This window comes from Mesorhizobium sp. NBSH29 (assembly GCF_015500055.1).
Lineage (GTDB): Bacteria > Pseudomonadota > Alphaproteobacteria > Rhizobiales > Rhizobiaceae > Neomesorhizobium.
This window is the reverse complement of sequence record NZ_CP045494.1, coordinates 57672-115342: the sequence shown is the minus strand read 5'-3', so window position 1 is coordinate 115342 and position 57671 is coordinate 57672. Positions and strand designations below refer to the sequence as shown.

Below are 57671 nucleotides of genomic sequence, written 5' to 3'. Positions count from 1 at the left end.
ATGACGGCGCATAGAGAAGGTTCCAGCGGCGGGTTCGAGCCGGTCGCGGGCCTGCTCGAAGCGGGGTGATTGCTGCAAGCACACGTGCCAGATGGTCCGCGTCGATTGGGATTACGAGGCCGGGACAGGACAGGCAGCCGCCGAAAACCGCGGGCAAAGGCGGGTGTTGCCGTCGCCGCCCGACACGATCGGGGCAAGGCAGTCATGGCCGAACGGAGCGGTTCCGTTCACCGTCGCGGACGGCCGGCACGGGTCGCTTCTGTCGGAGCCGCGAACCCATGCGATCATCATCTCTTGCAGGCGGGCGATCGTCTGGCGCTGGAAGCGGGTCGTCTCCTCGCTCCTGAGATAGGTCTCGGTCGTCGCGACACTGGCGTGGTTCAGAAGCGATTGGGCGACGAGAACGTCTCCACCAGAGGCACGATAGTGCTCCGTGGCGACAGTTCCCCGGAACAGTGCCGGCGCGAAGTTGGCGATCGCCTCGCGGCGGCTTGTCGGGATGGAGTGCGATTCCACGCCTCGATCCGGCGGTTTGCGCGCTCGATGAATCTGAGGATTGCCCGTCTCAGGAGAGAATGTTCGATAACTCCTGTGCGGCTTCCAAGTATACGGGCGAGCGTGCTCCTTGTGGACGCTGCGCGTCAGGAAAAAGCCGATCCTGTTCACCCGGCGGTGCCGTGGCGACGATCGGCGCCGTCAGGGGCCAGCATCTTGTCGAATCAGGTTCGGCGCGGCATAACGCCGGCGCCGGTCGAAGGAACGGCGCTGCGCCTTCTGGAGACGGCCTCCGGTGCGGGCTTTGGTCCAGTCGACGATGACGCGATATTCGGTCGAGCGGATGCGGGACGAGGCAGTCTCGGTGGATATGGCGCAGCGCGTCGGGATTGGCGGCTGTCTGGATGGCGATCGCCAGGAAGAACGGCACCAGCGTGTCGGTGGTGATGTGGAAATACTGGGTCACGGTACGCGTTCCGCCCCAGAACTTGACCAGCGTGCTGGGCTTGATGCCGTGCTCATCGAGTGTGGCATTGTCCGGCATCAGGCCGCCTTCGATCTTCGCAATGCGCCATATCCATCGGTCGAGGCCCTGACCGCGCAGCGTCTTCGGCGGCAGTTCGGGCGCGGCCAATGACCTCCTGACCGTGCTGGAAGCGTGCCCATGCCTCATCGATCTGCTCGTAGCAGGCGCGAAGGATCGCCTTGATCTGATCGGCGGGAGCCTGCGTCGTGGTTGCTGGCTGGTGCGGCGGCTCGGAAATGCGTTCCAGGGAATATCGAGATCGGCGCGAGTGCGTGCGGCCGATTGCGCTGACACCACATCAGCAAGGGCCGCAGAACATCGAAAGCGACGGCATGTGCACCTCGTGGTGCACGTGATTGCGCCTTCCTTCTTGAGCCAGAGCACATACCGGCCGATCGCCGCGGTATCGATGTCGCCGGCTTCGCTGATCATGCCGTCGTAGGCGACGAAGCGGGCGAAACGGGCGGACGGCTACCCAGGTCGTGCGGCGCGTTGCCGGCGTCTGAGCGGCACAATGCTCGCGGAAAGGCATCGGCCAGAAACGCGCGCAGATCGAGAGGCACACCGAGGAGTTGATCAAAGTCGAAGCGTTGTATGGGGTTGCCCCACGCGTCCACAAACATGATCGTGTTCGCCGGCAACCGGGAAATGGCGGTCTCCGACTGCGCGCCGGAAACCGCGAACCGGCGATCTATCGGGCTTCTCTTACGGATGGCCATGGGGCACCAGCTCGCCGTAGAGATAGGAGAGACTCTCGGCCAGCGTATCGGCGTGGAGTTCAACGCAGCGCAGTAGACGGCTGTCGTCTGGATCGACGCATGGCCGAGCAGGACCTGCACGATCTTCAGCGGATTGAGGTCGGGCGTTGTCGCCGCCTGCTTTTGCAGGCGCACCAACATCGACATCGCGAATGTGTGCCTCAACCAATGGCCGGATCCTGTTCAGCCTGCCGCTTGAAAGGCCGTGCCGGAAAAGCGGCTGAAAACCTCGCTCTCGAAACGGGATCGCCGTTGCTGTTGAGGAAAAGCGTCGATGGCGCCCGGTAGCCGGGGTGGGTTCTGCGCCGGCGCTTTACCAGCGCCGCGCGCTGCTCTCCCCCACATTACCAGTGAGTGCGGTCAATCAGCCGCAGCGGCGGATAGACGGTGCGCGGGCCGGTCGCCCTTTGTGACGCTCAGCGGCACCCCGACGAGTGGGTTGCTGGTCGATATCCAGTGTGAGCGACGTCCGGCACCTGATGAAGCTGCAAGCCGCATAGTTCCTTGCGGCGCATGCCGGTGGCCAAGGCCCACTCGGCGATCAGGTCATAGGGCGACGCAAGATGCCGGAACAGGGATTGAAGTTGATCGACACGGAGCGGTCGCGGCAGCCGTTCAGCTTCCGCAACGGTCAGGATGTTGGCCATCACGCCGCAGGACGCTGATCCAGATGCGCCAGCATGCCCTGCTGGCGTGTCGACCGGAGCGACACCTCGATGTAGTCGAATGGCAGGTCTTCGATCAGGACCGCGCCGGTGCGCCCATGAGTAAAAGCGGCAAATCGTCCGGACACGATCGTTCACGGTGGAGCGGGCATAGGGCCGTCCTGTATGAGGGCTCGGCGTTGCCAGCATCCGGTTGCGGTAGGCGGCGATCGTTCCCTCATCTGCGAAGCGCCAGTCATGCAGGTGCTCGCTGTACGTCCTCAGCGTCTCCATCGCATGAGAGCGGCCGGGAATGGTGGCGAGTTCAAGCAGATAGCTGAGGTCGGCTCGGACAATCGACATCTGCGCGTCGAGCAGGATGGGAAATCCAGCAGGAATCCCGTGAACCCCGGGCACTGCCCGTATAATCGACACCATCGCGCTCTCCGGGAGCAAGGCACCCGGAGGCGCAAAAAAGAATAACGAAACTGATCAAGTGCTTACACTGTCGACGAAACCGACCAAATGGACAGCTCTCGAACAAATAATAAGCGGAGCGCCTCCGGCGCACTCTTCTCATTAAATGCGAGGGGTTCCCCTCGCGCTCTCCCGTTCGCCACGTGGCAGGGGTGCAGGACTTGTCCTACACCCCATGGAAAAGCATACCGTGTCGCCGCCGCCTCAAGCGTTGTCCTCGCTACGCTGCGGGAACGCTTGACCCGGACGTCTATGTGCCCAACCCTCAAGCCATAGCGCTAAAGGACAACTTCTCAGCACATTGACCTAAGCCGTTGCCAGTCGAGGTAAAGGTGCCGATGGTAGCCATTGTTCGTCTCCGTGAGTTTCTCGGCCGCGACCATCGCGACTCGATGGCGATAGGCAGACTGGAGGCGATCGGCCCGCACCCTCCCGGGGTCCCCGTTGCGCTTGCGCAATGGGTGGGCTCGTAGGGGCCGGAACGACAGTGGAGGGCAGCCAGGGCGAGACTTTCTTGTTCCGCGCGGAATGATGGCGAAGCCAGCAGGGGAAGAAAGTCACAACCGGCTGTTGCGGGTTTGAGAACGAGGCGCAAGCGCAGCGAAGACGGCCTTCGGTCAGACCAGCCACATCGAGGACGCAGTTACTGGGTCTCGATCCGGCGGTGGCCGAAGGCGTGCATCCGGAGCGGTTTGCGTCAGCTCGCGCGCGAGGGCGCCAGGCTGACCGCGCAGCATCTTGCCGCGCTCATCGGTTTCGCGCCGCCGCGCCGTCCTGGTGGCGGACCGTACTCGATACTGCGGTCCGCCTAACCGACGACGCGGTTGGGCTGTTCGATCGGCTGATGGGGCGTGTGTTCCTCCGCGCCGAACGGCGCGAAGAGGCGGCGCTCATCCGCGACCGCCGCGCGATCAACGACAAGATACGCCTGCTGGCGCGGGCTCGGCGGACGCTCTCATTGCGGCAAAGGATAGCGGCTCCGATCGATCGCCGCCGTCGGCCGCGTCATCGCGTGGGAGGACCTGGCAGCCTCGATCGCCGAAGCGAAGCGGCTCGTCCGGACCGATTGGCCCAGACCGCGCCGCGATTGTCGCGCGCGGACACGCCGTTTGTCCGCGGCGGTCGGTCCACGCCTTTTCGATAGCCTGACATTCCGGTCCTTGCCGGCGTCGGCGAGGGTGCTCGCCGGAATCGAGACGTTGCGCCGCTACTATGCGAGCGGGAGGACGGTCCTGGCCAAAGGATGCGGCGCTGGGGTTCGTGCCGAGAACCTGGCGCGCCACCGTTATGTCGAAAGACGGCATTGATTCGACGGGCGTACGAGGTTTGCCTGTTTGACGAGTTTGCGTAGTCGCCTTCGCGCCGGCGACGTCTGGGTCGAGGGCTCGCGCCAATACCGCGCGATCGAAGATCAGCTTTTTGCCAAAAGCCCTGTTCGCGGCCCATGCGGGAAGCGGGACCTCTCCCGGTCGCGGTATCGGGCACGGCGCGTGGACTATCTCGAAAAGCGCAGCGCCCTTCTCGCGCGGCGCATGGACGAGGTCGCGAACAAGGCCACTCGGAGGCAAGCTCGAGGAGGTGCTGTATCGAACGCTTCCGGCGGTGCGCATCACGGACCTGATGGCCGACGTCGATCGCTGGACGGGTTCTCGGAAGCCTTCACCCATCTCCACACCGGTTTGCCTGCCGACGAGCGACGGATCGTCATGACAGCGGTTGCTCGCCGATGCCACCAACCTGGGGCTGACACGCATGGCCGATGCCTGTTCGGTCGCGTCCTACCGCCAACTCGGCCTGGACGACAGGATGGCACCTTCGCGAAGAGACCTACCGGCGTGCGCTCGCGCGTATCGTGGATGGGCAGCAGGCGCAGCCCCTGGCGAGGCTGTTCGGCGCGGGTTTTTCGTCGAGCTCGGACGGACAGCATTTCCATGTCGGCGGTCCCGGTGAAGCGGTCGGCGCGGTCAACCGCCACCACGGCCGCGAACCGACGGTCGGCTTCTACACCCACATTACCGACCGATATGCGCCCTTCCACACCGCCGTTCTCCACCGGGAGCGCCGGCGAGGCCGGCGCACGTCATTGGACGGTTTGCTCTATCACGAAGCGATCTCGACCTGGCTGTTCATCATACCGATGGTGGCGGCGTTTCCGATCATGTGTTCGGCCTCGCGCACATATTGGGCTTCCGGTTCGCGCCGCGTATTCCCAACATCGGCGACCGGAAACTGCACGTGATGGACAAACCCGAACGTTGGTCGGCGCTAGCAGCCTGATTGGCGGCCGCATCGACGAAGAGCTGATCGAAGCGCACTGGGATGACGTGCTGCGGCTTGCCGCCTCGGTCCGGACCGGAACGGTGTCAGCATCGCTCATGCTCAAGCGGCTCGGTGCTTACCCGCGTCAGAACGGTCTGGCGCTCGCGCTACGGGAAATCGGGCGGATCGAGCGCACGCTCTTCACGCTCGACTGGCTCGAAGACCCGCAGTTGCGGCGGGAATCGACCGTCGAACTCAACAAGGGAGAGAGCCGAAACGCGCTCGCACGCGCGGTCTGCTTCCACCGCCTTGGACGTATTCGAGACCGGAGCAGAGAGGGGCAGCAGCACCGGGCATCTGGCCTTGCCCTCCTCACCGCAGCAATCGTGCTGTGGAACACCGTCTATCTCGATCGCGCGCTCACCGCGATGACCAAGGCTGGCAGAAAGATCGACGAAGCATTGCTACCGCACATCGCTCCGCTCGGCTGGCAACACATCAATCTCACCGGCGACTATCTCTGGTCCGAGACCCCGCCTCTCGACGATGACGGATACCGACAGCTCCGGCGCTTCAACGTGCTCGAATCCATGGCCGCGTGATCGCCCACCCCGCTTTACCGTGCTATCCTGCCCGTTCTATGTCGCGGCCCCTGATCGGCCCGATGCCGGGTATCTGGCGCAGGAGTTGGTAATCCTGGCTGTGCCGCAGCAGTTCGTCGGCCTGGGCTTCGATCTCGTTACGTTGTCGGATCAGGCTGCGGGCCTCCGCGACAACCATCCGGAACATACGAATGGCAGGGGCATCAAGCGGCAACGGCAGTCCGATTGATGTGCGTGCCGTCTCATAAATATCCATTAGAATCTGTGTCTTGCTGACCTTACGGCCGACGATACCCCAGGCTGCTTTTACGAACTCGTCCTTCGTCAGCGCCGTGATGCTCGCCGGTGTCGGGAAGGCATCGAGGAAGGCGAAGAACCAGTCGCTGCGGACTGTTGCCCCGAAACCGATCAATCTCGGGAAAGTACAGCGGCAGGTAATGCGTCAGGATGCGGTGCTGGATCTCGGTCTTGGCTTTTGCGATCGCCTCATGCGTCTTCGACAGTTCCTGTACGTCGTTGATGCCGGCGCGCAGCGGATCATGATAGCGCTGGGTCGCCTGGATCTTCAGCATTGTGCAGCATCACCTGCGCATCTTGGGATCGTTCTTGTCCCAACTGTTGTGCAAGGCCTCGCGGGTTCGGGCAAGCGCCAGCGACGAAATCAACCGTACTTCGAAGCCCGCTTCAGCCAGGCGCCACGCGATAGGTCTGTGATAATTACCCGTTGCTTCGAAGCCGCAGACCCACAGGTCGGCCGTACGCCAGCAGCACCTCGATCAGCCGATCATGCTCGGCACGATTGTTTAAGAACCTGCAACCGGCGGCGTTTATGGCCCGGGTCTTCGATCAGAACTTCATTGCGAACCTTGGCGATGTCGATGGCTACCAACACCGCATCGGCGAGTATAATATTTGCGCTGGTCATGGTCGGTCTCTCCGAATGGGTTGTGAACACTCACATTCTAGAGAAACTCTGACTGGCCATGGCCGCCTCGAACGGTGCGCGCCTGCAGCGAAAAGCTGCGCGCACCGCTATCGTGGCTGCCTCAGTTCGCTCCCTCCGTAGGTGCTACGGCCCCGAGTTCATCGCAAAGGCGTTGCGCGAATGGATCACCACCGTCGGCGCCAGGACCGCCTACATCATGCCCGGGAGCCCCTGGGAGAACGGCTATTGCGAGAGCTTCAACTCGAAGCTTCGCGACGAGCTGCTCGACGGCGAGATCTTCTACTCGCTTCAGAGGCCCAGATCGTCATCGAAGGATGGCGCCAGCACTACAACACGGCGCGACCGCATTCATCTCTGGGCTACAAACCCCCAGCACCAGAAGCGGTCCCTGTGGCCGGCTGCGCAACCCGGACCAACTTCGCCGGCCACGCCCGCCGTAGCGCCAAGACCCGTCATGCACTAACATTCAAACCGGACCACCCGATGGGGGCCGGCCAAGGCGAGCGACGGATAAAGCGGACGACCAATCGATCCAATTTACCGCCACAGAAAGTGCGCGTATGTTGCTTTAGGTGCGGTGGCAACCAACTGTTGACCAATTGCGCTGGGGAGTAATCATGACGGAGCGTTCAGCTGTTATCCAGACACAAAGCGGCAGCGCCGACGTCGGTTGGTCAACGCTTGACGGAGTTGTGGTCAATATTACCCAGACAGGTCCCCCGCCTCTTATTTCCGCGCAGATGCATTTTTCTGTGGATCAAGCGTGCCAGCTAACTTCAGTGCTACTGGCAGCGTGCCGAACCGCTGGATCGGAATTGAAAAAGCTTGAACCCGATTCCTCGGATGAACTTCTGGCCTTGGCAGAACGGCTCCGTTCCGATCAGAAAAATTTGACCCCTACTGACCTGCGCGTAGCCGCCGGCTATCTCGAACTGTTCCTTAAATTTGGCGCGGGCAATGCACTTGGGGCTCGCGAGGGATAAGTCCACTTCTTTATGATGTCTGGGATCGCGGAGGCAGGCTGAGGCCTGCCAAACAGATATCCTTGGCCGTGGTCGCATCCGAGGGCCGCGACAATACCCTCGATTTCCCTATCTTCGATTCCTTCGGCAACCACGCTCAGCCCAAGTTCGTGAGCGAGATGGGTAATCGAGCGCACCACACTGCGAGCACGACGGCTGGTATTCAGTTGTTTGACAAACGACATATCAATCTTGATCTCGTCCAGCGGAAATTGAGAAAGGTGCGACAATGACGCATAACCGGTACCAAAATCATCCAGTGATATTTTGAACCCGGCATCTCGCAAGCGAGTTAGAATGGTTTCAAACTCATTGTTGCTGTCCCCGAGAACAACGTCTTCTGTTATTTCGAGTTTCAGTTGTTCAGCGTTGACCGAGTTCGCCAAAATTTCACGGCACAGAAAATCCACAAAATTGGGATTTCGAAGTTGGCCTGTGGTCAGGTTGACGCTTATACGGATTTCCGGCCAGTCCGAAAGATGCTGGATGACTTGAAGAAGCACAACCTGTGAGAGCGCCTCCCCCATGCCCCAGTCTTTCAGGAGCGGAAGGAAGTGCGCCGGGGTGATCAGACCGAGGTCCGGGTGCTGCCATCGGATCAGGGCTTCGAGCCCCAACAAGGACTTGTCTTTCAGGCTCACGATTGGCTGAAAGTAGGTCTCGAACTCGTTGCGAACGATGCCCGAGCGACCTTGGTTGAACAACTTCTTGCGCTGCTGCGCTGCGTCACGCAGATTGTCCGTGTAGAATACGTATCGGTTTCGGCCGCCATTTTTTGCCCGGTATAGAGCCAGGTCAGCGGCCTTGAGCAGTGATGCGGGCGCAACTGCGTCGGTGGGATAGAAGGCGATTCCAACCGACGCGGCGGAATGCACCTGTTCGCCGTCAATCGGGTAAGGCTGGTCAAGAAGGCCAAGAAGTTCCTCCGCAAGCGGAACGACGCTCCAAGGCTGTTCGACCGCAAGGAGCAAGGCGAATTCGTCGCCTCCCATTCGAGCAGCGATGGTCGAGGGATTCCGCGAGGTCAAACTCGATAAGCGTTCCGCCACCTGCTTGATCACGAGATCGCCAATATCGTGACCAGAGGTGTCGTTGATTTCCTTGAAGTTGTCCAAGTCCAGTAGCAACAGCGCTACCGTGCATCCCGTCTTGTGTTCCGCGAATGCCTTGCTGATATGATCAATCATGGATCGGCGGTTTCTCAGGCCGGTAAGCTCGTCAGTCTCGGCGAACCCCTTCAGCTGCATTTCGAGCAGCTTTTTTTCTGTTATTTCCTGATGTGAGACGACGGCTCCCAGAGATTGTTTGCCCTGACTATTATCGGAGCCGAATCGAAGCGGCGTTGCCCGGGTCAAGAACCAGCGTTGTTCGGTATGCGAATGACAAGGATACTCGGCCTCGAACCGGTGACGCTTTCCATCCAGCACCTGCCGAATTGCTGTTGCAATTCGATGAGCCGCTTCAGAATCGTCGCCACCCGCCTTCCTGCAAATCTCCAGGTAGTTTACGCCGATGTACGAACCGATGCCGCCGTTGCGGGACGAGAATTGTTTCCAAGCGGCGTTTTCGGCACGAACGATTCCGTCATGATCGATGACACAAATGCTCGCCGTCAGCGCGTCAACTACGGACAGCGCCACTTGGTCCTCGGATAGCCAGTTCATCCTTTTGCCACCTCCCCATATGGGTTGAGCGGCATCGAAGCGCACTGAAGCTTAAGATAGCTTGAAGATCGACTTCTTCTCGCCAGTTCGGCCGTTGCTTTGGCACCAGCAAACGCACATGCCGCTCACGTTTGAAGAAAATCATAAAACCACCGGAACCATTCCTCCGCGACAACGCTCTAGTAATATCTGAATTTATACGCTTCCGATCCAGCATAATTGTGACCAGAATTCAAACGACTCACAAATAATTGAGTAAATTGAATAACTTACGAAACTTTGCGCGGAGGCTTTCGTTGCTACTCCCATGCGGAAATGATTTCGCATCAAATCCCAAAATGGAGAGTTCTATGCAACACAATCAGACAGAGTCTCGTGCTGGACCTTTGTCCGCACAGAAATCCAGGAGGACCGTCCTCCAATGGACCGGCGGAGTCGTCGCCACGCTTGCCATATTCGGCGGCAGCCTTCCGAACTTCGGCATCACGCCGGCGTTGGCGGCTGATCTAGGCGAAGGCGATATCGGCATATTGAACTATGCCTACGCCTTGGAGCAGCTTGAAGCAGCTTTCTACACCAAGGTGATCGAAAGCCCCTACGGGGAGATGAGCGGTGACGAGAAGGCAATCCTCACTGACATCCGCGATCATGAAGTCGCGCATCGTGATTTCCTGAAAGGCGCGCTCGCCGACAAGGCAATCCCTGATCTCGAAGTGGACTTTTCCAAGGTCGATTTTGCCAGCCGTGAAAGCGTCCTGACTACAGCCAAGACGTTCGAAGACCTCGGCGTTGCCGCCTATAATGGCGCGGGGAAATTGCTCGAGAAGGGCGACTACCTTGTCGCCGCAGGTCGTATAGTATCGGTCGAAGCGCGACATGCGGCTACGATCCGCGATCTGCTACAACCTGGCAGCGTTGCATTCGCGGGCCCTGACGTGGTCGACAAGAACGGCCTCGACGGAGCGTTGGAGCCTGCGAAGGTTCTCGCCGCCGCTGATCCGTTCATCAAAACCGAAGTCACGGCAAAGAGCCTCTAGGAGGAATGATCATGAACACCAACACCAACACGATCCTTGGCGCGCTCGACCCCGATTTGGCGAGCCGTCTGGTTACAAGCCGTCGCGGCCTCTTCTCCCATGCGGCGTTGTCGCTTGGCGCACTTGCCTCGGCTCCGCTGGTCCTTGCCGCAGCATCGAAGCAGGCTTTTGCGGCAGGGTTGCCGCAACAGATCGTCGATACGTTGAACTTCGCACTGACGCTCGAACATATCGAGGATGCATTCTACCGTTCCGCTCTGGAGAAGGATTTCATCCCCGCCGAACACAAGGCAGTGTTCCAGCAGATCGGCCTGCATGAAGCGGCACACGTGGCCTTCCTGTCCGGCGCTCTCGGAGCGGCGGCTGTCAAGCGTCCAGAAGCCGACTTCACGGCGGGCGGAAAGTATGCCGATGTGTTCTCGAATTTCGAAACTTTCTTGACCCTATCGCAGACCTTCGAAGACCTCGGTGTGGCCGCCTACAAGGGTCAGGCCGGAAATCTGATGGAGAATGACGACATCCTTACGGCCGCGCTCCAGATCCATTCGGTCGAAGCACGTCATGCCGCTCAGGTCCGCCGGATAGGGGGCAAGAAGGCTTGGGATGGTGCATTCGATGAGCCGATGACCAAGGAAGCTGTGCTTGCTGCGGCAATGCCGTTTTTGAAGGCTTAACAAGCGCGCCTACGCCTACATGCCTCGCCGCCAACTGCGGCGGGGCATTCATGTTCTCACGTCTTCCAGCCTCATGACGTTTTGCCAATGTCGTCTCTTCGGCGGAAATCACACTTATGGCGAACCACAGTTACGCTGTGAACGAATGTTCGCTATCGGGAGCTAACACTGCTACGTTGGATTAGAGCCATTGCATCCACATTGATGCTTTGGACAACGGCTTCTGCCGAGTGAAGGCTTGCACCGCAAGTTTTCGGCCCCAGAGGCCCCTTCATGTCCCCTGTGTATCGGTTGCCCATAACGCCGCCCCTCGCCGTCTCGGGGTGGGCGACCTAATCCGCAGGAACTGTGTCCTTGTGATTCGTGCCACCACTAGTTGAGGAAGTCCGTTGCGCGCGCAGACGAAGCCTGAATCGTCGCCGTTATGGATGTAGAAGTGCCCGACGAGGCGGCCGGCGGTACCGATGGTGGCCCATCCGCGACCGCAGGCGGGGTCATTGTTGTCTTGTCCTTCCCAGGAAAACTCCGTGCAGGCCGATCGTATACCTCCGGCGAGGGCCGCGGGCTGACGGCGTTGGACGACCACGGCCGTCTGATCAGGCGGCTGCGCGGTTCTGGGCCGTGCCGACACGCCAGTGCCAGGGCAGTAGCTCGGACAATCGACTCTCGGCGTCCCCGCGATGTGGGCGAGCGCGTCGGCGAGCCAGGCCTGTGGATCGACGTCGTTCAGTTTCGCGGTGGCGATGAGCGTCGCGATGGCGGCTGCACGATCGGCGCTGCGGTCGGAGCCGGCGAAGAGCCAGGCTTTCCTGCCGAGGGCAAAGCCACGCAGGCTGCGCTCTGCGGCATTGTTTGTCAGGCAGATGTGACCGTCGTCGAGGAAGCCGGCGAAGCGGCTCCAGCGCTTAAGCATGTAGTCGATCGGCTTGGCGACCGACGACGAACGCGACAGCGTGGTGCGCTTCTCCTGCAGCCACGCGTGCAGGTCATCGGTGAGTGGCCTGGACTGTTCCTGTCGGACGCACCGACGGTCCTCGGCGCTCAAGCCGTTTATCGCGCGCTCGATGGCGAACAGCGCGTCGATACGCGTCACCGCTTCCAGCGCAATCGGCGAGACGGGCGCGGCGGATGGCCCGCGCCGTGCCAAGGCGGAGATGTCAGCGAGTTCGAAGAAGCCGCGGCGGGCATGCGCCCAACAGAGCGCCGAGGTGACCGCTCCCGCCTTGCGCGCCGGCTCGTAGAGGCCGTTGTAGCCGCCATAGGCGTCGGCCTGCAGGATGCCCCGCCAGCCCTTGAGGTGATCCTCGGGATGTTCGTGCCTGCGATCACGCGAGGCGTAGTAGAGCGCCGCCGGCGGATCGGCGCCGCGGATCGAGCGTATCGCTGCATGAGCTCACTCTCGCAAATCTCATGCTCTCGATCACGGGCGCGGTTGCGAATTCGAATGGCCAGAAGGTCTTCAAGACCTTGAAGAACGAGGAACTCCATTGTTCCGAAGCCGAGATGAAGGCTCATCTTGCCAACCTCTACGAGCAGCAGAAGGGGAAATGCGCTATCACTGGCATTGCGATGCATCTGCATGGCCAGGACGATTGCGATAGCGATATGCTCGTTTCTCCGGATCGGATTGACAGCTATGGCCACTATTCGATCGGCAATGTTCAGTTCGTCTGCCGTTTCGTGAATTTCTGGAAGATGGCTCAGGATAATAACCGCTTTGCCGAACTTCTGGATCGCGTGGTGGCCAACCGGGTCGCAGATACGGTGTAGCCAGATCTTGCATTTTCGTCGCTCCGTCATGCCGGCGGCATCAATCTGGTGATATTTCCAACTAATCTTGTCGCGATAGCATCGCGGTTCATGACCCCGATCATCGGCTGCCACACGACAAGTCGTCCTGATCGTGAATTGCCGCCCGTCGCTAAGGGCTCAACGCGGCAGCGACCCGCTCAAGACACTCGGTCCTCAACAACGTCGGCCAGTGGTTCTTCCCCTCCGCCGTAGCCCTCCCCGCTCACCGATCCGACCGGAATATCCCCATCTCTTGAGCGCTCCGTCCGCGTCCACCACCGTCGTAGAGGGACGAATAACTCAACAGCAGCATGATGGATGGGGGCGCTGGAGGAGAGGTCTGTTTGGTATAGAGAGTGGCCGTCCGATTATGTTCGCCTTGGACCGACTTTGAAACAAAACTCCCTCTCAAATGCGTGACACCCAAAACCCCGCGCGGCCGATTCCGCGCTAGACCTGCTCACTCTCGCCGAACAATCGGCGGAATTTTAGGCCCTTGTCAGGCTAAGCACGTGGGCTAGCCGCCGCGCTTTCACGGGGCCATAGACGCAGATTTTGGGACATGGTCGCCCGAATTGTACCTCCGATCTGGATTCGCGAAGGCGCTCTCTTCTTTCGAACGATCGATAGCGCCGAGGAAGGCTAGGCCTATCTTCGATGCCTTCCTCACAGACCGGTTGTGTTGCAAACGTTGCGGTAATTCGGGTCTGGTATGACGAGGTCTCGCCTTGAGGAGACCGTTTGATGTTTAAAGGCCGCCATTTCGACCGATCAATGATCCTGCTGTGCGTTCGCTGGTATCTGGCTTACGGCTTGAGCTTGCGGGATTTGAAGGAGATGATGGCTGAGCGCGGCATCAGTATTGATCACTCGACGATCCATCGCTGGGTGGTCCACTTTTCGCCCGTTCTGCTCAAGCGGTTCAATCGCCGAAAGCGATCCGTCGGCAGCAAATGGCATATGGACGAAACGTACATCAAGGTTCGCGGCCAGTGGATGTATTTCTATCGCGCCATCGACAGCGTTGGCGACACCGTCGAATTCTGGTTCAGCGAACATCGTGATCTGCCGGCGGCGAAACGCTTTCTGCGCAACGCTTTGCATCGTCACGGCCGACCGGACCGCATTGTCATCGACGGCAGTCAGACCAACCGGGAGGCGATCATCTCCTGCGATGCCGAAAGCCGTTTGCTGGATCGGTCGCAACGAGCATTGAAAGCGATCCGCATTCGCAAAAGCCAATACCTCAACAATCGGATCGAGCAGGATCATCGACGTATCAAGCGGCGGGTGCGGCCGATGCTGGGCTTCAAGTCCTTCGCGACGGCAGCCGTCACGCTGGCCGGCATCGAGATGGTTCATATGATGCGCAAGCGGCAGGGCCGCTTCGCCTTCAACCCAGCGCCTGCCCTCAATGAACAATTCGAGGCAATCGCCACCTGAAATCCGTCCAGCGGAAAGCTGCCTCTTGCCTTCCAAAAAATTTGCAACACAACCGCCTAATAGCCTACCCATCGCCATTGATCAATTCGCCGTGACGCTCCTTCGGACTACGGAACCTTCGCGGCGGCGGCGACTTGCGAATAATGCTGCCGATTGCGGCCTGGAGGAGTTCACCATGGCTTTAGATAACCGCGTTCATACGGCGGCGACGCCACGGGACATGAAGTGAGGCCTTCGCCAAGGAGCGCTCTGGGGCATAGTCGCCGGCATCCTAACTGCGGCATTCGAAATGATGGCGAGCGCTTTCCTCATGGGGATTGGCGCATTCTTCATGCCCTTGCGGATGATCGGCGCCATCGTAATCGGCCCGGCTGCCCTCGATCCCGGCTATTCGCTCCTGACAGCCGGGTCGGTAGGCGTGATTGTCCACATGGTGCTTTCCATCGTGTATGGAATGATCTTCGGAGCGATCGCCGCCAGCACGCTACGGGGCCAGATGGCCCATGTAGGACTGGGCAGCCTGTTCGGGCTCGTTTTATGGCTCGTCAATTTCTACGTCATCGCTCCGATGGCATTTCCCTGGTTTCTTGAGGCAAACCCGATCGCGCAGTTCATTGCGCATACGTTCTTCTTCGGAACGGTTCTCGGCTACTCGTTGTGGAAGGCGCGCGAGAACACGGCCGCCGAAGGCGCGCGAGGATAGCCGGATAGCCGGATCGGCGGGCTATGTAAGCCCTGATCTTGCTCGCGCCCTGTTGCCCGTGTCGAAAACGAAACGGTGACGGGTTGAGCCGGTCCGATGGCGTCGGCGGGGCTCGCAGCTTCTGACTGGATCATAAGGGAAGTCCCGGCTCTGTCCCCGAAACGGCCGACAGCCGCGGTCGAGGAGGCTGGTGCCCGGGTGTTTGCCAAGGTGGACCACGCAGCCGGCGCAACTTAGCTCATGTGGCGATGAATCTCGCTGCGCATGCGTTGCTGAGGTCATCCGTAACGGCGACAAAGGCAGCCGGACGCTGTCCTCTCGAACTTTTCTGGGTCGAATGCGTTGATCTGTGATTCCGATCCGGCCAGCCCCGAAGGCTCTCATGGCATCTTCCTCAATCATCGTCATCGGCGCATCCGCAGGCGGAGTAGGTGCGTTGCGCTTTCTCGCCGCTGCGCTGCCGAATACGTTTCCCGCCCCTGTTTTGGTGGTGCTGCATATCGGCGCCCATCGAAGCGAATTGCCGGAACTTTTGAATTCCGCCGGCCCGCTTCCCGCAAAACATGCCGAAGATGGCGAAACGATCCATCCTGGCCGCATCTATGTGGCTCCGCCGGATCGCCATATGATCGTCGCCGACGGGCGGCTGCGCCTGTTGCGTGGTCCCAAGGAAAACTGCGCGCGGCCGGCCATCGACCCGCTGTTCCGCAGCGCGGCGGAGCACTATGGCACCGACGCGCTGGGCGTGATCCTGACTGGCAATCTGAACGACGGCACGCTCGGCCTGCTTGAAATCAAGCGGCGCGGCGGCATCGCGATTGCCCAGGCTCCCGACGACGCCGCTTATCCGGACATGCCGAGAAGCGCGGCCGCGCACGTCGCGCTCGATTACTGCCCGCCGCTCGCGGAAATGCCCAAATTGCTGATAGAACTGGTCAACGGAAAGGACGGAAAGGATCCAGCCATGCCGATATCCTCTTCTCAACCGGATTCCGGGCAAAGTCCCGAGTTGACCGACGCCAGAACATTCGAGCGGCCTTTGACGGTCACCTGCCCCGAATGTGGCGGCGCGCTGAAAAAATTCGAGGTCGGTTCAATCATCAAATTCGGCTGTCACATCGGGCATAGTTATACCGCCGAGATCATGGCGGGGGCGCAGTTCGAGGAAATGGAAAAAGTCATGCGCGCCGCGGTGCGGTTCCTCAACGAGCGGGCCGAATTCTGCCTTCAGATGGCCGATCACACCCGGTCCGCGGAACACGCCCTCTCCGCCGACTGGCACGCGGCGAGCAGGCAGGCGCTGGATCGTGCCTACAAGCTCCGAGACCTCGTAGAGCAGAACTGGCTGACGCCGGAGAGCGTAAGACGCGTCGCGTCGGCATCCAATGGTTCGGCCCCACTCGCGGAATAGGCCGCCGACCGCTTCCCCTTTCGAAATTCAGCCAGATACAGCATTATACCGGCGGGCGATCCGCGAAAACCCGCGCGATGGTTCGTTGCAGATCTTCTTGTGCGTATGGTTTGCGCAATGCCGGTTCGTCGCGATATCCGTCGGGAAAACCCTCGGCCCCGTATCCGCTTGCAAACGCAAACGGAATGCTGCGCTGCCGCAGTATGTCGGCTACTGGAAAGGACTTCGTGCCGGCGACATTGATATCCAGAATCGCAAAGTCGATGTCGCTTTCGCGAGCAAGCGTCATGGCTTCGTCGATACGCGTGGCTTGACCGACCACTTCATGCCCGAGGTCGGTCAGCAAATCCTCCAGATACATCGCGAGCAGGACTTCATCCTCGACGATCAGCACCCGCTTCGGTGTCTGGTCGGTCAACCTGTTTCGTCCTTTCCCCCTCTGGCATCGGCGCATCGATGGTGCAAACGACACCGGACGTCTCGTAGGCAACGCTCACCTTGCCGCCCAGTTCCGTAGCCAGCACCCGCTGGACCAGGCGGGTGCCGAAACCCTTGCGCGTCGGCGCGGTGACAGGCGGCCCGCCTCGCTCGGTCCAGCGCAAGTATAGCCGCCGATCCTCGTCCTGACCGTCGAGGCGCCAGGCGATATCGACTTGGCCTTCCCCGGTCGAGAGCGCGCCGTATTTCGCGGCGTTCGTGGCTAATTCATGGATGGCCATGGCAATGGAGAGCGCCGGGCCTGGCGCGAGCCGCAGGCTGGGACCGTCGATCCGGAAGCGGTTCGATCCCCCGGCAAGCGGCTCCAATGTGTCCGAGACGACATCGACCAGATCCGCGCCTGCCCAGTTTTCGCGGGTCAGCAGGTCGTGCGCCTTGCCCAGCGCGACAAGCCGCGACCCGAAGGCGGCGCGGGCTTCGTCTATCGAAGCAGCGCTGCCCAGCGTCTGCGATGCGATCGCCTGCACCGTCGCCATGACATTCTTGATGCGATGATTGAGTTCGCCAACCAGGATTTCGCGATGCTCCTCGAAACGCTTGCGCTCGGTGATGTCCTCGATGGCAAGCAGGATCAGGGCGTCACGGCCTCCTTCTTGTGGCAACTTGCTCGCAGTGAGCAGCATCGATCGTAGTCCGGTCAGATGGAAATCCTGCTCGATTTCGAAGTTGTGGATATCCTCGTCCGCCGAAATAACTCTATCCAGAAGGGGCCGCAGAGGCGGGTTATTCCACTCGCCGGTTCCAAGTTCAAAGATAATATGCCCTTTGGGTTCTTCGTCAAAAACAGCGAATAGTTCGCGGAAAGCCTTGTTGGCGGTTTGGACACGCAAATTCTTGTCCAGAACGATCAGGGGATGCTGAACCGTCCGCACTATGGTTTCGGAATAGACGCGAGCATCGTTGATCGCATCGGCGGCGCGTTTTCGGTCAGTGATGTCGTTGAACGTAACGACGACGCCTGCGATGCGGTTGTCCTGCGTGCGATAGGGAAGCACGCGGCGAACATACCAGCGGCCCGCATCGGTGGGCACTTCGGCCTCGATGGCAGTAAGCTTTTTTAGCACCGTCTCGGCATCCCGCAACAGATTCTCGTCGGCGAATTTGCGGGCGAAATGAGCGATCGGCCGACCGATGTCGGACGGGACGAAATCGAACAAATCCTTCATCGCCGGGGCGAACCATGTGATGCGGAACCCGGTATCCAGGAAAAGGGTCGCCGTCTCCGATCCGGCCAGCAGATTGTCGAGGTGGTTGGTGGTGCTTTCAAGCTCTCCGATCTTGTGCTGAAGCTGACTGTTGACGGTGTTCAGTTCCTCGTTGAACGATTGCAGTTCCTCCTTCGAGGTCTCCAGTTCCTCATTGGTGGATTGAAGCTCCTCGTTCATGGAGGTGGCTTCCTCGTTCGAAGCCTTCAACTCCTCGTTGGTGGTTTCCTGATACTCGATGGTGTTCTGCAGTTCGGCGCGGGTCGCCTTCAATTCGTCGACAAGGGCGCGTTCGGAGGACGACCCCTCTCCAGCGTCGTCGCGAACAGCGGCCGGGAGGGCGGGATTGGACTGCGCCAAGGCCGGCGCGAAGCTGACGAGTATAAAGCCGCCCCCCTGAGACGAGGCGGGCAACGGCGCAACAGTCATGTCGACGGATCGGCCCGTCTCCCTGATCCGGGCGTTGACGGTTACGCTTCGGTTTTCTTTCGACGCTTCGCGGATCGCGGCGCGCAGCCTGGCGGCCATTCCGTCGCGCGCCATGGTCAGCAGATCCCTGGTCGGCTCACCCGCCGGGTGTTCCAGATAGTCCCTGGTAGTGCCGTGGAAATAGAGAACGCGGCCCTTCTGGTCGATCAGCACCGAGGCCGGAGCGTAGCGCTCCAGGAGCGCGCGCCGCGCCAGTTCGGCGGCCGGTGCGCTCGCCTCGGGAGACAGCGACGGTTTCTCCCTCGTTCGGGGTTCAGCGGGGCCGCGCGGCGGCGGATAGTCGACGAGGTCGTGCCGGGTCGGCCCGAGCCTTCGGTATATCCGCCATTTCTTCGACACCGTCTCGAACAGGTCTTCGTGCCGTCCGATCGTCTCGGCATTGCCGAGAAGGAGATGCCCGCCAGGGAGCAGCGCGAAATGACAGAGCGCGATGATCCGTTGCTGCGCGTCAGCTTCGAGATAGATGAGGACATTACGGCACGAAACCAGGTCGAGTCTTGAAAACGGCGGATCGCGCAGCAGGTTCTGCGGCGCGAACACAACCATTTCGCGAAGCTCCTTGCTGACTTGGAAGGACCCGTCGAGCTTTTCGAAAAAGCGCTTCAGACGGGTCGATGGAAAGCCCGCCACGGCGGCGGCTGGATAAATGCCATCGCGCGCCTTGCGCAGATTACCTTCCTGGGCGTCGGTCGCGAATACCTTTAGTTCGAACCGCTTTTCGGCCGCCTCGGCAAGTTCGTTGACCAGCATAGCGACGGAATAGGCTTCCTCGCCCGTGGAGCAGGCCGGCACCCAGACGCGGATCGAGGCGCCTGTCTCGCGCTCGGCCACCATCGGCGCAATCACCAGTTCGGCAAGCGTCTTCCATGCGTCGGTGTCGCGCAAAAATCCCGAGACGCTTATCATGAGGTCCCTGACCAGCGTGGCGGCTTCATCCGGACTGGCGCGCAATTCGTCGATATATTCGTCTAGCGTTTCGATGTTTCTCAGGCCAAGACGCCGGTGAACGCGCCGCAAAAGCGTCGCGTGCTTGTAACCGCGAAAATCGTGTCCGCCGCGCGCGCGCAACAGATCCAGAACATGATCGAGCGTCGCCTGGCCACCCGGCGAGGCGATCTCGGCATCGACGGGCGCCGAAATGTAATCGTGGCGGATGTAGGCCAGCAGGATCTCCGGCATCTTTTCCGGCGCGAGGATGTGATCGGCCATGCCCGCCGAAATCGCGCTCCTCGGCATGCCGTCGAATTTGGCGGTCTCGGGCGCCTGCACGAGGCTCATGCCACCCTCCGCCCGGATCTCCTTCAGCCCCTCGGTGCCGTTGCTTCCCGTGCCGGACAGCACGATGGCGATCGCCCGTTCACGCTGGTCCTTAGCAAGCGAGGAGAACAGAACATCGACGGGATGACCGTGGCCGCGCGGCGCGACCGGCTTGGCCATGTGCAGCGCGCCTTCACGAACCGTCAGGTCGGAATCGGGCGCGATCACATAAACGTGGTCGGGCGCAAGCCGCATGCCGTCCTTGACCTGAACGACCGGCATGGCCGTGCGGGCGCCCAGGACGCGCGCCAACGCGCTTTCGCGCTTGGGATCGAGATGCAACACCACTACGAAGGCGCAGCCGCAGTCTGTCGGCATCGCGTCGAAGAAAAGGCCCAGCGCCTCGATGCCGCCGGCCGACGCGCCGATGCCGATAACCGGAACTGCCGCGGTTTCGGCCACGCGGCCCGCTGCCTCTCGCGCGTCATCCGTTCTCGCCTTGGGCTTGCGCCCCGGGCGATCGCCTTCGCTGTGCGATTCTCCGGTCATGGACGCATCACCCGCACAATCTACTGGACCTCATCGAGAGTTCTCCAATGCAACGTAGCCACGAGACAATGCCCAGCGGCCTGCCGTGTGACTGTTACACGCACGCGCGTGTAACGCAACGGACGAGCCGGCGTTCGGCCTTCGGTCGTTCCGTTGCGTCGCGGGCAACTTTCGCGGCTGGTTCGGCGCGATGGAAAGTCACAAACCATTCGAGCCGGCGCTCAGAGCGCTTCTTGGGTAAGGCCGGAGGCAATGCTCAACGGGTTCTTGACGCGATGGCTCATCTCGCACGGCCCTCCGCCTGCTTGCGACCGGTTACATCGATGAAGATACCGACCATAATCCACCGGACCATGCCGCGTCATCACCCAGTGCAGTCTGAGAATCCATTTCAGTTCGTCCCCGATCATTATGCGGAAGTCGATTTCGTAAGGTCTGACAATGGCACCCGTAGCGTTGCTCGCGCGGCGCGGTTCGCCGCTCAGCCCTGTCCAAGGTTCTGCGGGGTCATTCGACGACAAAATGTGCGGGAGACGAACAAAAACTGATGTCGCCTTGAGAGTTCTCTGCGGTGCCGGTGCAACGGATTCGTTGCGGAATGCGTTGCGCCACAAGTCCAGGTGTTGCGAGTGCCGCCTTTGCTATGGCGGGTCAAATCTATCTTCATTATCTCACGATGCGGAGTTTCCCGATGTCGCTGACTGCATTCGCGCTCAATTGTTCGCTCAAGCCGTCTCATGCCAATGAGAAATCATCGACTGACAAAATCCTGAGCGATCTGATTGCGGCGCTGAAGCCGTATGACGTTATTTTCGGGGGTCCGGTTCGCGTTGCCGACCATAACGTAAAACCGGGCGTATTGTCAGATGAAGGCAACGGCGATTGGCCAAAGTTGCGCGCGCAAATCCTGGCAGCAGATATCCTGCTTCTGGGCCTGCCGATCTGGATGGACAGCCATCGAGCGTCGCCAAGCGTGTGCTCGAGCGAATGGATGCGTTTCTGTCCGAAACAGATGACCTCGGTCGCATGCCTGCTGCTGGCAAGGTGGCAATTGTCGCCATCGTCGGCAACGAAGATGGCGCGCACGCCTGCCACGCTGCGTGCTTCCAATCGCTGAACGATGTTGGCTATACGATCCCCGCCAACTGTGGCGTCTACTGGGTTGGCGAGGCGATGGGAAATATCAATTACGTCGACTTGCCGTCCGCGCCGAAGAAGGTGGCTGGCATGATAGAAATGGCCGTCTCGAATGCCGTTCATCTGGCCAAACTCTTGAAGGGCGAGAATTATGTCGGCGTTCCTCAATAGGATGACGGTCCTATCGCCCGGAATCCTTGACTGGGAAACAAGCGGAAACGCATGGAAGCGTCGAAGGAAGCCCGCCTTCGCTCGATCTACGGGAAGGACATTTTCGGCCAGGGTTTCCGAGAAAATCGTGCGCTCGGCCGCCCAGGTGGCGATGCGGGTGTGATGTCCAGCACACTACTAGCATAGGACAACGCATGATGACCGGCACGGTCTTCGATCAGTCGGGCGCAACAGCCGTTGCATGGCGTCGAGGAAATGGCGATCTCGGCTTCGAATTGTAGCAGATCGAATACTACCAATTAGGCCCGAGAACCGCTGCGGCGGGCCGGTTTTTTGACCAGGTAAGCGGCCTGGTCTGATGGGGCTTGCTGATTTATCCGGAATCCGGGCAAGCTTCGCGCAAGGTCGGGCGTCCAACTTGCGCAATCTGGCACTCCCGCAGGCTCTCACACAAAGGAGCGAAGGTGAACCGACAGGCAAAGATTGTTCTCGCGGCAAGCGTTCTGATCATTTCAGCTCTCCCTGCCCGTGCAGAATGCAACATCTCAGACGCGAAACTGGAGGAGGCGATTCTACAGAAGCCTGAGCTTCGGGATGGCGCCAACCGCCAGATGGTTCGCGACCTTCGAGCCCTCCGCGACTCCGCTTTCATCCTTTGGTCCTACGCCCGCCATGATGATTGCGAGCGAGTTCTGGCCAGTATTCGCGACCTCATTGCGTCGCCGTCAATGGGAAACTTGGGAGACAACGACGAAGACGAAGCAGATCAGCAGTTTGCAGCGCGAGAGCCAATGCTTGAGCGAGGCGGAGCAGTGATCGGCCGGCGCGAGGATGCAGACGCAAAACCTCTCATCGACATTGACGAGCTCGGCCCAGGATTACGGGCCGACGAGATACTGGGGGCCGAGGTCCGAAGTTCCGATGACAAGATCATTGGGGAGGTCCGCAATGTCGTTATAGGCACCAAGGATCGCGAGGATTATGTCGTTGTCGCTTCGGGTGGGTTTTTCACAGTGGGTAAGGACAGCATTGTCGTCCCACTGCGATCGCTGCAGATCTCACAAGGGCGCGAGAGCTTTTATCTTCGTATCCCGGAGAGAGAGATGAGGGATGTGCCTCTCATGCCCGACCAGGACTATTCCTGGCTCTCGGACGACGCGTGGCGCAAGCAGAACGATGCCCTGTTCCAGGGGCCTCCGCGGAACTAGTGGATCTTGCGCAGGAAGAGTTCCGGGTTAGATTCCCGTCGGATTGATGGTGTGCGAGTCTGGCGATGCAGCGGCGTCTGCTCCGGGGGACGTGAGCCGGAAGGCCCCTCGTCACGCAAATTCTTGGGCGAAAGCCGCCGCTCCTCGCGCAGCGACACGTCCCCTGCTGGCCCTTCGTTGCGGAGGAGGATGGCTCCATGGCCGTCAGCCACGACGACAAGCGCGTGATGGGGAACGGATTTCGGCATACCGTCGTCTCCTATTTTTGTGGTCATGGATGCCGGATTCACCAGCAGGGTAGAACTCATTGGCCTGTGGACTCACCTCAGTCCTGCCGGTCACCGATCACCTTGACGTCTCACCTTGGCATTAGACTCCGAACCGTTCCGCTCAAGGGTAACATGGCCGATCCGCGATCTCAGGTTTGGCGCACGGGAGGCGATTCTTAGTTCCTGTCGCCAAGATCCTGAATGAGCGCCTTCATTTCATCGATTTCCCGGCGCTGTGCGCCGACGATCTCATCCGCGAGCTTCCTGACGCGCGGGTCGGACATATTGGCTCGCTCGCTGGTGAGAATGGCAATCGAATGATGCGGAATCATAGCTCTCATGTACGAAACATCGGAAACGGTCTCTTGGCTCCGGACGAGCCACAGCGAAACAGCAAAAGCGGCAGCGGCTCCGACGAAGATGGCAAAGTTGGCGCCTTTGTTTGAATACATTTTCAGCATGAATGCCAGCATGATTGCCGACATGGTCGCGCCCATGAGCAAAGCCATCCATGCACGAGTTTGACTAAAGAACACGTGGTCGAGCGCATAAGTATTAATATACATAAGCACGAACATCACAATGGTCGATGTGAAAATCATCGCTCCAAAGCGCGCATAGCTCATTCTGATCTCCCTTCTTTCTGCGGCGGCGACTGCCCGGGCGGGTCCTCCACACTGATGTTTCCTGATACTCCGCGCCGTCATGTCGGGTGAGACTCGCAGCAGTGCGCTATCTCGGCAGCCGTTGCCCTTTACCATCCTCCTTTGCGTCAGTTCACAACCCCAAGCCTCGACCCGCATGAGTCTTTCCCGTTGACCCTCCCAGATCAAAGCCAGGTCGGTCTACCTGCTGCGAAGGGTCGGTCGAGTCTGATTCATCAGCTTCAGTCGCCGGCATACCGTTCTCCTCTGTCGCATCTGTTTCGTCGTTTCCCAAAGATTCTTCGCTCTTTGGGCGCCTATTTGTCGGAATATCTTTATATTCATCGATCTGAAGGCCGGTACCATCCATGCTTTGCCCAGGTTGACGTTGAGCCTTGTCCCGGTTGCTGAGGATGTCGTTCTTTCTGACTTTATCGTCGTCGAGTTCATCCATTGCGCCAGTTCCGCTCTTTTGTCCTGCCGACATTGACTTCCTCCAATTCAATCGTGGGACTTGGTGACCACTCAACCCCTGAAATCGCGAAACGTTGCCATAGCTATGGGTATCATTTGGGATCAGGCTTCGACGCTTGCATACGGCAGGCCGTGCGTGAGGCCGGAACCATTCTCATCACGGGCGGTTAGCGTTAGACCTCCCGTCCGCTGGCGTAAAAATCATCTGTAGCAGTACGCCGAAACGAAACAGGTGATCCATGAGACCTCGAATTCTCACCCTCGCTTCTGCTGCCTCTTTGTGCGTCATTTGCGGCGCGTCAGTTGCACAGACAACAAAGCCAGAAACAAACCCTTGCGCCGCAAATCCGGCGGCGTCTCCCGACGACAAATCGCTTAGCGAACAGCTGAACGACTGCAACGGGGTCTTGGCTCCGCCGAAAGTTGGTGATGGGGAGATCGTCGAACCGGCTCCCCCAGGCGGCACGATCATCGTCATACCTCCCTCAGACGTTCCGCAACAGCAAAGCGGACGCGGCCGTTCGGACGCGCCTGCGTCGTCCCAGATAGAGAATTCTGCCTACGATATTGCCGACCTTGTCGAAGCAATCTCGCGTTCCGCGCAGACGGCCAAGGACCTTGAGACTGTCGAACCCAAACACGTCGACGTTCGCGACATTTCCATCTTGCTTGGCGGCTCAAATTCGGCGGTACTCAACACGTCAATGGCCGAAAACGCAGCAGCCATTGATAAGCTTCGGAAATCGATAACCGGCAATGATGCGCTTGCCTCTGCCGTGCTCAGCAATGGCCTGACGATCGTTGGCATCGTCGCCGCCATGATCGACGACCAAAAGAAGGTGACGCTCTTCGGACGCTGAAAGTGCTTGCCATGAACCTTGATCTTGAGGGCTTTCGGCCATTGTCGAGGCACACCGTTTCGTTGTTTCAAGACGAGCCCCGAGGATCATCCGCCTGGTCGTGATGCTGTATATCCATTTTCACTTTCGCTTCGGAACGGGGAGGACCTGCTGCACGAGCGGGGCATCGACATCTGCCACAAGACGGTTTGGTTCTGGTGGCACCGGTTCGGGCCAATGTTTGTCGCGGAGATCCGAAAGCGGCGGGAGGGGGATGCGATCAAGCACGTGGCGGTGGCAGTTGGACGAGGTTTTCGTGAAGATCAACGGCCAGCGGCACTACCTCTGGCGGGCTGTCGATCACGGAGGCGAAGTTCTCGAGAGCTTCGTGACGAAGCCGCGGGACAGAAACCTGCATTGAAACTCCTGAAGAAAACCAAGAAGCGGCATGGCCCCGCTGATGAGATCGTGACGGATCGTCTGCGATCGTATGGGGCGGCGCTGCGTGAACTCCGCATCGGAGAGCGGAGAATTCGCACCAACCATTCCGAATACGGGAGCGGGGGATGCGAACGTTACAAATGTTCGCATCCGTTCATCCCTCGGTCTTCTTGCTGATTCCGAGGGATGTCGCCCCCTGGTTCCGAGATGATGCCGCCCCCTATTTCGGGGCGGTGGGCAGGGTCTGTTGATGCGTTCAGGTTCGCTTCTTTGGCTTGTCCGGAGGAGGAACCAGATGCCGGCGGAGAGAGTGACCATGCGGCGTGTCGGCGAGATTTTGCGACACCGATTTGAAGACAACAAAGCCATGTTCGTCACGCAGCACCTCGAATATCCCCTTCATGGTGTGGCGCTGCTTCCTCGGCTGTTCGCCGTCTTCCTTCATGATCTGATCGATGACGGCGATGAACGGATCGAGCTTTGGACGCACCCTCCGTCTTGCTGCACCGATATAGCCGCCGCCTGGTTTGTCGCATGCTGCGGGGTCCGGCTGCCGCCGCGGGCGACGGCGGTTTTGCCCTGCTCTGCTAGGCCTCGTCACCGTCCAGCCTATAGTGCAAGGAATAGGAATTGTCGGCGCAATCTATTCTTCCAGTGTCGTTTCCACTGCACTCGTCTCGACAAGCGTACGGTGCACCGGACATTTGTCGGCAATACGCAACAAGGCGGCCTTCTGGTCATCGGAAAGGTCGCCTTGCAGCCGGACGGTCCGTCTGAACCTATCGATCTTGCGCGTGCTCTTGTCGCAGTCCTCGCAATCTTTCCGGTGGTCTCGGTCGTGCCTAACGTCGATCGCCACATGGGTCAGCTGGATGGCTTTGCGACGTGCATAGAGTCGGATGGTCATCGCAGTGCAGGCGCCAAGACCCGCGGACAGGAACTCATAGGGGGTCGGTCCGGTATCCATGCCCCCAACTTCCACTGGTTCATCCGCGAGCAATTGGTGGCGCCCACCAATGAAAATGTCTTGCCTGAACCCAGCCAGGTCATGTTCGCTGACGCGCACGACGCCGGTGGGAACTGACGAGGCATCTGCAGCCTTGGCATCGCCAGTATATCGAGAAGACCACGTCGCGATAATGTCTGCTGCGTAAGTCGCGTCCGCCTCGTCTGTGATCAGGTGATCGGCGTCGTCCAGCGTGACGAAGCTCTTGGGGTGCCGGGCCGCCAGGAAAATCTCGCTGGCGTTTTCGATCCCGACGGTGGCGTCGCGCGGCGCGTGCAGCACCAGCAGAGCCGCGCCAAGATGCGCCAGCGACGATTGCAGGCTGGCGGTGGAGATGTCGTCAAGAAAGTCTTTGCGGATCATGAAATCGCGACCAGCCAGAGTGACCGTGGCAATGCCGTTTTCCTTGATCTCATCAAGTTTGGCGCCGAAATTGTTCGAGACATGCGCCGGTTCGAAGGGGGCGCCTATGGTGACGACAGCGCGCAACCCTTTGATGTCGGGCGCAACCTTGATGACCGCGGCCCCGCCCAGCGAATGGCCGATCAGCAACTTTGGAGGCATTTCGCGGTTCGCCAGATAGTCCGCCGCACACCTGAGATCGGCGACATTCGAGGTGAAATGTGTGTTGGCAAACTCGCCTTCTGAATGACCCAGCCCGGTGAAGTCGAACCGGAGGACCGCGATGCCTTGCATCGCCAGCCGCGCAGCGATGCGGCGCGCGGCTGGGATATCTTTGGAGCAGGTGAAACAGTGCGCGAAAATCGCGCTGGCACGGACGGGGCCGTCAGGTAGATCGAGCCGCGCCGCGAGAGTGTCACCGGAATGGCCCTGGAATGTGATGCGTTCGGTTTGCATGGCGCCCTCCGGTTTGCGATCACCCGGTTGCGGAGAACGAAGTCTGTCGCAACCGGGATTGGTTCAGCTGAGTATGGCACGTGCGCGTGCCACGTAGACACCACCGAGAACTGCGCCAAAAACGAGATGGAGCACAAGTGTCATCACAGGGGCCATGATACCGAGCGACATCCCGAACAGTCTCGCATCTGCCATCGGCATGATCAGGATCATCATGAGCAGCCAGGCGACGATACCGAAGACGATGCCTTTCTTTACAGCGCTGGCACTGGGGATCTTATCGTAGAGGATCGCGAAGCCCCCGCCCCAAAAGATGGTTCCAATCACAAAATGCACGATCCAGCCCGCGGCGAGCGGCGCGCGCATCATGTCACTCAGCATGGCGATGACATCGAGCTCAGGCATGATGCCCATCATCGACTTGCCGACCATCAGGACGGACAACACGGCGGTAGCGACAAATTCGGCCAGGAGACCTGAAGTAAGGTGGGTCATGGCTTCTAACCTTTTCCATAACCTTTTCCTTGACAGGCATCCTTGCCCGAATGCGTTTCTTTCCAACGAGGCGAAGGGACCGGCACGTGTCTGGCTTACGACCGGTAGTCGGGGTTTTCGAAGCCAAAGTGGCACCCGGCTTTCCAGGCGTTGCGGTCATTGCCATGATTGTCGTAGCCGCCCGATGCCTTCAGCATGCGCGCCAAATGCATCAGGTTCCACGTCATGATCGTCGTATTGCGTTGGGTGAAGTCATTGTCGAAGCCGGCGCGGGTGCCGTCGTCACTCTCGTCGCCGTAGGATGGGCCCGGCCCGGCCTCCCCGATCCAGCCGCAATCGGCCTGAGGCGGGATGGTGTAGCCGAGATGCGACAGGGCGTAGCTGATGGTCATGGCGGCGTGCTTGATCCCGTCCTCATTGCCGGTGACGACGCTGCCCGCGACCTTGCCGTAATAGATTGATTGCCCCTTGTCGTTGAGCAGTCCCGACATGCCGTAGAGGCGCTCGATAAGCACCCGGCAGACCGAGCTTTCCTCGCCGAGCCAAATCGGCGTACCGATGACGAGAATGTCTGCGGCCCTGACCTTGTCCCACAGCTTTGGCCAGTCGTCGCGGTCCCAGCCATGCTCCTGCATGTCGGGCTGCACGCCGGGCGGAATGATGTGATCGAGCATATGGATGTGTTCGACCAAGACACCGGCGCGTTGCATCATGTCGCCGGCCACGCCCAACAGCAGCCGTGTGTGACTGTCGCCCGACGATCTCTTGAGCGAGGTATTGATAAACAGGGCCGAGAGACCTGAAAAGTCAATCGTACTCGCGGCGCAGACCCGTGCTTGTTGGGGACTCAGGGGCATGATGATTCCTTCATCGAATGACGCTACGGTTCTGCCGAGCATTTCGAGCGGTCCCTCACTCAGCGGCTGCAGCGACGCATGATGTCGAATGACAGGGCAAGTGAGGCAAGCACGACTCGGGTCACTCGCCAATACCGGCGGATCGATGCGAGCTGAAAATGCAGCCGGATCGCCGCTTGCCTTGAGTTCTTACACACCGGAGGCCCTTGGGCCAGCCTGTGCCGGTAGATCTGTTGTGAAGCTTAAGAACACGACTCCCACATCCGACGCGGTCACGCTATGATTGCTGCGCTTTGCACCGGCCATGACGACAACCACCGGTTTCCGTCAATGTTGAGACAGAATGCAAGTTCGCCAAGTTCGATAATTGCGTAAAGCTCGCGAGTGCTGCAGGCAACAGCGATTGATCATATAAAATTCCGCACGCGCGAAGCCGTCCTGCCCTCATCTTGCGTAGTCTGAGTTCGCCAATGAGGCCAAGAGCGCCCTGCCGGCAGCAATAACTGCTGGGCTTTGAGTTAGATCGTCAGGCGATGTCGCAATCGTCTACGTCTCCCCCGCCAGCCAATCCAAAGGGGATATCCCCTGCCAGCATTTTGTCCTTCGACAACAACCCGGCATCCTCGAGCGCCTCGAAATCCGGCAAATCGCGCAGCGTGTCGAAGCCAAAGTGGGATAAAAACGCCTTCGTCGTCACATAGGTATAGGGCGCTCCCGGCTGCGGTGAGCGTGGCCCGGACGCAATAAGATCCTGCGAGCGGAGAACCCCGATCAGGTCGCGCGACACCTCCTTGCCGAAGAACGAAGAGAGTTCGCTGCGCGTGATTGGCTGGAAATAGGCGATGCACATCAACACCAATCCTTCCGATTGCGACAGTGCCCGTAAGCTCTCTGCCTGGCCTGAGGCGGTGCGGATGACGTCACCAAACGCCTTTTTGGTCCGGTGCTGCCAGCCGCCGGCGACCGAGACCAGCTCGTAGGGCCGGCCGGCGAGCTCGGCGCGGATGTCGTCGATGATCAGCTCGATGTTGCAGGTCTTGCCGACGACGCGCGCCAGAGTCTCACGAGTCGCGGGCGCGCTGGCGGCAAAGATCACCGCTTCGACCCGGCCCATCCATTCACGCCAGCGCAGTTCCGGCGGCAGGTGCTCGAGCTCGGTGTCGAGCAGCGCCGGCTGGCCAATTGGCCCTTTGCGTGCGGCAGATCCGGCCATGGTTACAGCCCAAACAGCCGGAAGGAGTCGCGACCGGACAGCTCCCGTACTGCCTCGAATGTTTGCAGCCGCTCGAACAGACGCCGCGCCCCGAACCGCGACAGGGTTTTGGTGGTCAGCGAGCCGGGCACAGCATCATCGTCGAGCAGTTTTTTGACCACCTCCCCTGCCCCCTTGGCGCGCAGCTTTGGCACCACCGCCGCAAGCCGCCCGGCGCGCCGCGACAGGTCTGCGGCCAGCCGCAAGGCGTCATCCGCGCCCTGCGCCAGCGCCAGGCACACCGCCCTTTCAAATTCCTTTTGCTCTCCCGGCCGAATCCGCTTGCCCCGATCGTCACTGGTTCGGAAGGCTGGGGAAAATACCTTGGCCATCAACAGCGGCACCGGCCGGAGCCAACGCAGTTTTTGCGCTAGCACCAGATCGGCACACCACCAGGCCAGCAATTCCGCTCCCGGCGACACCGAAACAATACGGCTGGCGACTGCCGCGACGGCAAATGGCGCCGGCCGACCGGAGCGGATCAGATCGTCAACTGCCCCCGGAAGATCGGCAAAACCGTCATCCCAGCGCAGGCCAAGCAGTTCGACCACCTCGGCCACTCTTTCGGCGTCGATTGCCGGCGGGCGCGATGCCAGCTGCCGCCATGCGGCCAGAATTCTGCCGGCGGGACCGGGATCGCCGTCGGCAGGACGCAGATACCAAGCATCGCGCAGCGCGGCCTCGTCCTCGGAGCGGCCGGCGAGGCGCACGGCCGCGGCGGCGCATTTCAGGGCGAGCCGCTGGCGCCAGGCGCCGGCCCATGTCGGCTCGGAGCTAACAGAAAAGTCGAGCGAATTCAGGGCTGCGCCGACAAAGAAAGCGGCATCGGTTTCGTGTTCGACCGGTCCGGCCGGCAACGCCCAGGCTGGCACGCGTGGCGGCGACGGCGAGGCAGCAGGCAATGGCTCGGCACGAATCATGAAATGGATGATAAATCGACCGTGCGCTTTATACCATCATCGCCGCACAAAAACGCACAGCCTGTCGTGGACAAATAACGACTGATAATGTTGCATTATCGTTCGTTTTGTTCTCTATAGTATGAATGGCGCAAAACATCGATCAGAACCCCGAAAGTGACGCTCTGAAGGGCGATGGATCGTCCCACAGCGCGAGGGCGCAGGATGATGTTGCGACAACACGGTTGTCGGCCGACATATCAGAGGCTGCTGACGGCCTTGATGCGGATCTGCCGGACATCATCGACATTGTCGAGGCCATGGGCCGCAACGCCGAAGACCAGGTGGCACTCCCCTCCCCTGTCCCGTCCGCCGCCTCAGGGCAGCGACTGTCCCGCCATCTCGAGCGTCTGGCCGATCGGGCGCGCGACTATGTCGAGGCGGCGAGCTCGGCCAACACCCGCCGCGCCTACACCGCCGACTGGAAGCATTTTAGCGCCTGGGCACGCCGCCAGGGTCTGGAGGTCTTCCCACCTAACCCACAGACCGTTGGCCTCTACATCACCGCTTGCGCCTCGGGGAAGGTAACAGGGGACAAGCAACCAAACTCCGTATCGACCATAGAGCGGCGGCTTTCGGCGCTCGGCTGGAATTATACGCAGCGCGGTCAACCCTTGGACCGCAAAGACCGCCACATCGCCACGGTGCTCGCCGGCATCCGCAACAGCCACGCAAAACCGCCGGCGCAGAAGGAAGCCATCCTCCCCGAGGATATGATCGCCATGCTGGAGACGCTTGACCGCGGCGCGCTGCGCGGCCTGCGCGACCGGGCGATGCTCTTGCTTGGCTTCGCCGGCGGGCTTCGCCGCTCCGAAATCGTTGGCCTTGATGTCGGCCGCGACCAAACAGAGGATTCTTCGGGCTGGATCGAGATTCTGGACAAGGGGGCACTGGTGACGCTACGCGGCAAAACTGGCTGGCGCGAGGTCGAAATCGGCCGCGGCTCGGCCGACAGCACTTGCCCGGTTGTTGCCTTGCAGACTTGGCTGAAGCTGGCGAGGATAGGTCATGGTCCGCTATTCCGGCGGGTCACAGGGCAAGGCAAGGCGGTTGGCGCCGAGCGGCTGAACGCCCAAGAGGTCGCCCGCCTGGTCAAGCGCGCGGCACTCGCCGCCGGCGTGCGTGGCGATCTGTCCGAAGGCGAGCGGGAGCAAAAGTTCGCCGGCCATTCGCTGCGCGCCGGCCTCGCCTCCTCGGCCGAAGTCGATGAACGCTACGTGCAAAAACAGCTCGGCCACGCCTCGGCGGAGATGACGCGCAGATATCAGCGGCGCCGCGACCGATTCCGGGTTAATCTCACCAAGGCTTCAGGGCTGTAGAGCGATAAAGAGCCCCCTCCCCTGCCCTCAGTTCGCTGCAGCGTTGCTTGCCTCCGAGGAGGCTTCCTCGATAGACAAGGCACGCAACACGGCTGCCGGCTCTCTTTCCATAATGCGAAGCAAGGTTCGCGCAGCGCCGCTTGGTTGTCGCTTGCCCTGTTCCCATTTCTTGTAGCCGGACGGACTGGTGCCCAGCACCGTCGCCATCTCGTCCTGGGTAAGATCGAGCTTCTTGCGGACGGCTTTCGCATCGACCGTACCGACGTCCACGTTGTGCACCTTGATGCCGGGGACGTCCTTGCCCTGTGAATGGGCCAGAGCCTCGGACATGGCCTGGATCAGATCCCCGCCAAATTTTGTCATCTCACTCATGTCCTGCTCCTGTAAGCTGCCTTGATCGCCTTAGCGAATGCCGCAACTGCCTTGGCTTCGTCGGGTTTCAGGTCGACCTTCTCATTCTTGCCGTAAGCGAGAAGCGCATAGATTGGTGCATCGTCGCTGTACCAATAGTAGATGACACGTGCTCCGCCGCGCTTGCCCTTGCCTTTGGCGCCGAACCGAACCTTTCGCACGCCACCTGTGCCGGGTATCTCGTCACCGATCTGCGGGTTAGCTGCGAGGAAGTCGATCAGTTCCTTCCGCTCATCATCGCTGAACAGCTCAGCCGCCTGCTTGATGAACAACGGTGTCTCGGCGACGGTCTGCATGCGCTTCCTATAACCCAATGGGTTATATATGAGATGCTGGCAGGGCAGAGTCAATGCCGGTGGATCACGGCAACGACGCTTTCAACGGATCGTTTGTCCTTATCCTCTGTGTTTGGAAAACCGCTCCTAAAACTCATTCTCAGGCACTGCAGATGGCCATTGACCCCAAAAATCGCGCTTCCCGTCGACCACACTGCCGGCTGATCGGCTATGCGCGCGTCTCCACGGACGGGCAAACGACCCAGGCTCAGGAAATGGAGCTGCGCGCGGCCGGTTGCGACTCAATCGTCGAGGAGCACGGTTCCGGTGCCTCTCGCGCCCGCCCTGCCCTATCGAAGCTCCTGCGTGAGATAGGCGCCGGCGACACGCTCGTGGTCGTGCGCCTCGATCGCCTGGCGCGCTCGGTCAGCCATTTGCTCGAGGTGATCGAGGACCTTACGGCCAAGAGCGCGCATTTTAGTTCGCTGCGAGATCCGATCGACACGACTACACCCCAGGGAATGTTCTCGCTGCAGGTCCTCGGCGCAGTAGCGCAGCTCGAGCGCGCGTTGATCTCTGAGCGCACCAAGGCAGGAATCCGTGCGGCCAAGGCCAAGGGAAGACTTCCGGGCAATCCAGGTGTCCGCGAACGCCGGCCGGAAGCTCTGGCGACGATGACGGCGGCCCAGAAGGCGGCTTATGGCGCGCGCATCCAGGCCACGGTCGACCAGTGGCTGCCGACGGTGCGCCGGATGCGTCCGGACCATACCTGGGACGACATTGCCCGTGTGCTGAAGCAGCGAGGTCTCGACTGGACGCCGGAAAGGCTGCGCCGGGCGGTGAAATGGCTTGTTGCCAAGCACCTCGCCGACTCCGGCCTGCTCAAAAAGTCCCCTCCCCGTCTGCCGGAAGACCGTCTGATGACGCTGGTGGCGGGTATCCACGCCTCGAATCCTAGTCTCACGCTGCGCGAGATCGCTGGCCAGCTCGAGCGGCTGCACGAAAGGACGCCGCGGGGCGGCTCTAATTGGGCGCCGTCCTCGGTGAAAAACCTGATCGATCGGGCTCGCCGAACCGGATTGATCGAGTCCGAGCAGGACGTCGCTGCAACGGCTCACTGATCCGGCCATCATCGGAACTTCGGACTCTTGAGGGATTTCAGCAGCGATGCAGAGACCTGAAGGTCGGGCGACCCGTCGTCGTCGCCAGACGAAGGCTTGCCCCCTGCCCTGCTGGCCGGCTTGTCGGCCTCTAGCTTTGCCCGGACCAACGCCATGATCATCGGCCAGGTGGAGAATTTCCCATCTCGGGCGCGGTCGGTCAGGCTTCGCAGATAGCCGCCGGCGTTGTTGATCTGCTCCGTCCGCTGGTAAATGGCGGCCAGGGTAATCGCGGCATGCTGCTGACCCATGACCTCGCGGGCTTCGCGCCAGGCGCTGGGGCTGATACCGAGGAACGGACGGGCCAGCTCGGCGGCGGCCAGAAAATCGCGCCAGTGGCGGATATCGCCGCCTTGGGCAAGCTCCCGCAGGTTAGGGCAGGCTTCCAGCACGATCCCCAAAGGCAGCTCGCGCTTCGGCAAGCTCCGCAGGTTGTCGTGTTCCGCGGCGGTGCCGCCCGCTTCTTCTTTATTTCCCAAGCCATTTTCAGATTCAGAAATGGGGTCTGGATTTGAATTCTGTATGTGACGACCATTATGGGACTCATTGGCGTCCGGATTGTGTGGTTTTGCGAATGATTCCAATACCTCGCGGATCTCGGTGTAGAGACCGTGCAGGTCGGTACAGACATCGTCGACGAGCTGGCGAGGGGCAGAGCGCGGCAGGCGGCCGACGATCGCCTGGTAGGCGTGCAGTACGCTGGTCCAATTGCCAGGCACGTTCTCCTCAATGCCGGCCTCGATCAGCTTGACGATGTCCCTCCGCAGCAGCGTCAGACGTTCCTTGGCGACATGGAAGGCCCTCTTCTCGGCTCTGATAGCCTCCGCCAAGTCCTGAAACTCTTCGGCGCGTGCGATGATCGGCGACAGATCGAAGCCATAGGCCTGCTCGATCTGCCCTCCCCTGCCCTTGCGCGCGAACCGCTTGCCGTTCGGACTGTCACGGCGAACGATCAAGCCGCAGTCGACGAGCACGGCCAAGTGCCGGCGCAGCGTCGTCGCCGGCATGCCATTGGCACGGGCCGTAAGCGCCTCGTTGGACGGCCAGACGATGAGGTCGCCGTTGGCCGAGAGCTGCGGCTCGAGGTGAAACGACAGAAGGGCATTCAGGAGCGTCAGCGACCGGTCTGTGGCGCCGAGCAACTCCTTGGCGTCGCGGATGGAATAGAACACCTTCCATTTGTCGACAGTAGCGCCTTTCGGCGCGGACTTTGCGGCGACCTGACTTGTGATCATGCCAAGAGTCATGGACCGCCGCCCGAAGGGCGTCGTTGAGATATACGTCTGCATTTCCTTTACCTTTTGTTAAGGCAAAGAAGTCCGGTCGCCGAAACGGCGCTGAGCCTCGAAAGGCTCTTGACGGTAATTCTCGGAAGTGCGATTCTTTCAACCTGCCAAGATTGAGAAAGGGCTTCCGGAATTTGTTTCGGGGGCCTTTTTTCTGTGCCGGTCCGTTTACGCTTGGTCGTGGCTATTCGTTTTCTCCCGTCCCTCCCCTCTCGTTGCGGTATGATCGGAAAAGATCGGGGAGCTTGCTGACCAAAAAGTCCACAAACTCCTCGTCCTCGCCGTGAGTGAGCTCGATGCGCGATCGCTTGGCTGTCCGCAAGACGCGCGCTATCTCAATGCCGTCGGCGCTGCTGACGGTGACCGGATCGGTGCCGGCATCTTTCGTATTCTGTTTCTTCGCTGCAGAGAGAAGTAGCGACAAGCGATCGTTCGTATGGGCCGCTAAGAACGCGTCCGATTCGGCGGCCTTTCTGATCCGTTCCATCACCTTTGGATCCGCGATCGCGTCAGCCAGGGCGAGCCAGCGCGGCCGACCCACCTTAGGCGCCCGTCCGATGGACCTTTGCAGGTCAGATGGCACCGCTGTCGCGACCGCAATCAGCTTTGATACCTCGGCGCGGTCAATCGACAGGGCCGACTGAGTTATGGAGCGCTGAAACCCGGCCTCTTCCAGCGTGAGCGCGAAGGCCGCGCGCTCGATGAAACTCAGATCCTCGCGTGCAGAATTTTCGATTCCCTGCGCGACAACAAGGTCCGCGTCTGACAGTTCGCGGACATAAGCCTTGACCCTGATGCCGAGGGAACGCGTTACGCGAACTCGGCGATGCCCGTACGCCGACTGATAGCGCCCTGGCTTGGTCGGGTGTTCGCGCACGAGTATCGGAATTTCCTGGCCGCTCTCGGCGATCGACTGGCGCAACGAGGCGTCAGCGTCGGAATCCTGCTCTGCGAACCTATCGGCGAATGGCGAAGGATCAACCGTCCCCGGATCGAGCTGGATGGCGACTGTGCCGGTGGCAAGCTGCTCGCGGAGTGCTTCATACTGACGCTCGACGTCCGAGAATGTGTCCTTCAGCGACCGAACCGCTCCCGATGTCACGCGGGCGACCGGCTTGCTGTCGATAGGAGGCGCTTCCTCTGGGGCAGCAAACATTGAACGGATCGATTGCGTTCTCTTGCTCATCCGACACGGCCTCCGCTCTGTTCCCACCCCAGGAGCGGACCGGACTCCCGAGATGTTTCAATGTTGGCAGCTGCCAACATTGCGAGAAGCGGGTTGGTAGCCCCGCGCCTGGGAACCGGTGACCAGCCGATGGTCCCATTGTTGGCAGCTGCCAACAATGCGCCGTTCACTCGCCCACCCAGAGCTTGCATTATCGACCCCATACTCGGTTGATAAGCCCGATTGCTTCCTCGTTCACGGCGTTGATCGACTCCATCGCGCGCTCGTAAACCGTTCGGCCGACTGAACCCCTGGTGAGCTCGAAGAGTGACTGCTTGGTCAGACCTGCATTGGCAATCGCAGTCGACTTCCACGCTGTCGCAGCGAACACATTTGGCCCGAACAGGTCACGAAGGAGGGCAAGGATTTCTTGTTCTGGCACGTCGCGCGGGTCATGCCTCGTGACCAGAAACTTCAGAAAATCGTACTCAAGCCTGCCTCCAGCATCCTCGATCACCGAGACGAGTTCCGACGTCATCAGCATGAACTGACTCATCGAGGCAACGTCGACCATCTGAGGATGAATCGTCACGATCATGCCAGTAGCCGCATTGAGAGCACCCATCGTCAGGAAGCCAAGTTGCGGTGGGCAATCCACCACCACGACATCAAAGTCGTCGTCGATCGCCGAAATGGCCCGCGCTACGCGTCGGAAGAACAGGTCTTCGGGACGCCCCTTGCTGGCCATCATGTTCCTAGGAGTCTGATGCTCGAACTCCATAAGCTCGAGGTTACCCGGAACAATGCTCACACCGGGGAAGTAGGTCGGCCTGACGACTTCCTTCATCTCGATGCGATGTTCGTCGTACCGAATTGCCCCATAAAGAGTTGCATTCTCGGGGATGTCGAACTCCGGCTGGTAACCAAACATCGTAGAGAGGGACGCCTGCGGATCGAGGTCAACCGCAAGCACACGATAACCTTGAAGAGCAAGACCTTGTGCGAGATACAAGGAGGTGGTCGTTTTTGCTGAGCCGCCCTTGAAGTTCGCTACGGTGATGACTTGCAGCTTGTCACCCGGCCGCCGACGCGGCCAGAACTTCAGCGCTTCCTTGGGTCGCGTATCCGCAAGATAGGCTCGAAGCTCATTCACCTGCTCCAGCGTATAGGACCGCCGGCCGCCTGTGCTGAGCTCGGGGGAGGGACCAAGTCCGTCGAGCGACAGTTGCCGCAAATACCCGTCAGAAACACCGACGATCTGTGCTACCTCGCCGGAACTAAAGGGTCGCAGATACTTTTGCGCAGTAGGCGGAAAGGCGCGCTCGCCCGCTGCGCGAAGGCGTGCGGACAGAGCTGCTGCCATGCGGCCGATGTGCTCGGACGTGCGTTCAGATACATTGATGTCGGTGGCTGAACTCACATTCGCCCTCTTGCCAGACGGTTTATTAGCGTAAGACGCGCTATTGCCGTCTGGAGTTAAGGCACGATTCCCGTATTCCGACAAGGGAGTTAAGGTTAACGAGACCTTAACAGACTCCCCTAGGCGACCCCATCAGAACCCCGCTATGCGGGTGATTTCCCGTTACAAAACAATCGTCTATGGCATTCTTGAGTTCAGCACTCGCGCCAAGGATCGCTAATACATTTGCTAGTGTGTCGCGACGTCCTTCAGCTGTTTGGCCCGGCCATATTGTCCCGCGAACCCGACTCAGCACGCTCCGCGGCGAGAATCGCACTCATACATTCGCTAGTCGCGGCGTGTCCCGCATCGTGGCCAGTTGTCTCCGAAAGCAATCGAATCGGAGCAATACTGATGCAGGTCCTGGCCCTTGCTGCACGAAACCACTCTGAGATGGGCGACCACGATGTCCCCGGCTCTCTGCCCGCCGACAGGTCCAGTTTCGTTCGTCCGGCCGGATATGGCTCGACCTTCCGCGCTTGCCGCGCGCAGCCTGAGTGAGCGACGAGGACCGAACCCATGGCTCAGCTACGCTCCCATCCGCGCCTGATCCGCAAGCTGCAGGAAGCGCTCGGCGACCAGCTTTGCGTCGCGCTCGACGATCCGACAGTCGTCGAGATCATGCTCAACCCGGATGGCAGGCTGTTCATCGAGCGACTCGGCCACGGCGTGGCGCCCGCCGGTGAGATGAGTGCGGCAACAGCCGAGATCGTCATCGGCAGCGTCGCCCATGCGCTCCATTCGGAAGCGGACGACGACCGGCCCATCATCTCGGGCGAGATGCCGATTGGCGGGCACCGTTTCGAAGGATTGCTTCCGCCCGTTGTCGCGTCCCCGACCTTCACCATCCGGCGGCGCGCATCGCGGTTGATTCCTCTGGATGACTATGTCGCCAGCGAGGTGATGACAGAGGAACAGGTCTGCGTTATCCGCAACGCCATCGCGTCGCGCCTCAACATCGTTATCTCGGGCGGCACAGGGTCGGGAAAGACGACGCTCGCCAATGCGGTTATCGCCGGAATCGTCGAGACGTCGCCGGACGATCGACTGCTGATCCTCGAGGATACTGCGGAAATCCAGTGTGCGGCCGAGAATGCCGTGGCGCTGCATACCAGCGACACCATCGACATGGCGCAGCTCCTGAAGAGCACGATGCGGCTTCGCCCTGATCGCATCATCGTCGGCGAAGTTCGCGACGGGGCGGCCCTGACGCTCCTGAAGGCGTGGAATACCGGCCATCCGGGCGGCGTAACGACAATCCATTCCAATACGGCCGAGTCAGGCCTGCGCCGCCTTGAGCAGCTCACTGCCGAGGCAAGTCAGCAGCCGATGCGCGAGGTGATCGGCGAGGCGGTCGATCTGATCGTCTCGATCGAGCGCGCGCCGAAGGGCCGCATCGTTCGCGACATCCTCCATGTGGAGGGCTTCGCCAACGGCCGCTACCAGACCGAATCCTACTCACGAAAGACGGAACGCCATGTCGCCTGAACGGATTTGCGCGCTCGCGCTGGCAACGCTTGCACTTGGTCTCGCCGTAGGCGACCCCGCGTTCGCCGCTGGCGGCGGTGGCTTGCCATGGGAGGGTCCACTGCAGCAGATCCAGCAATCGATCACCGGGCCGGTCGCGGGGTTCATCGCGCTCGCGGCCGTTGCGATCGCCGGCGGCATGCTGATCTTCGGCGGCGAGTTGAATGATTTCGCGCGGCGCTTGATATACGTCGTGCTCGTCGCAGGCATCCTGCTCGGCGCCACCCAGATCGTCGCTCTGTTCGGTGCGAGCGGCGCATCCATCGGCGATGTAGCGCTCACACCGAAAGTCGAAAGAGCAGGGGAGGGTGCGGCCTATGTCTGACCCCGTCACTGCTTCCGGCTCAGGCCTCGACCGCTCACGCATCCATCGGGCGCTATCGCGTCCGAATCTCCTGCTCGGCGCCGACCGGGAACTGGTGGTCCTGCTGACAGGGCTCGCGGCCATCATCCTGATCTTCGTGGTGCTGACGCCCTATTCGGCGCTGTTCGGCATCGCGATCTGGATCGTCGTCGTCGCCGCATTGCGCATGATGGCCAAGGCCGATCCGATGATGCGTCGCGTCTATGCCCGGCATATCGGCTACCGGCCATACTACAGGGCGAGCTCCACGCCCTGGCGCCGGTTCTGAGGCTGGCGAGATGGTGGCGCTGAGTTCCTTCCGGCATTCCGGGCCGTCCTTTTCGGACCTTGTGCCTTATGCGGCGTTGGTCGCCAACGGCGTGATCCTGCTCAAGGATGGCTCGCTAATGGCCGGCTGGTACTTTGCCGGTCCGGATTCCGACAGCTCGACTGACCCTGAGCGCAACGAGGTCTCGCGCCAGATCAACCTGATCCTGGCGCGCCTGGGATCAGGCTGGATGATCCAGGTGGAGGCGGTGCGTGTGGCGACGTCGGATTACCCGGCGCGCGAGCAATGCCATTTCCCCGATCCGGTAACGCGTGCGATCGACGACGAACGCCGGGCACACTTCCAGGAGGGGAGGGGGCATTTCGAGAGCACGCATGCGCTGATCCTGACCTGGCGCCCGCCGGAGAAGACGCGGTCTGGTCTTGCTCGCTATGTCTATTCCGACACCGAGAGCCGCGTGGCCCGCTATGCCGACACCGTGCTCGACAGCTTCCAGACCTCGATCCGCGAAGTCGAGCAGTATCTCGGCAATTTGCTTTCGATCCGCCGTATGGTGACGCAATTGGTCGAGGAGCGCGGTGGCTTCCAGACGGCGCGTTATGACGAGCTGTTCCAGTTCATCCGCTTCTGCATCACCGGCGAGAACCACCCAATCCGCCTGCCCGAGATCCCGATGTATCTCGATTGGCTGGCAACGGCTGAGTTCCATCATGGCCTCTCGCCAATGGTCGAGAATCATTATCTCGCCGTGGTGGCGATCGACGGCTTTCCGGCGGAGAGCTGGCCCGGCATCCTCAACAGTCTCGACCTGATGCCGATGACGTATCGCTGGTCGAGCCGCTTCATCGTCCTAGACGAACAGGAGGCCCGCCAGAAGCTGGAACGCACCCGCAAGAAATGGCAGCAGAAAGTGCGGCCCTTCTTCGACCAGCTGTTCCAGACGCAATCGCGCTCGGTCGATCAGGACGCCATGATGATGGTGGCCGAGACCGAGGATGCGATTGCCCAAGCGTCCTCGCAACTCGTGGCTTACGGCTACTACACGCCAGCCATCGTCCTGTTCGACGACAATGAGACCCGCCTGCGGGAGAAGGCGGAAGCGGTGCGTCGGCTCATCCAGGCCGAGGGGTTCGGGGCGCGGATCGAGACGATGAACGCGACGGAGGCCTTTCTCGGCAGCCTGCCGGGCAATTGGTACGCAAATATCCGTGAACCGCTGATCAACACCCGAAACCTTGCCGACCTGATCCCGCTCAACTCCGTCTGGTCGGGCGCGCCGACAGCACCTTGCCCATTCTATCCGCCGGCGTCGCCGCCGCTGATGCTAGTCGCATCCGGCTCCACCCCTTTCCGGCTGAACCTGCATGTCGACGACGTCGGCCACACCTTGATCTTCGGGCCGACCGGATCGGGCAAATCGACGTTGCTGGCACTGATCGCCGCGCAGTTCCGACGCTACGCGCATTCCCAGATATTTGCCTTCGACAAGGGACGCTCGATGCTGCCGCTCACACTGGCTGCCGGCGGCGACCACTACGAGATCGGTGAATCCGAAGGGGAGGGCGGTCCTCGCCTCGCATTCTGCCCACTTTCCGACCTCGCTTCGGATGGGGATCGGGCATGGGCGTCGGAATGGATCGAGACGCTGGTCGTGTTGCAGGGTGTGACCATCACTCCGGACCACCGCAATGCCATCTCGCGGCAAGTCGCGCTGATGGCCGACTCCAGCGGCCGGTCGCTTTCTGACTTCGTATCCGGGGTCCAGCTGCGCGAGATCAAGGAGGCGCTGCACCATTACACCGTCGACGGCCCTTTGGGGCAGTTGCTCGACGCCGAGAGCGACGGGCTGTCACTACGCTCCTTCCAGACTTTCGAGATCGAGCAGTTGATGAACATGGGCGAGCGCAGCCTCGTCCCGGTCCTGCTTTATTTGTTCCGGCGTATCGAGAAGCGGCTGACCGGAGAGCCCAGCCTGATCATTCTCGACGAGGCCTGGCTGATGCTCGGCCATCCGACCTTCCGGGACAAGATCAGGGAATGGCTGAAGGTGCTACGCAAGGCGAACTGCGCGGTCGTACTGGCCACGCAGTCGATCTCGGACGCCGAGCGCTCCGGCATCATCGACGTGCTGAAGGAAAGCTGCCCGACCAAGATCTGCCTGCCGAATGGTGCCGCTCGCGAACGCGGCACGCGGGAGTTCTATGAGCGCATCGGCTTCAACGAGCGCCAGATTGAGATCGTCGCGACGGCCTTACCGAAGCGGGAATACTACGTGGTTTCGGCGGATGGGCGCCGCCTGTTCGACATGGCGCTCGGCCCTATTGCCCTTTCCTTCGCCGGCGCCTCCGGCAAGGACGATCTGAAGCGCATCGTGGCGCTGAAGGCCGAGCAGGGCGGCGACTGGCCGATTCACTGGCTCCAGCAGAGAGGAATAGGCGATGCCGAAACCATCCTTCACCGCGGCTAAGGCTGCAGCGGCGGCCGCCATCGCCGCCAGCATGTTCAACATCTCGCCAGCCCTGTCGGGCGCAGTCACGGGGCAGGCGACCGAATGGACGCAGCTCCTCAACAATGGCGAGCTGATCACGATGGTCGGCAAGTCGACCGAGCAGATCAACAATCAGGTCACGCAGATCACGCAGCTGGCGGAGCAGATCCAGAACCAGATCAGGATCTACGAGAACATGCTGCAGAACACGATGCAGCTGCCTAGCCATATCTGGGGTCAGGTGGAGAACGACCTCAACCGTCTGCGCGACATCGCTGCGCAAGGGCAGGGGATCGCGTTTTCCATGTCCAATGCCGACGACGTTCTGAAACAACGGTTTCAGTCCTATGCGCAATTCAAGACCAAACTGCCCGACGCGGCGAGCTTCTCGTCCACCTACCAGGACTGGTCGACAACGAACCGCGATACGATCGCCGGCACCTTGAAGGCAGCTGGGCTCACGGCAGAGCAGTTTTCGTCCGAAGAGTCGACCATGAGTTCGCTGCGCTCGATGTCGGAATCAGCCGATGGCCAGATGAAGGCTCTCCAGGTCGGGCATGAGATCGCCGCCCAGCAGGTGGCGCAATTCCAGAAGCTGCGAGGGCTGGTGTCGCAGCAGACGACGATGATGGGCACCTGGTTCCAGTCGGAGCAGGCGGATAAGGATTTTGCCCAGGCTCGGCGCGAAAAGTTCTTCAACGCGACGCCGCCCGGTGTGCGGGGAGGCCAGACCATGGAGCCGCGCTGGTGAGCCGATCGACGATCATCGTCCTCACTATCGGCGCGATCGGCCTTTGCGCCGGCGCTGCGATCTGGATCACGGCCCAAACCAATCCCGCGCCATCGGAGGCGGTAGCGCCTCTCTCGCCGCACGATTCCGAAAGGCGGAAGCGTGCCGCGGACTTCATCGGCGGCGACCCAAACCGCGACGTGCGCGGCGGGCAGGAGATGAAACTGAAATGGTGACAACCCGGCCTTCCCGCGGCCTCGAACTGACCTTCATTGCGATCGCGCTCGTGCTGCTGGCATGCGCGCCGGCGCTCGCGCAGCAGGGTGATGTTCTGACCACGCTCGAGAGCCAGGTTTCGACAGCGGCCAAGGGGTGGGAAACGACCGTGATGAACGCGGCGCGCTCCCTGTTCTGGATCCTTGCCGGGATCGAGATCGGCATCGCGGCCGTCTGGCTCGCGCTCCAGGCAGCCTCGCTCGACGCATGGTTCGCCGAGCTGGTGCGGCGGATCATGTTCATCGGCCTCTTTGCCTTCATTCTCGACCAGGGACCGAGCTTTGCCAAGGCGGTGGTCGACAGCCTGTTCCAGATCGGCGCCAATGGCGGCTCGGCTTCACCAGCCAACATCTTCGACGCCGGCATCCGCGTCGCCTCAAAAATGTCGGAGCAGGCGCAGTTCGGTGTATTCGAGGACAACGCTCTGGCGATCGCCGCCGTCTTCGCCATGGTCATCGTGGTGATCTGCTTCAGCCTGGTGGCGGCGATCTTCGTTGCCGTAATGGTCGAGATGTATGTCGGGCTGCTCGCCGGCATGATCATGCTGGGGCTCGGCGGGTCCTCCTTCACCAAGGATTTTGCGATCCGCTACCTGATCTACGCATTTTCGGTCGGCATGAAGCTCATGGCGCTGGTGATGATCGCGCGCATTGGCTCCGAGGTGTTGCTCGGCCTTGCGGAGGCGCCGACCGCGACGTCCGACCAGTTCATCACCACGCTGGCTATCGCAGGGATTTCGGTGGTTGTGTTCATCATCGCCATGTACGTGCCACCGATCGTCCAGGGCGTAGTGCAAGGCGCCTCGATCGCCGGCGGCATGGAGGCCATCCGCCATGGCGGCCAAGCAGCGACATTTGCAGCGGGTGGCGCGTTCCTTGGCGCGAACGCCGCGCGAACGGGGGCGTCAGTCGCAAGTTCGGCGCACGCCGGTGGCTCATCGATGGCGGGAGCAGCGCTGCGTGGCATGGCGTCCGGCATCGGCAATGCCGGATGGGCCGCGGGATCGGCCGCGAAGGAAAAGGCCATCGCCTCGCCCGGCGCCTATGCCGGGTCGTTGCTCGGCCTGGCAAACGCCAAGCTCGACCAGACGCGGCAGAAGGGCTCTCCAACGCCCCCGCCTCCGCCACCCCTTCAGGACAAGTGAGCGGAGAACAGCCTCAGCATGGCCACCAATACCCCACCCGACAATCCCTTCATCGCCGCACGTCAGGAGTGGAACGAGCGCTATGGATCCTATGTGAAGGCAGCGGCCGCGTGGCGTATCGTCGGCATCACCGGCATGCTGATGGCGGTGATCGGCTTCTCCTACGCGCTGTTCCAGAGCACGCAGGTCAAGCTCGTTCCCTATATCGTGGAAGTGGACAAGCTCGGGACTTCGGCGAGCGCCGGCTTCCCGCAGCAGATCGAATATGCCGATCCTCGCGTCGTGCGTGCCACGCTCGGCAGCTTCGTCTCGAACTTTCGTTCGGTGACGCCGGATGCAGTTGTCCAGAAGCAGTATATCGACCGGACCTACGCGCTGCTGCGCACCTCCGATCCGGCGACCGAGAAGGTGAACAGCTGGTTCCGGAGCAACTCACCCTTCGAGAAGGCGAAGTCGGCTACCATCGCCATCGAGGTGAACAATGTCGTTCCGCTCTCGAACCAGAGCTACCAGATCGACTGGACCGAATATCAGCGCGACCGGAAGGGCAAGGAGACGGCGGTGCGCCGCTTCCGTGGCATCGCGACGGTCACACTAACACCGCCCCAGGACGAGGGCGTGATCCGCCTCAATCCGATCGGCCTCTACCTGCGGGACTTCGAATGGACCGCCCAGCTTTGAAAGGCCCGCGCATTCTCATGACCATCAATAGGACCAGAGTTCAAACGGTGCTGTTCTCCGCTGCGCTGACCTGCGGAGTTCTGCTGGCTGTCGTGGCCGACGCGAGCGCGCAGGCCATGAACGCCAATGAGGCGAAGGGCACCGGGATTTCCGGGCAGTGGCGCGGGTCGCGCGGACTCGTGACCAAAGGCGCCGACGGGAAGGTAATCTTTCTCTACGGCGAGATCCAGCCGTCGGTCGTCTGCTCGCCCTTGCAGGTCTGCGACATCGAGCTTCAGGCCGGCGAGGTGGTTCGTGACGTGCTGGTCGGCGACACGGTGCGTTGGAAGGTCGAGCCTGCAACCTCGGGTGCGGTCGGCGGGCAGGCAATCCACCTGATCGTCAAGCCATCGGAGCCGGGGCTGGTGACGTCCATGGTCGTCACCACATCGCGCCGGACCTATCACATCCAGCTTAAGTCGCATCAGAGCCAATACATGGCGCGCGTCGGCTTCGAATATCAGGAAGACGTCTCGACCAAGCTCGCCGACATCAATGCGCGGCTGGAAGCCAGCACGATCCCGGGCGCCGGCATTCCGGCCGAGCAGCTGAACTTTCAGTACAGCGTCAGTGGCCGCGCGGGCTGGCGGCCGACGCGTGTCTATTCCGACGGGCAGAAGACCTACATCCAGTTCCCCCGCTCGCTGTCCGGACAGGATGCTCCGGTGCTGTTCGTCGTCTCCGGCGGGGAAAACCGCGTTGTCAACTATCGCATGAAGGGCAACATGATGGTGGTCGATTACAATATCGACCGCGCCGTCCTCGTCTCCGGCGTCGGCTGGAAGCGGGAGAAGATAACGATCCGGCGCGGAGGCTGACCATGCAGCGCATCCTCTCCGTCCTTTTCCTATCGGCGATGCTCGCCGGCTGCCAGACGTTGGGGGCGGATGACCTGGTCGCTAGCTCCGCGCCACAGGAGCTTTCCGGCCCTGCCGCCAGCGCCATCGCCGGCGACATGGTGAGCCGCCTCGCCGAGCATGTCGGACCGGGCACCGGCACGATCCTGCTCAAACCCGACGGGTCGCCGTTCGGCGGCGCGCTTGAGGCCTCGCTCAAGGTGTGGGGCTATGCAGTGGTCAGCGACCAGAAGACCGATACCGAGAAGCTGATTCCGCTTGCCTATGTAATCGACACCTATGACGGCCAGGTCCTGGCGCGACTGTCCACGAGCTCCATTGATCTTGGCCGTGCATATAGCGCGACAGCCGCAGGTGCTGCGCCGACAAGTCCGCTATCGGTCATGCGGCACGGATAGGGGAGGGGAGCATGGTCCAGTCACTCAAGCTCGGTGGCGCAGCCGAGGGCGCGGAGCCCAGTATTCGGCGCATCAACCGTCTGCCGATTTTGATCGCGATCGGCCTCGTCATCGCCTTCCTCGCTGTCATCATCTACGGCTTGACCTCCCGCGGCCTGTATTTCCGGGGCGATCCCGGAATTGAGGAAAGCTCCGGCAATCCCGCATCGACCTATGCCGACCAGCTGAAGCGCGGCGTCTCGGACGGCATCATCGGTGAACCCGCAGAGGTGCCTGCCTTCCAGCCCACACCCGTCGAGCGCGTCGAAGCCGAGAATCCATTCACCCCGCGTCCCGCCGCCGAACCTGCCGTCCAGCGTGAACCGCAGCTCGAACCGGACACCCTCTGGCGGGCACGCCTTGAGCGCGAAGCCGAGGAGCAATATTTGCGCGAGCGCAGTCGCCAGCGCATGGCCCGTCTGCAGGCAAACGATGCGGCATATGATTCACCGCTCGCGGTAAGCACCGACAAGCTTCAGGGGCGCTCGAATGCTGGCGCCGATCCGGCCATGGCGGGCGGCAATGCGAGCGCTTCGCGCGCCGGCTCGACCTCCGATCTCTATGCCGCGGCGCTCCAGGCCGGGCTCGGCGGGCAGAACCTCGATGGGAACGGCCAACGGACCAAGGAGGATTTTTTCAACGCCGACATCAAGGAGCTTGGCTACCTCCCCAACCAGGTCGTTCCGCAGCAATCACTCTACGAGCTGAAACGCGGTTCGGTGATCCCGGCGACCCTGATCACCGGCATTAATTCCGACCTTCCCGGCCGCATCAACGCGCAGGTTAGCCAGAACGTCTATGACACCGCCACCGGCCATCGCCTGCTGATCCCCCAGGGCACAAAGCTGTTCGGACGCTACGACAGCAAAGTTTCGTTCGGACAGAGCCGTGTCCTCGTCGTGTGGACGGACATCATCTTCCCGAATGGCTCGACCCTGCAGATCGGCGGCATGGCCGGCACCGACGCCCAAGGCTATGGCGGTTTCAACGACAAGGTGAACAACCATTATTTGAAGACGTTCGGCTCGGCGGTGCTGCTGGCCATTATCGGGACAGGAATCGACATGGCGCTACCGGAGAGCTCGACGCTCGCCACCCAGGACACCGCCTCCGATGCCGCGAGGAGGAATTTCGCGGAGACGTTCGGCCGCGTCGCCGAACGCACGATCAACAAGAATCTCGACGTTCAACCGACACTGGAGATTCGCCCAGGATACAAGTTCAACGTCCTCGTCGACCAGGACGTCATCTTCCCCGGCGCATTTCGGGGCTGATGGTGGGACCAGGGATCCTGTCCCCGCCAAACTCATGCTCGCCGGGCCGACTTGTCAGCACACGACAGAAACCGCTTCAAGCTCAAACCGGCCAACAAAATGTAAGGCGGCATGGCGAGCGAATAGTGACCACAGTTTAATTCCAAAATATTTGGCCTAGCTCCGGCGTCCTTCAGCCTCTGCATGAACCTGTCCGATAGCTCTGGCAACACCACTTTGTCTCTCTTAGCCAACACAACCTGAAGATCGAGATCAGGCCGTGCCAAACTATGTGCGTAATTCTCCAAGTTAAGTGGACCCCAGGCCCTTCTGAGATCAGACAGCTTAACCTCAGGCTCAAGGCTATCACGTATCAATCGTGTCGCGCGACCCGTCCAAACCATATCCGCGAGACTCCCCGCCGTCAGAAACAACGAGGCTTTTGACACAGCCGAGTCGTGCGCAGCGATCAACCCTGCGATCCAGGAACCTAAGCTCATACCGAGAACCGCAATCTCTCGATAGCCTTCGCTCTTCAACCATCGTATGAGTTTTCGCCCGTCCAATACTGCCTGCCTTACGGATTGGATCGTTCGACCGAGATTAGGGCTAAGCATATAATCGGCGTGCAGGGACCCGGGACGGCTGCGCTCGAAGTGATAAGGCATAGCAATCTCGACAACCGTGATGCCACGCAGCGAGAAAAAGTTGGCAATTTGACGATTCCGCGCGCTTGCATTCCAATGGTGAAAAATCACCATCGCCTGATCGAACGACCCGCTTTCTGTGATTTTCGCCGAGACGACATTGTTCTGTTCGATATCAGTAGAAATGTCCGATGGAAATTTGAGCCATCCATCTTCCCTTTCAAAACCCTGATCCCCCCCACTCGGCTCATCGAAAAAGGTTGGATCCCCCACGGCCTGGTCCGCAAGGGTACAGAATTCATCGATACTTGTTATCTTATTCGCACCTGGAAAGGCCCGGTCGGCGTCAAGGATAAAATCGGTTGTTTTTTTCGCCTCATCACCGCGTCGTGCCCGCCGCTCATCCCAACGATCAAGCCAACTATGATACACTCTGATCGTTTCCTAGTTCGCTCGCCCGCCCTCGGCCAAACCCTGGATCAATTAGGCCGTATATCGCGAGCAGCACTGCAATGCCCAGAAGGATCGAAAAGCCAGCAAATGCATCGATCAGTAAGTAGCAAGCGGCGAGTAACCCAACAACCGCCGCCATTCTCCATGAAGGTATACAAATCCGATGTTTGATACCTATATGAATGAAGCCGTACAGAAACACGAAACAAGTCGAAATAACAATAAGGAGGCTGCTGTAGTAGTTCGGCCTACGATAGCTGACCCCAGCACTCACATCATCGCTCCCATAGAAAGCTGAAGACATATCGTCCACCAACCAAGCCACAATGTTCTCTCCACTTGATGTCAGGTAAGCACTTTGGACCTTCATGACTATGGCGATCAAAACCCCCAAAATAGTACACCGAAAAACACCGTGCATCACCCTGTGGCTAGTTATATTGATTTCGTGCTGAGAGACTATTCCCGCCAATCTACCCGAAGATTCTCGAATTTTCCTACCCGAAGATTCTCGAATTTTCCGTAGATCATGGATAGTGGTATAGAGCAAAATTAACCCTACGAAAAACAGATAAAAGCAGATGCTCATGTATAGGTAAGCGAGGCCGGTAAATACCGCCGCTTCGGGCACTGATATGACCTCCGGGCGCACAATCGCTAACGAGCCCCAATCCGTCGCATAGTTTCCACCGCCTTTCATCAACGGGATCAAAAACATGCCTATCCATTGAAGAAGACCGGCGAACAGCAGACAAATTGAAAAAGCCGCCCAATATGAATAAGAAGTAGATTCGACGTCGCGTGCCCAGGCCTTATCGCTTTCCATTCGGTCACACAGTGCTACGAGATTTAAGCGCCCCTCATCTTTCCAAAAGGTCACTAGCTCGGTCACGAAGGCAAAAAACAGTGGCAAAAACACCATGAAGATGAATGTCCAATTTGCCGTCCACAGAAACCCAACCTGTTTGACGACGCCATCTTCCCGGCCATATGTAACGTCGTGAATCCCAGTGATATAGGACAAGAATCCAAGAGCGGTGATCCCCGCAAAAACCGACGCTGGTAAATTCAGGGGAGATCCGTGACTAAAGAACGCCTCCGATTTCCTCGCCAAACTAAAACGTCGACTCGGCACCTTGGCGTCAGCATCGCCTGCTAGCTCTGCCGGGGCGTCTGCCCCACCATCGAAGGTCGCAGTCAGTGCCGTATCTGAAATCTCCTGTGCAACGCTGCTTCCGGCTCTCTTCCATTCTCGCCTCTTGGCCGATAACCGCGATTTTGCCGCACTGAGCTCCATCTGCCATTCGCTGGTTGCCACCGGATCATCGCACCCAAAAATTCTCGCCAGCCAACGAATGTTGGCAGTGCTAATTCCCTTCTCGTTCTCTTGAAACCAAAGCTGCACCGTTCGCAGATCAACCCCAATCCGGTTGGAATCAATCTGTGAAATCGCCTCTGCAAGAAGCTCGGGCGTCCACGGGCCAGCAGGAAATCCATCCTTGCCAAATGGCCGACCCGCACCCGCTGCGGCTAATCGTTTGAATACTTCTTTGAAATCACTCCCGTCTCCCGGTGGAGGGAGAAATAACTTTCCATTATTAAACAATGGCTTACAGGCTCTGGTTTCGTTTCGTTTCGCTCGTCTTCGTATCCTATCGTGCCCTCGTCCTTGATCAACGTTTTTATCAACTCGATTTTACGCCGGCACCGGAGAGGATCGAATGAAGGGACAGGCGGGTTTGTGGGATGTCGAGGAACGCTATGCGCGGCTGAGCGCTGCCGGCGAGCCGCTGGAGAGGCTGAACACAGTTGTTGCGTGGGAGATGTTTCGCAAACCGCTGGCCCAGGCACTGAACCGCCCGGATCGGTCGCAGGGCGGGCGCCCACCTTACGATGCGGTGATGATGTTGAAGATCCTCGTGTTGCAGGCACTTTACGGGCTGTCGGATGAGCAGGCCGAGTTTCAGATCATGGACCGGCGCACCTTCGGCCGGTTCCTTGGTCTTCTGGATGACGGCGACAGGGTCGACGCGGGTTGCTGGCCAGCACCAACACCGGCTCCGAAGTGTGGGCCGACACGGCGTATCGGTCGAATAGACCAGGCTTCATCAGCCGCGTGCATCGCAAGAAGCCAAGAGGCAGGCCGATGCCGAAGAATATCGAGCACGGCAACCGGACACGCTCCAGAACCGGCGCCCGTGTCGAGCATCCCTTCGCCGAGCAGAAGGACCGCATGGGACTGTTCATCCGCACCCTCGGCCGGACGCGCCCGCGCCTAGATGAAAATCGGCATCGGCAATCTCGCCTACAATCTGAAACGATTTGTCTGGTGGCAGGGGCGGAGTGTGCCCGCATGAGGAATGAAGCCATGCTGAGCCTAGGAAAATCTTCAAATGACCTGTCCGGAGACAACAATTTCACTCGACAGAATCGCACTGCGATTAACGCTGAGACGCGGCACGGCACCCTGGCCGACATAACCGAACGACATGTCGCAGCTCAAAGAGCGGCCAAACCCGTGCGAGAGGCTGAAGGGGAGGGACTGCAGACCGATGGCACTCTGCTGATGCCCTTCGGCTGCGACGGACGCGATGAAGAGGAGCAAGAGCCTCGTTATCACGGCTACGAAACCCAATGCAGACGACCAGGCTGTGTTCACTGTGTCGCTCGAAGGGTTCGCCACGGCCATGAACAGAGCGCCGAACTGGCGAAGTAATCGTAAGGGCAAACAATCGGGCGGAACCGGGGCGGAGACAGTTACATAGGAGAGGCTATCCATTGAAAACGTTCTTCCAGAAGTTGACCGACATGTCTTCCGTGGCACGAACGGAACAAATGCTGAAGGAGGGGCTGGCCGAACTGGTGCAGGAGCTTGGTTTCGACTGCTACGCCTATGTCAACTTGCAGCCCATCAGAACATATGCCGTATCGAATTATCCGCCGGAATGGCAGGCGCGATACCTCGCCCAGAATTACATCAAGGTTGACCCCATCGTCTCGATGGCCCAAGCACGGATGCAGGCGTTCGCCTGGGCGGCCGAGCACCCTTGTCAGTCAACAGACAAGCTGGTTCGGCGCTTCTATCGGGAAGCCGAGGATTTCGGCATCCGGTCCGGTGTTACCATCCCCATCCGCACTGCATTCGGGCACATGTCGATGCTCACGCTCGCGTCGCACAAGCCGACCCTGTCGCTTGAGAAGGATATCGACCAGATCGCGGCTATCACCGCGGTTGCGCAGCTTCATGCGAAGCTCGAACAGCAGGATGTGGAACCGACGGCAAGCGTTCATATCTACCTGAAAGCCAAGCAGGCGCTCTGCCTGAAATGGTCGGCGGAGGGAAAGACGATGAAAGATATCGCCGCGCTCGAGAACATCTCATTTGCGACCGTGAACTTTCACCTGAACAACGCGCGCAAAGCGCTCGACGTCGGAACGCTTCCCCACGCGACCGCGCTGGCGACCAAACTCAAGCTGATCTGACGGGAACGGCAAGCTCAGTCCCCCGGCACCGAAGGAATATAGCCGAGAACGTCGAGCAGGGTTGACAGCACAGTTTGCTGGGCGTGCATGTCGATCATCGCCGTAACATAGGCGATGCGGGAAGGTTCTGTGCCTGTGGCGGCGGCATGCGCCTCGATCGCATGCCATTCGTCCTGGCGTACTTCTGCAAGGTCACGAAGCCGGCGATGCGCCTTGATCGCCTGGACTACGATCTGCTCGAGTTCGTCCTTTGGGAGATTCTCAGTCAGGCCGACGACGGGCCTCAAGACAAGTTTTTGCTCTGGCTGCACAGAGCCATTTTTATCATCTGACATCGTAATCTCTACAAGAAGGCGTCTGCGGTGCGCCCCCGCCGACAGACATCCTTTGAACCCAAGCCGGAGGTTAGAAAACCGTGTCTACACGGTCCCTGTGACCTTTAATACCGAGGTACCTGGACATACGTCACAGGCCCCCGGCCGTAAGGTCAGAGGATCTGGTGCCGTAACGGCCGGCACCAACCGGTAGACAAGGGGTTTCTAAGCCCCAGGGCAGCGCGTACTACCCCGGCGATTCTTATAACGAAAAGCCGTCTGGGTTTCCACCCATTCCGGCGAACGTCAGCTTGGGAGAGAGTTTAGGGGAAACGCGCACCAATCCTCGAAAGGTCGATGCGGATTCCCGCCTTGTCAGGGTCGCCGGGTTCCGTATCGTGCTGTGAATATTCCCCGCCTGGTGTCGCCTCCGCCGAGCGATCCTCTTCCGATGGTCCGGACAGTGCCTGCTTCGGCTCGGCGAGCCTCATCTCGCCAGGATCGGGCTCTTCAAACACCGCCCTGCCTTCGAAATAGCCGCTTTTCCAGGCAAGGATCGCGTCTTCGAATGCTTCATCTACAGCGTTGCCGTACCATTTCGTGACGGCGCGATAGACCTTGCCGAACAGGGCCGTGCCCACGCGAATGTTGGCGCAGGCGTCGACCAGGTCGGTCTTGAGCTCCGATGCGTCGGCGACGCCGAGCCCGGCCGGATACTGCGTGACACCAACCCGAACGACGGCCTTGCCGATATGCTGGCGGACAAGCGCCATTGCCTCTTCCGGCGTTCGCGGCTTCGGTACGAGCACCACACGGTCGCCGGCGCGGACGGTCACTGCGAGCGGATCGCTGGAACCGGCTTCAGCGATGAACTTCTCGACGATCGCGGGCTTCAGGCCGGGGTCGGCGCATTGCTGGATGAGGGCGGCATCGATCATGGGCAGCTCCCTGTTCAGAGGTTGAAGGCGGACACGAGCGGAACGCCGAACAGCCGGGCCCAGGCCGCGGCACTCGCTTTCTGGATGGCGACGATCGACGTGCCGGCTGTCCACCAGCCATTGCCCGTGGCGATGACGATCTCAGGCGAATGCAGCATTGACTGCAGGATGGGCCAGACGATGAGCTGCTCGTAGCAGATCAGCAGCGCGACCCGCCGCCCGTCGAGCATGGCGGCCGGGTTAGCGAAGAAGTGCGTCTCGGCTCCACCGCCCTGCCCGGTCCATGCGAGCCAAGGCTGCCACATCGAGACAGGGACCGGCATGCGCTCACGATAGAGGACCTGAGCACGCCCGGCCGAGATCGCGACCATGACATTGTCGTAGCCTTGCGCGTCGACGATGGCTGCCCCGGCGACCACGGTGACGTCGACTCCATGCAGTTCGCCGCGCCAGAGCCGCTCGACGGTCGGCGTCCAGAAACCGAGAGCACTTTCGGGAAGGATCACGACATCGGCGCGCTCGCTTGCCGCAGCCTTCACCATGGCGATCAGGTCACGGTGTTGCTCAAGCCCGACGTCCCGGCCGAGGCTTCGGCCCAGTTCGAGGTCGACGCCCTTCCAGCCTTCCGGTAGGGCTGGGTCCGTCCACGATGCGGCAGACCAGATCCAGATCCCTCCCAGGGCGATGGCAGTGGCCGGCCATGCTCTCGTCGTCATGGCGAGCAGGCCGGTTGCCGCTGCCGCCAGGCCGAACCATCCCCATCCGGGCAGCAGGACGCCGGCGGCCGTCAGCGGATGCGCCCAGCCGACGATCCCGAACGGCGGCACCGCCATCAGAAGCGCGGCCAGCCCAAACCGCGCGGCCCTCTTCCCTCCTGAGCGGCTCGTCCATAGAGCCGCGTGAACGGCGACGAAGGCGAGCGAGGCGGCGATCCAGAGCAGCAGGCCGGGCCAGAGATCGGTCGTGTAGAAATTGGCGACGCCCTGCGGCAGGCCACGCGAGGCGGCGAGGAAATAACCGGCCGAGACCAGAGCCGCGATCGCGCGGGACGGCGACCAGGCCCATAGGGCCGGGAAGGCGAAGGCGAAGGGCAGGGTCAGCGGATTGCCGCTCCAGGCGACACCGCCAGTGAGCGCGCCGGCCACGATCAGCATGACGCTCCGCGCAATGTCACGGATCGAAGGTGAGGACCGGATGGGCGCGGCCGAGAAGGCCAGCGCTGGGGATCGGCCCGAAGTATCGTGAGTCATAGGAGCCCGCATAATCGGAGTAAAGAAAGAGGTGCGCCGGCGGCACGATGCCCCCGGCAAATGGAGCCAGCTCCCTGCCCTGGGCGTCGGCGGCATGCAGCTGCGAATGCGCGAGCGGGCGGCCGTCGATCGAGACGCTTGCGCCGACCTCGACGTGCTGTCCCTCGATCGCCGCGACAGTCTTGATGAGCGGGCTGAACGAGCCAGGGCAGAGGCCGCGATGGAGATATCCACGTTCTCGGCCGAGCCGGAACGCCGGCGTGTCCGGCGGGCACACGAAGACAAGATCACCGGCTGCGGCCGGTCGATCCATCGCGCCGATGCGCCAGAGGCCGAGCGAGTAACTGGGCGTCAAATTGAGCCGGAGGCCGACAAGCCAGCTTATGCCGGCCAGTGCTGCGAGGCCCGCGCCCGCAATAGCAATCACCGCGATGGTCCGGCGGCGTCTCATTGCTTCAGCACCGGGATCTGTCGCTGTGACAGGCGAAGATTCTCGGTCTGCTTCAGTGTCTCCGCCGTGCGCTCATGCGCGGCGATCCGCTGCGCCGCGCGCATGACCGGCCAGGCCTCGGCGAGCTTCTGGCGCTGGCCCGGCGCCAAGCCTTCAGCCGCCCTGTCGAAGAGCTTGCCGGACGGCTCGCGCGCAGCGTTGGTAATCAGTGTCCGCTCGCCGAACCGCTCCGTGATCGCCTTGTTGAAGCCGTCGATTTCGGCCTTGGCCATCCTGTCGGCAAGGGCGTAGCCGAGCGCTGCCGGTAGGTCGTTGCGGTCGATCGCATCGCGCACGCGCTCGAGCACCAGGTGAGCGGCTGGAGAGAGCGCCGGGATGTCGATCGAGACGCGGCGGCGGAGCGTCTGCTCATCGACCTCGATCTTCTGAACCGCCCCTTCGCGAAGCCGCAGATAGCGCTCGATATCGCGCTTCAGCGCCGGCGCGTTGACCTCAGCAATGCGCCGGTCCTCGCGGTCGGACTTGCCGGCGAGCAACCCAACCCTGCCCTTGAGCGGACCGATCGTCGCCGGCTCGTTGACCAGGCGCTCAAGCGTTGTCCTGGCCGTCGACGGATCGGCGAGAACCGCATCGAACTTCATCGCGCGGAAGGCCGTCTCGGGATTGGCAAAGACGAAGCGGAAGCGGGTCGAAACCTCCTCCCACTGCTTCTTCACGGCCGGATCGGCAAGCAGCTTTTCCTCGACCGTATCCTGGGCCGATTTCGGGAACAGGGTGACGCCCTTCACCATCGGCGCCGCCTCCTTCAGCGTTTGGGTTTGACGTGTGTCGACAAGGCCGATGCGTTCGCTCAAGGTCCGCAGGCGCAGGGCCAGATCGGCGAGGCGCTGCTTCTGCCGGAGCGTCCAGTCTACGCGGTCGCGCACAAGCGTGCGGGCGACGCGGGCAATGTGCAGGCCGCGGTTCTCGGCGAAGCGCAGCCCCTGGCGGTAGAGTGTGCCGCGCTCGTAGTCGAGCGTGGTTTCCTTGGCATTGCGCTTCGACAGGATCTTGATGAGGCCGCCATTGAACCCGAAGGAGCGGCGGCCGTAATAGAGCGCCATATCCTCGCGGTGACGGGTCATGGCGACATAGGTCAGGTGTCGATCCAGCGACAGGGAAGCGAGCACCTTCACCCGGTCGACGGTTGAACCCTGGCTTTTGTGGATCGTCGTCGCATAGCCGTGATCCACGTTGCGGTAGAAACGCTGATCGACCGAAACGCGATGGCGCTGATCACCCTCTCCGACCTCGGCGACGATCCGGTTCGCAGCGGCTTCGACCACTCGGCCGATCATGCCATTCTTCACGCCGAGCGCGCTGTCGTTCTTCAGGAAGACGATCTGATCGCCGGCGTCGAAGCGACGCATGCCGTCCTCCGTGCGGAAGGCATGGCCCTCTCCGACAATTCCGCGTTCGACCAGTTTCTCGCGGGCCATGACGTTCAGCATGCGCACGTCGCGGCGCAGATGGGCGAGGATCAGTGTGGTCTTCGCCGCATCGTAGTCGCGGTTCCAATCGTCGATCAGATTGACGACGGCCTCAGCCTTCAATTCCGATCCGAGCACCTTGCCCTGCTTGCGATAGGCTGAGACGGCCTGGTCGACCCGGCCGCGCGCCAGATCGAGCGACGCAACCCGCATCCACTCTTCGCGCTGGCGGTAGATCGTTTCGAGCTCGGCATAGCCGGTGCGCTCGACGATCGCCCGGAACGCAGCACCTGCCGCGATCGGCTGGAGCTGTTCGGGATCGCCTACCAGGACAAGCTTGGCGCCGGTTCGCAACGCTGCCTCGACGAACAGCGCCATCTGCTTCGACGCAACCATGCCGGCCTCGTCGAGGACGAACACGGTCTTCGCATCGAGTGCGTCCCTACCCTGTTTCCAGCGCAGCTCCC

General features: G+C 60.8%; 51 protein-coding genes and 7 pseudogenes (1 of these 58 only partly in view). 28 read left to right on the top strand and 30 right to left on the bottom strand.

Going from position 1 to position 57671, the window contains the following annotated elements:
* Positions 1–111 precede the first annotated feature (111 nt).
* The 4 genes from GA830_RS19100 to GA830_RS20195 form a co-directional block, all read right to left on the bottom strand.
* Complete coding sequence (locus GA830_RS19100; RefSeq protein ID WP_195165199.1) at positions 112–516, bottom strand: hypothetical protein; 405 nt, start codon at positions 514–516, stop codon at positions 112–114.
* Positions 517–565: 49 nt separating this feature from the next.
* Complete coding sequence (locus GA830_RS19095; RefSeq protein ID WP_195165198.1) at positions 566–1129, bottom strand: hypothetical protein; 564 nt, start codon at positions 1127–1129, stop codon at positions 566–568.
* Positions 1130–1449: 320 nt separating this feature from the next.
* Positions 1450–1926 (bottom strand): hypothetical protein, encoded by a 477-nt coding sequence (locus GA830_RS20200; RefSeq protein ID WP_258045737.1) that lies wholly within the window; start codon positions 1924–1926, stop codon positions 1450–1452.
* A gap of 269 nt (positions 1927–2195) precedes the next feature.
* Positions 2196–2861 carry a hypothetical protein gene (locus tag GA830_RS20195; protein ID WP_258045736.1) on the bottom strand — a complete coding sequence of 222 codons (666 nt, stop codon included), beginning with the start codon at positions 2859–2861 and terminating at the stop codon, positions 2196–2198.
* Between the two features lie 685 nt (positions 2862–3546).
* Here GA830_RS20195 and GA830_RS20190 point away from each other — a divergent pair.
* Positions 3547–5761 (top strand): annotated as a pseudogene (locus tag GA830_RS20190) (Tn3 family transposase); the annotation flags it as partial.
* A gap of 37 nt (positions 5762–5798) precedes the next feature.
* Here the strand turns inward: GA830_RS20190 and GA830_RS19070 are convergent.
* Positions 5799–6686 (bottom strand): annotated as a pseudogene (locus GA830_RS19070) (IS110 family transposase); the annotation flags it as partial.
* 133 nt (positions 6687–6819) lie between these two features.
* Here GA830_RS19070 and GA830_RS19065 point away from each other — a divergent pair.
* Positions 6820–7167: pseudogene (locus tag GA830_RS19065) on the top strand (integrase core domain-containing protein); the annotation flags it as partial.
* 462 nt (positions 7168–7629) lie between these two features.
* Here GA830_RS19065 and GA830_RS19060 read toward each other — a convergent pair.
* A complete protein-coding gene (locus GA830_RS19060) occupies positions 7630–9393 on the bottom strand; it encodes a putative bifunctional diguanylate cyclase/phosphodiesterase (RefSeq protein ID WP_195165152.1) in 1764 nt (587 codons plus the stop codon).
* Between the two features lie 350 nt (positions 9394–9743).
* Here GA830_RS19060 and GA830_RS19055 point away from each other — a divergent pair, with 350 nt between their 5' ends.
* On the top strand, positions 9744–10430 hold the full coding sequence (locus GA830_RS19055) for a ferritin-like domain-containing protein (protein WP_258045714.1): 687 nt from the start codon (positions 9744–9746) through the stop codon (positions 10428–10430).
* Between the two features lie 11 nt (positions 10431–10441).
* Positions 10442–11104: a ferritin-like domain-containing protein gene (locus tag GA830_RS19050; protein ID WP_195165094.1), complete on the top strand. Its 663-nt coding sequence runs from the start codon at positions 10442–10444 to the stop codon at positions 11102–11104.
* Positions 11105–11700: 596 nt separating this feature from the next.
* Here GA830_RS19050 and tnpC read toward each other — a convergent pair.
* Positions 11701–12482: pseudogene (tnpC, locus tag GA830_RS19045) on the bottom strand (IS66 family transposase); the annotation flags it as partial.
* 32 nt (positions 12483–12514) lie between these two features.
* Here tnpC and GA830_RS19040 point away from each other — a divergent pair.
* The 4 genes from GA830_RS19040 (at position 12515) to GA830_RS19025 (ending at position 16452) form a co-directional block, all read left to right on the top strand.
* Entirely contained in the window at positions 12515–12874 is a 360-nt protein-coding gene (locus GA830_RS19040; protein ID WP_195165194.1) for a hypothetical protein, read from the top strand.
* A 765-nt stretch (positions 12875–13639) separates the two neighbouring features.
* A complete protein-coding gene (locus GA830_RS19035; RefSeq protein WP_195165193.1) occupies positions 13640–14338 on the top strand; it encodes an IS6 family transposase in 699 nt (232 codons plus the stop codon).
* A gap of 289 nt (positions 14339–14627) precedes the next feature.
* Entirely contained in the window at positions 14628–15041 is a 414-nt protein-coding gene (locus GA830_RS19030) for a hypothetical protein (RefSeq protein WP_258045731.1), read from the top strand.
* Between the two features lie 382 nt (positions 15042–15423).
* The gene (locus tag GA830_RS19025; RefSeq protein WP_258045713.1) at positions 15424–16452 is read left to right on the top strand and encodes a chemotaxis protein CheB; all 1029 of its coding nucleotides are present in this window, start codon (positions 15424–15426) and stop codon (positions 16450–16452) included.
* A gap of 43 nt (positions 16453–16495) precedes the next feature.
* On the opposite strand, the gene GA830_RS19020 is transcribed toward GA830_RS19025, so the two are convergent.
* Both GA830_RS19020 and GA830_RS19015 read right to left on the bottom strand, forming a co-directional pair.
* Entirely contained in the window at positions 16496–16870 is a 375-nt protein-coding gene (locus tag GA830_RS19020) for a response regulator (protein ID WP_374939338.1), read from the bottom strand.
* Positions 16827–20450 (bottom strand): chemotaxis protein CheB, encoded by a 3624-nt coding sequence (locus GA830_RS19015; RefSeq protein WP_195165192.1) that lies wholly within the window; start codon positions 20448–20450, stop codon positions 16827–16829. The genes GA830_RS19020 and GA830_RS19015 overlap by 44 nt, the downstream gene beginning before the upstream one ends.
* A gap of 691 nt (positions 20451–21141) precedes the next feature.
* On the opposite strand from GA830_RS19015, the pseudogene GA830_RS19010 reads away from it, so the two are divergent.
* Positions 21142–21758 (top strand): annotated as a pseudogene (locus GA830_RS19010) (flavodoxin family protein).
* A 464-nt stretch (positions 21759–22222) separates the two neighbouring features.
* A complete protein-coding gene (locus tag GA830_RS19005) occupies positions 22223–22966 on the top strand; it encodes a PRC-barrel domain-containing protein (protein ID WP_195165191.1) in 744 nt (247 codons plus the stop codon).
* Here the strand turns inward: GA830_RS19005 and GA830_RS19000 are convergent.
* The 3 genes from GA830_RS19000 to GA830_RS18990 all read right to left on the bottom strand — a co-directional run bounded on the left by GA830_RS19000 (position 22963) and on the right by GA830_RS18990 (position 24333).
* The gene (locus GA830_RS19000) at positions 22963–23214 is read right to left on the bottom strand and encodes a host attachment family protein (RefSeq protein WP_219732947.1); all 252 of its coding nucleotides are present in this window, start codon (positions 23212–23214) and stop codon (positions 22963–22965) included. The genes GA830_RS19005 and GA830_RS19000 overlap by 4 nt on opposite strands.
* Positions 23215–23411: 197 nt before the next feature.
* A complete protein-coding gene (locus tag GA830_RS18995) occupies positions 23412–23861 on the bottom strand; it encodes a DUF305 domain-containing protein (RefSeq protein WP_195165077.1) in 450 nt (149 codons plus the stop codon).
* Between the two features lie 151 nt (positions 23862–24012).
* The gene (locus GA830_RS18990; RefSeq protein ID WP_258045712.1) at positions 24013–24333 is read right to left on the bottom strand and encodes a hypothetical protein; all 321 of its coding nucleotides are present in this window, start codon (positions 24331–24333) and stop codon (positions 24013–24015) included.
* A gap of 427 nt (positions 24334–24760) precedes the next feature.
* On the opposite strand from GA830_RS18990, the gene GA830_RS18985 reads away from it, so the two are divergent.
* Together GA830_RS18985 and GA830_RS18980 are read left to right on the top strand one after the other, a co-directional pair.
* On the top strand, positions 24761–25213 hold the full coding sequence (locus GA830_RS18985; RefSeq protein ID WP_195165075.1) for a hypothetical protein: 453 nt from the start codon (positions 24761–24763) through the stop codon (positions 25211–25213).
* Between the two features lie 24 nt (positions 25214–25237).
* A pseudogene (locus GA830_RS18980) lies at positions 25238–25884 on the top strand (IS6 family transposase).
* Positions 25885–25889: 5 nt separating this feature from the next.
* Here the strand turns inward: GA830_RS18980 and GA830_RS18975 are convergent.
* The 6 genes from GA830_RS18975 to GA830_RS18950 form a co-directional block, all read right to left on the bottom strand.
* Entirely contained in the window at positions 25890–26123 is a 234-nt protein-coding gene (locus tag GA830_RS18975) for a hypothetical protein (protein WP_195165074.1), read from the bottom strand.
* A 153-nt stretch (positions 26124–26276) separates the two neighbouring features.
* The gene (locus GA830_RS18970) at positions 26277–27497 is read right to left on the bottom strand and encodes a bifunctional alpha/beta hydrolase/OsmC family protein (RefSeq protein WP_195165073.1); all 1221 of its coding nucleotides are present in this window, start codon (positions 27495–27497) and stop codon (positions 26277–26279) included.
* Between the two features lie 63 nt (positions 27498–27560).
* Positions 27561–27992, bottom strand: coding sequence for a DUF6789 family protein (locus GA830_RS18965; RefSeq protein WP_195165072.1), 432 nt, complete (start codon positions 27990–27992; stop codon positions 27561–27563).
* A 95-nt stretch (positions 27993–28087) separates the two neighbouring features.
* Complete coding sequence (locus tag GA830_RS18960; RefSeq protein ID WP_195165071.1) at positions 28088–28849, bottom strand: flavodoxin family protein; 762 nt, start codon at positions 28847–28849, stop codon at positions 28088–28090.
* A 526-nt stretch (positions 28850–29375) separates the two neighbouring features.
* A complete protein-coding gene (gene scpB, locus GA830_RS18955; protein ID WP_195165070.1) occupies positions 29376–30062 on the bottom strand; it encodes an SMC-Scp complex subunit ScpB in 687 nt (228 codons plus the stop codon).
* 2 nt (positions 30063–30064) lie between these two features.
* Positions 30065–31021, bottom strand: coding sequence for a DUF1403 family protein (locus GA830_RS18950; protein ID WP_195165069.1), 957 nt, complete (start codon positions 31019–31021; stop codon positions 30065–30067).
* A 125-nt stretch (positions 31022–31146) separates the two neighbouring features.
* Here GA830_RS18950 and GA830_RS18945 point away from each other — a divergent pair, with 125 nt between their 5' ends.
* A complete protein-coding gene (locus GA830_RS18945) occupies positions 31147–32379 on the top strand; it encodes a site-specific integrase (RefSeq protein WP_195165190.1) in 1233 nt (410 codons plus the stop codon).
* A gap of 27 nt (positions 32380–32406) precedes the next feature.
* On the opposite strand, the gene GA830_RS18940 is transcribed toward GA830_RS18945, so the two are convergent.
* Both GA830_RS18940 and GA830_RS18935 read right to left on the bottom strand, forming a co-directional pair.
* A complete protein-coding gene (locus tag GA830_RS18940; protein ID WP_195165189.1) occupies positions 32407–32751 on the bottom strand; it encodes a helix-turn-helix domain-containing protein in 345 nt (114 codons plus the stop codon).
* A complete protein-coding gene (locus tag GA830_RS18935; RefSeq protein WP_195165188.1) occupies positions 32748–33086 on the bottom strand; it encodes a type II toxin-antitoxin system RelE/ParE family toxin in 339 nt (112 codons plus the stop codon). The genes GA830_RS18940 and GA830_RS18935 overlap by 4 nt, the downstream gene beginning before the upstream one ends.
* Before the next feature lie 152 nt (positions 33087–33238).
* Between GA830_RS18935 and GA830_RS18930 the strand changes: the two genes are divergently transcribed.
* Entirely contained in the window at positions 33239–34186 is a 948-nt protein-coding gene (locus GA830_RS18930) for a recombinase family protein (RefSeq protein WP_195165207.1), read from the top strand.
* A gap of 8 nt (positions 34187–34194) precedes the next feature.
* Here the strand turns inward: GA830_RS18930 and repC are convergent, their stop codons facing one another.
* The 3 genes from repC to repA all read right to left on the bottom strand — a co-directional run bounded on the left by repC (position 34195) and on the right by repA (position 38096).
* Positions 34195–35514 carry a plasmid replication protein RepC gene (repC, locus tag GA830_RS18925; RefSeq protein WP_195165187.1) on the bottom strand — a complete coding sequence of 440 codons (1320 nt, stop codon included), beginning with the start codon at positions 35512–35514 and terminating at the stop codon, positions 34195–34197.
* Positions 35515–35695: 181 nt separating this feature from the next.
* Entirely contained in the window at positions 35696–36697 is a 1002-nt protein-coding gene (gene repB / locus GA830_RS18920; RefSeq protein ID WP_195165186.1) for a plasmid partitioning protein RepB, read from the bottom strand.
* Positions 36698–36887: 190 nt separating this feature from the next.
* Complete coding sequence (gene repA, locus GA830_RS18915; RefSeq protein ID WP_195165185.1) at positions 36888–38096, bottom strand: plasmid partitioning protein RepA; 1209 nt, start codon at positions 38094–38096, stop codon at positions 36888–36890.
* A gap of 558 nt (positions 38097–38654) precedes the next feature.
* Between repA and trbB the strand changes: the two genes are divergently transcribed.
* Genes trbB through trbI form a run of 11 tightly spaced genes read left to right on the top strand, consistent with a single transcriptional unit; the run spans position 38655 to position 48220 of the window.
* Entirely contained in the window at positions 38655–39623 is a 969-nt protein-coding gene (gene trbB / locus GA830_RS18910) for a P-type conjugative transfer ATPase TrbB (protein ID WP_195165184.1), read from the top strand.
* The gene (locus tag GA830_RS18905) at positions 39613–39987 is read left to right on the top strand and encodes a TrbC/VirB2 family protein (protein WP_195165183.1); all 375 of its coding nucleotides are present in this window, start codon (positions 39613–39615) and stop codon (positions 39985–39987) included. Before trbB ends, GA830_RS18905 begins: the two co-directional genes overlap by 11 nt.
* The gene (locus tag GA830_RS18900) at positions 39980–40294 is read left to right on the top strand and encodes a conjugal transfer protein TrbD (RefSeq protein WP_195165182.1); all 315 of its coding nucleotides are present in this window, start codon (positions 39980–39982) and stop codon (positions 40292–40294) included. The genes GA830_RS18905 and GA830_RS18900 overlap by 8 nt, the downstream gene beginning before the upstream one ends.
* Positions 40295–40304: 10 nt before the next feature.
* Positions 40305–42761, top strand: a complete 2457-nt coding sequence (locus GA830_RS18895) for a conjugal transfer protein TrbE (RefSeq protein ID WP_195165181.1) — start codon at positions 40305–40307, stop codon at positions 42759–42761.
* Complete coding sequence (trbJ, locus tag GA830_RS18890) at positions 42733–43533, top strand: P-type conjugative transfer protein TrbJ (protein WP_195165180.1); 801 nt, start codon at positions 42733–42735, stop codon at positions 43531–43533. The genes GA830_RS18895 and trbJ overlap by 29 nt, the downstream gene beginning before the upstream one ends.
* Positions 43530–43748: an entry exclusion protein TrbK gene (gene trbK, locus GA830_RS18885; RefSeq protein ID WP_195165179.1), complete on the top strand. Its 219-nt coding sequence runs from the start codon at positions 43530–43532 to the stop codon at positions 43746–43748. The genes trbJ and trbK overlap by 4 nt, the downstream gene beginning before the upstream one ends.
* A complete protein-coding gene (gene trbL, locus GA830_RS18880; RefSeq protein WP_195165178.1) occupies positions 43742–44932 on the top strand; it encodes a P-type conjugative transfer protein TrbL in 1191 nt (396 codons plus the stop codon). Before trbK ends, trbL begins: the two co-directional genes overlap by 7 nt.
* An 18-nt stretch (positions 44933–44950) precedes the next feature.
* Positions 44951–45613, top strand: coding sequence for a conjugal transfer protein TrbF (locus GA830_RS18875; RefSeq protein WP_195165177.1), 663 nt, complete (start codon positions 44951–44953; stop codon positions 45611–45613).
* Positions 45595–46470: a P-type conjugative transfer protein TrbG gene (trbG, locus tag GA830_RS18870; protein WP_374939341.1), complete on the top strand. Its 876-nt coding sequence runs from the start codon at positions 45595–45597 to the stop codon at positions 46468–46470. Before GA830_RS18875 ends, trbG begins: the two co-directional genes overlap by 19 nt.
* A gap of 2 nt (positions 46471–46472) precedes the next feature.
* Positions 46473–46907, top strand: coding sequence for a conjugal transfer protein TrbH (trbH, locus tag GA830_RS18865; RefSeq protein WP_195165176.1), 435 nt, complete (start codon positions 46473–46475; stop codon positions 46905–46907).
* An 11-nt stretch (positions 46908–46918) separates the two neighbouring features.
* Positions 46919–48220 (top strand): IncP-type conjugal transfer protein TrbI, encoded by a 1302-nt coding sequence (gene trbI, locus GA830_RS18860; protein ID WP_195165175.1) that lies wholly within the window; start codon positions 46919–46921, stop codon positions 48218–48220.
* 32 nt (positions 48221–48252) lie between these two features.
* Here the strand turns inward: trbI and GA830_RS18855 are convergent, their stop codons facing one another.
* Entirely contained in the window at positions 48253–49278 is a 1026-nt protein-coding gene (locus GA830_RS18855; RefSeq protein WP_195165174.1) for an alpha/beta hydrolase family protein, read from the bottom strand.
* Complete coding sequence (locus tag GA830_RS18850) at positions 49268–50905, bottom strand: RcgA family putative transporter (RefSeq protein ID WP_195165173.1); 1638 nt, start codon at positions 50903–50905, stop codon at positions 49268–49270. Before GA830_RS18850 ends, GA830_RS18855 begins: the two co-directional genes overlap by 11 nt.
* Before the next feature lie 115 nt (positions 50906–51020).
* Here GA830_RS18850 and GA830_RS18845 point away from each other — a divergent pair.
* From GA830_RS18845 to traR, 3 genes and pseudogenes are all read left to right on the top strand, one after another.
* Positions 51021–51656, top strand: a pseudogene (locus tag GA830_RS18845) (transposase).
* Complete coding sequence (locus GA830_RS18840; RefSeq protein ID WP_195165172.1) at positions 51653–52015, top strand: hypothetical protein; 363 nt, start codon at positions 51653–51655, stop codon at positions 52013–52015. The pseudogene GA830_RS18845 and the gene GA830_RS18840 overlap by 4 nt, the downstream one beginning before the upstream one ends.
* A gap of 62 nt (positions 52016–52077) precedes the next feature.
* Positions 52078–52782, top strand: a complete 705-nt coding sequence (gene traR, locus GA830_RS18835; protein WP_258045735.1) for an autoinducer-binding transcriptional regulator TraR — start codon at positions 52078–52080, stop codon at positions 52780–52782.
* A gap of 14 nt (positions 52783–52796) precedes the next feature.
* Here the strand turns inward: traR and GA830_RS18830 are convergent, their stop codons facing one another.
* The 5 genes from GA830_RS18830 to traA all read right to left on the bottom strand — a co-directional run.
* Positions 52797–53117: a transcriptional repressor TraM gene (locus tag GA830_RS18830; protein WP_195165171.1), complete on the bottom strand. Its 321-nt coding sequence runs from the start codon at positions 53115–53117 to the stop codon at positions 52797–52799.
* Between the two features lie 302 nt (positions 53118–53419).
* Positions 53420–54034 (bottom strand): TraH family protein, encoded by a 615-nt coding sequence (locus GA830_RS18825; protein ID WP_195165170.1) that lies wholly within the window; start codon positions 54032–54034, stop codon positions 53420–53422.
* 14 nt (positions 54035–54048) lie between these two features.
* Positions 54049–55188, bottom strand: coding sequence for a conjugal transfer protein TraB (locus GA830_RS18820; RefSeq protein WP_258045734.1), 1140 nt, complete (start codon positions 55186–55188; stop codon positions 54049–54051).
* Positions 55189–55204: 16 nt separating this feature from the next.
* Positions 55205–55735, bottom strand: a complete 531-nt coding sequence (gene traF, locus GA830_RS18815; protein ID WP_195165168.1) for a conjugative transfer signal peptidase TraF — start codon at positions 55733–55735, stop codon at positions 55205–55207.
* Positions 55732–57671, bottom strand: partial view of a Ti-type conjugative transfer relaxase TraA gene (gene traA, locus GA830_RS18810; protein WP_195165167.1) — the 3' portion only. It continues 1363 nt past the right edge of the window; the window shows 1940 of its 3303 coding nt (coding positions 1364–3303); the start codon falls outside the window, past its right edge; its stop codon occupies positions 55732–55734. The genes traF and traA overlap by 4 nt, the downstream gene beginning before the upstream one ends.

Excerpts from the sequence above, each read along its gene's own strand:
- trbB (WP_195165184.1), top strand. The coding sequence starts at position 38,655 with ATGGCTCAGCTACGCTCCCATCCGCGCCTGATCCGCAAGCTGCAGGAA.
- GA830_RS18825 (WP_195165170.1), bottom strand. The coding sequence starts at position 54,034 with ATGATCGATGCCGCCCTCATCCAGCAATGCGCCGACCCCGGCCTGAAG.
- GA830_RS18930 (WP_195165207.1), top strand. The coding sequence starts at position 33,239 with ATGGCCATTGACCCCAAAAATCGCGCTTCCCGTCGACCACACTGCCGG.
- GA830_RS19040 (WP_195165194.1), top strand. The coding sequence starts at position 12,515 with ATGCTCTCGATCACGGGCGCGGTTGCGAATTCGAATGGCCAGAAGGTC.
- GA830_RS18945 (WP_195165190.1), top strand. The coding sequence starts at position 31,147 with ATGGCGCAAAACATCGATCAGAACCCCGAAAGTGACGCTCTGAAGGGC.
- GA830_RS18830 (WP_195165171.1), bottom strand. The coding sequence starts at position 53,117 with ATGTCAGATGATAAAAATGGCTCTGTGCAGCCAGAGCAAAAACTTGTC.
- trbH (WP_195165176.1), top strand. The coding sequence starts at position 46,473 with ATGCAGCGCATCCTCTCCGTCCTTTTCCTATCGGCGATGCTCGCCGGC.
- GA830_RS19060 (WP_195165152.1), bottom strand. The coding sequence starts at position 9,393 with ATGAACTGGCTATCCGAGGACCAAGTGGCGCTGTCCGTAGTTGACGCG.
- GA830_RS18935 (WP_195165188.1), bottom strand. The coding sequence starts at position 33,086 with ATGCAGACCGTCGCCGAGACACCGTTGTTCATCAAGCAGGCGGCTGAG.
- trbL (WP_195165178.1), top strand. The coding sequence starts at position 43,742 with ATGGTGACAACCCGGCCTTCCCGCGGCCTCGAACTGACCTTCATTGCG.
- GA830_RS18895 (WP_195165181.1), top strand. The coding sequence starts at position 40,305 with ATGGTGGCGCTGAGTTCCTTCCGGCATTCCGGGCCGTCCTTTTCGGAC.
- GA830_RS18990 (WP_258045712.1), bottom strand. The coding sequence starts at position 24,333 with ATGGATGAACTCGACGACGATAAAGTCAGAAAGAACGACATCCTCAGC.
- GA830_RS19000 (WP_219732947.1), bottom strand. The coding sequence starts at position 23,214 with ATGCCGAAATCCGTTCCCCATCACGCGCTTGTCGTCGTGGCTGACGGC.
- GA830_RS18840 (WP_195165172.1), top strand. The coding sequence starts at position 51,653 with ATGAGGAATGAAGCCATGCTGAGCCTAGGAAAATCTTCAAATGACCTG.
- GA830_RS19050 (WP_195165094.1), top strand. The coding sequence starts at position 10,442 with ATGAACACCAACACCAACACGATCCTTGGCGCGCTCGACCCCGATTTG.
- trbI (WP_195165175.1), top strand. The coding sequence starts at position 46,919 with ATGGTCCAGTCACTCAAGCTCGGTGGCGCAGCCGAGGGCGCGGAGCCC.
- trbG (WP_374939341.1), top strand. The coding sequence starts at position 45,595 with ATGGACCGCCCAGCTTTGAAAGGCCCGCGCATTCTCATGACCATCAAT.
- GA830_RS18960 (WP_195165071.1), bottom strand. The coding sequence starts at position 28,849 with ATGCCCCTGAGTCCCCAACAAGCACGGGTCTGCGCCGCGAGTACGATT.
- scpB (WP_195165070.1), bottom strand. The coding sequence starts at position 30,062 with ATGGCCGGATCTGCCGCACGCAAAGGGCCAATTGGCCAGCCGGCGCTG.
- GA830_RS19025 (WP_258045713.1), top strand. The coding sequence starts at position 15,424 with ATGGCATCTTCCTCAATCATCGTCATCGGCGCATCCGCAGGCGGAGTA.
- GA830_RS20195 (WP_258045736.1), bottom strand. The coding sequence starts at position 2,861 with ATGGTGTCGATTATACGGGCAGTGCCCGGGGTTCACGGGATTCCTGCT.
- GA830_RS18970 (WP_195165073.1), bottom strand. The coding sequence starts at position 27,497 with ATGCAAACCGAACGCATCACATTCCAGGGCCATTCCGGTGACACTCTC.
- repB (WP_195165186.1), bottom strand. The coding sequence starts at position 36,697 with ATGAGCAAGAGAACGCAATCGATCCGTTCAATGTTTGCTGCCCCAGAG.
- GA830_RS18875 (WP_195165177.1), top strand. The coding sequence starts at position 44,951 with ATGGCCACCAATACCCCACCCGACAATCCCTTCATCGCCGCACGTCAG.
- GA830_RS18965 (WP_195165072.1), bottom strand. The coding sequence starts at position 27,992 with ATGACCCACCTTACTTCAGGTCTCCTGGCCGAATTTGTCGCTACCGCC.
- GA830_RS18905 (WP_195165183.1), top strand. The coding sequence starts at position 39,613 with ATGTCGCCTGAACGGATTTGCGCGCTCGCGCTGGCAACGCTTGCACTT.
- GA830_RS19055 (WP_258045714.1), top strand. The coding sequence starts at position 9,744 with ATGCAACACAATCAGACAGAGTCTCGTGCTGGACCTTTGTCCGCACAG.
- GA830_RS18820 (WP_258045734.1), bottom strand. The coding sequence starts at position 55,188 with ATGCTGATCGTGGCCGGCGCGCTCACTGGCGGTGTCGCCTGGAGCGGC.
- GA830_RS18995 (WP_195165077.1), bottom strand. The coding sequence starts at position 23,861 with ATGAGCTATGCGCGCTTTGGAGCGATGATTTTCACATCGACCATTGTG.
- GA830_RS18900 (WP_195165182.1), top strand. The coding sequence starts at position 39,980 with ATGTCTGACCCCGTCACTGCTTCCGGCTCAGGCCTCGACCGCTCACGC.
- trbJ (WP_195165180.1), top strand. The coding sequence starts at position 42,733 with ATGCCGAAACCATCCTTCACCGCGGCTAAGGCTGCAGCGGCGGCCGCC.
- GA830_RS18940 (WP_195165189.1), bottom strand. The coding sequence starts at position 32,751 with ATGAGTGAGATGACAAAATTTGGCGGGGATCTGATCCAGGCCATGTCC.
- GA830_RS20200 (WP_258045737.1), bottom strand. The coding sequence starts at position 1,926 with ATGTCGATGTTGGTGCGCCTGCAAAAGCAGGCGGCGACAACGCCCGAC.
- GA830_RS18950 (WP_195165069.1), bottom strand. The coding sequence starts at position 31,021 with ATGATTCGTGCCGAGCCATTGCCTGCTGCCTCGCCGTCGCCGCCACGC.
- GA830_RS19035 (WP_195165193.1), top strand. The coding sequence starts at position 13,640 with ATGTTTAAAGGCCGCCATTTCGACCGATCAATGATCCTGCTGTGCGTT.
- GA830_RS19030 (WP_258045731.1), top strand. The coding sequence starts at position 14,628 with ATGATGGCGAGCGCTTTCCTCATGGGGATTGGCGCATTCTTCATGCCC.
- traF (WP_195165168.1), bottom strand. The coding sequence starts at position 55,735 with ATGAGACGCCGCCGGACCATCGCGGTGATTGCTATTGCGGGCGCGGGC.
- repC (WP_195165187.1), bottom strand. The coding sequence starts at position 35,514 with ATGCAGACGTATATCTCAACGACGCCCTTCGGGCGGCGGTCCATGACT.
- GA830_RS19015 (WP_195165192.1), bottom strand. The coding sequence starts at position 20,450 with ATGACCGGAGAATCGCACAGCGAAGGCGATCGCCCGGGGCGCAAGCCC.